The organism is Rhizobium sp. P2_G9, from assembly GCF_056403475.1.
The window spans coordinates 57672-115001 of record NZ_JBFUFK010000008.1; the positions used below are offsets into that span (position 1 = coordinate 57672).

52 protein-coding genes (2 of these 52 running past the window's edge) are annotated in these 57330 nt (G+C 60.2%); 25 read left to right on the forward strand and 27 right to left on the reverse strand.

Features of this window, described 5'->3' with window-relative positions:
- Positions 1-789, reverse strand: the beginning of a protein-coding gene (locus tag AC1DYF_RS08605; RefSeq protein ID WP_477876292.1) for a chemotaxis protein CheB. Its footprint begins 3522 nt before the window's first position; 789 of the gene's 4311 nt are visible here — the first part of the coding sequence; it begins with the start codon at positions 787-789; its stop codon lies off the left edge, out of view.
- Positions 790-1134: 345 nt separating this feature from the next.
- Here AC1DYF_RS08605 and AC1DYF_RS08610 point away from each other — a divergent pair, with 345 nt between their 5' ends.
- The 5 genes from AC1DYF_RS08610 to AC1DYF_RS08630 all read left to right on the forward strand — a co-directional run bounded on the left by AC1DYF_RS08610 (position 1135) and on the right by AC1DYF_RS08630 (position 9223).
- Entirely contained in the window at positions 1135-1542 is a 408-nt protein-coding gene (locus AC1DYF_RS08610; RefSeq protein WP_477876293.1) for a response regulator, read from the forward strand.
- Between the two features lie 159 nt (positions 1543-1701).
- The gene (locus AC1DYF_RS08615; RefSeq protein ID WP_477876294.1) at positions 1702-2763 is read left to right on the forward strand and encodes a fatty acid desaturase family protein; all 1062 of its coding nucleotides are present in this window, start codon (positions 1702-1704) and stop codon (positions 2761-2763) included.
- 458 nt (positions 2764-3221) lie between these two features.
- The gene (locus tag AC1DYF_RS08620; protein WP_477876397.1) at positions 3222-5588 is read left to right on the forward strand and encodes a phosphoketolase family protein; all 2367 of its coding nucleotides are present in this window, start codon (positions 3222-3224) and stop codon (positions 5586-5588) included.
- 3 nt (positions 5589-5591) lie between these two features.
- The gene (mgtA, locus tag AC1DYF_RS08625; protein WP_477876295.1) at positions 5592-8186 is read left to right on the forward strand and encodes a magnesium-translocating P-type ATPase; all 2595 of its coding nucleotides are present in this window, start codon (positions 5592-5594) and stop codon (positions 8184-8186) included.
- Positions 8180-9223 carry an ABC transporter transmembrane domain-containing protein gene (locus AC1DYF_RS08630; RefSeq protein ID WP_477876296.1) on the forward strand — a complete coding sequence of 348 codons (1044 nt, stop codon included), beginning with the start codon at positions 8180-8182 and terminating at the stop codon, positions 9221-9223. The genes mgtA and AC1DYF_RS08630 overlap by 7 nt, the downstream gene beginning before the upstream one ends.
- Positions 9224-9329: 106 nt before the next feature.
- Here the strand turns inward: AC1DYF_RS08630 and AC1DYF_RS08635 are convergent, their stop codons facing one another.
- From AC1DYF_RS08635 to AC1DYF_RS08645, 3 genes are all read right to left on the reverse strand, one after another.
- Positions 9330-9524: a hypothetical protein gene (locus AC1DYF_RS08635; RefSeq protein WP_477876297.1), complete on the reverse strand. Its 195-nt coding sequence runs from the start codon at positions 9522-9524 to the stop codon at positions 9330-9332.
- A 233-nt stretch (positions 9525-9757) separates the two neighbouring features.
- Positions 9758-10660 carry an MBL fold metallo-hydrolase gene (locus AC1DYF_RS08640; protein ID WP_477876298.1) on the reverse strand — a complete coding sequence of 301 codons (903 nt, stop codon included), beginning with the start codon at positions 10658-10660 and terminating at the stop codon, positions 9758-9760.
- A 27-nt stretch (positions 10661-10687) separates the two neighbouring features.
- On the reverse strand, positions 10688-11317 hold the full coding sequence (locus tag AC1DYF_RS08645; protein WP_477876299.1) for a DsbA family protein: 630 nt from the start codon (positions 11315-11317) through the stop codon (positions 10688-10690).
- Between the two features lie 115 nt (positions 11318-11432).
- Here AC1DYF_RS08645 and AC1DYF_RS08650 point away from each other — a divergent pair, with 115 nt between their 5' ends.
- Positions 11433-12329 carry a LysR family transcriptional regulator gene (locus AC1DYF_RS08650; protein WP_477876398.1) on the forward strand — a complete coding sequence of 299 codons (897 nt, stop codon included), beginning with the start codon at positions 11433-11435 and terminating at the stop codon, positions 12327-12329.
- A 29-nt stretch (positions 12330-12358) separates the two neighbouring features.
- Here the strand turns inward: AC1DYF_RS08650 and AC1DYF_RS08655 are convergent, their stop codons facing one another.
- The 4 genes from AC1DYF_RS08655 to AC1DYF_RS08670 form a co-directional block, all read right to left on the reverse strand.
- Positions 12359-13243: a GntR family transcriptional regulator gene (locus AC1DYF_RS08655; RefSeq protein WP_477876300.1), complete on the reverse strand. Its 885-nt coding sequence runs from the start codon at positions 13241-13243 to the stop codon at positions 12359-12361.
- Positions 13244-13421: 178 nt separating this feature from the next.
- Entirely contained in the window at positions 13422-14390 is a 969-nt protein-coding gene (locus AC1DYF_RS08660) for an ABC transporter permease (protein WP_477876301.1), read from the reverse strand.
- A gap of 21 nt (positions 14391-14411) precedes the next feature.
- Complete coding sequence (locus AC1DYF_RS08665; protein WP_477876302.1) at positions 14412-15959, reverse strand: sugar ABC transporter ATP-binding protein; 1548 nt, start codon at positions 15957-15959, stop codon at positions 14412-14414.
- A 71-nt stretch (positions 15960-16030) separates the two neighbouring features.
- The gene (locus tag AC1DYF_RS08670; RefSeq protein ID WP_477876303.1) at positions 16031-17011 is read right to left on the reverse strand and encodes a substrate-binding domain-containing protein; all 981 of its coding nucleotides are present in this window, start codon (positions 17009-17011) and stop codon (positions 16031-16033) included.
- A 45-nt stretch (positions 17012-17056) separates the two neighbouring features.
- On the opposite strand from AC1DYF_RS08670, the gene AC1DYF_RS08675 reads away from it, so the two are divergent.
- Complete coding sequence (locus tag AC1DYF_RS08675; RefSeq protein WP_477876304.1) at positions 17057-17272, forward strand: hypothetical protein; 216 nt, start codon at positions 17057-17059, stop codon at positions 17270-17272.
- 70 nt (positions 17273-17342) lie between these two features.
- Positions 17343-18224: a GntR family transcriptional regulator gene (locus tag AC1DYF_RS08680; RefSeq protein WP_477876305.1), complete on the forward strand. Its 882-nt coding sequence runs from the start codon at positions 17343-17345 to the stop codon at positions 18222-18224.
- A 56-nt stretch (positions 18225-18280) separates the two neighbouring features.
- Here the strand turns inward: AC1DYF_RS08680 and sucD are convergent, their stop codons facing one another.
- From sucD to AC1DYF_RS08705, 5 genes are all read right to left on the reverse strand, one after another.
- Positions 18281-19180, reverse strand: a complete 900-nt coding sequence (gene sucD / locus AC1DYF_RS08685) for a succinate--CoA ligase subunit alpha (protein ID WP_477876306.1) — start codon at positions 19178-19180, stop codon at positions 18281-18283.
- 12 nt (positions 19181-19192) lie between these two features.
- Positions 19193-20377 carry a malate--CoA ligase subunit beta gene (locus AC1DYF_RS08690; RefSeq protein WP_477876307.1) on the reverse strand — a complete coding sequence of 395 codons (1185 nt, stop codon included), beginning with the start codon at positions 20375-20377 and terminating at the stop codon, positions 19193-19195.
- 11 nt (positions 20378-20388) lie between these two features.
- Positions 20389-21330 carry an HpcH/HpaI aldolase/citrate lyase family protein gene (locus AC1DYF_RS08695; protein ID WP_477876308.1) on the reverse strand — a complete coding sequence of 314 codons (942 nt, stop codon included), beginning with the start codon at positions 21328-21330 and terminating at the stop codon, positions 20389-20391.
- 23 nt (positions 21331-21353) lie between these two features.
- A complete protein-coding gene (locus tag AC1DYF_RS08700) occupies positions 21354-22544 on the reverse strand; it encodes an aminotransferase class V-fold PLP-dependent enzyme (protein ID WP_477876309.1) in 1191 nt (396 codons plus the stop codon).
- Between the two features lie 184 nt (positions 22545-22728).
- Entirely contained in the window at positions 22729-23358 is a 630-nt protein-coding gene (locus AC1DYF_RS08705) for a LuxR C-terminal-related transcriptional regulator (protein WP_477876310.1), read from the reverse strand.
- Between the two features lie 222 nt (positions 23359-23580).
- Between AC1DYF_RS08705 and AC1DYF_RS08710 the strand changes: the two genes are divergently transcribed.
- The 3 genes from AC1DYF_RS08710 (at position 23581) to AC1DYF_RS08720 (ending at position 26140) form a co-directional block, all read left to right on the forward strand.
- Positions 23581-24699, forward strand: a complete 1119-nt coding sequence (locus AC1DYF_RS08710; protein ID WP_477876311.1) for a serine hydrolase domain-containing protein — start codon at positions 23581-23583, stop codon at positions 24697-24699.
- A gap of 55 nt (positions 24700-24754) precedes the next feature.
- The gene (locus tag AC1DYF_RS08715; protein ID WP_477876312.1) at positions 24755-25144 is read left to right on the forward strand and encodes a VOC family protein; all 390 of its coding nucleotides are present in this window, start codon (positions 24755-24757) and stop codon (positions 25142-25144) included.
- Between the two features lie 66 nt (positions 25145-25210).
- The gene (locus tag AC1DYF_RS08720; protein WP_477876313.1) at positions 25211-26140 is read left to right on the forward strand and encodes a tetratricopeptide repeat protein; all 930 of its coding nucleotides are present in this window, start codon (positions 25211-25213) and stop codon (positions 26138-26140) included.
- Here AC1DYF_RS08720 and AC1DYF_RS08725 read toward each other — a convergent pair.
- On the reverse strand, positions 26078-26854 hold the full coding sequence (locus tag AC1DYF_RS08725; RefSeq protein ID WP_477876314.1) for a hypothetical protein: 777 nt from the start codon (positions 26852-26854) through the stop codon (positions 26078-26080). The two genes, AC1DYF_RS08720 and AC1DYF_RS08725, sit on opposite strands and share 63 nt — an antisense overlap.
- Positions 26855-27429: 575 nt before the next feature.
- Between AC1DYF_RS08725 and AC1DYF_RS08730 the strand changes: the two genes are divergently transcribed.
- Positions 27430-27615 (forward strand): hypothetical protein, encoded by a 186-nt coding sequence (locus tag AC1DYF_RS08730; RefSeq protein ID WP_477876315.1) that lies wholly within the window; start codon positions 27430-27432, stop codon positions 27613-27615.
- Between the two features lie 164 nt (positions 27616-27779).
- On the opposite strand, the gene AC1DYF_RS08735 is transcribed toward AC1DYF_RS08730, so the two are convergent.
- The 10 genes from AC1DYF_RS08735 to AC1DYF_RS08780 all read right to left on the reverse strand — a co-directional run bounded on the left by AC1DYF_RS08735 (position 27780) and on the right by AC1DYF_RS08780 (position 36393).
- Entirely contained in the window at positions 27780-28040 is a 261-nt protein-coding gene (locus AC1DYF_RS08735; RefSeq protein WP_477876316.1) for a hypothetical protein, read from the reverse strand.
- A gap of 7 nt (positions 28041-28047) precedes the next feature.
- Positions 28048-28638: a hypothetical protein gene (locus AC1DYF_RS08740; protein WP_477876317.1), complete on the reverse strand. Its 591-nt coding sequence runs from the start codon at positions 28636-28638 to the stop codon at positions 28048-28050.
- A gap of 160 nt (positions 28639-28798) precedes the next feature.
- The gene (locus AC1DYF_RS08745; protein ID WP_477876318.1) at positions 28799-30196 is read right to left on the reverse strand and encodes an APC family permease; all 1398 of its coding nucleotides are present in this window, start codon (positions 30194-30196) and stop codon (positions 28799-28801) included.
- Between the two features lie 9 nt (positions 30197-30205).
- On the reverse strand, positions 30206-30373 hold the full coding sequence (locus AC1DYF_RS08750) for a hypothetical protein (RefSeq protein ID WP_477876400.1): 168 nt from the start codon (positions 30371-30373) through the stop codon (positions 30206-30208).
- Between the two features lie 9 nt (positions 30374-30382).
- Positions 30383-30766 carry a hypothetical protein gene (locus AC1DYF_RS08755; RefSeq protein WP_477876319.1) on the reverse strand — a complete coding sequence of 128 codons (384 nt, stop codon included), beginning with the start codon at positions 30764-30766 and terminating at the stop codon, positions 30383-30385.
- A 115-nt stretch (positions 30767-30881) separates the two neighbouring features.
- Complete coding sequence (locus AC1DYF_RS08760) at positions 30882-31196, reverse strand: hypothetical protein (protein ID WP_477876320.1); 315 nt, start codon at positions 31194-31196, stop codon at positions 30882-30884.
- Between the two features lie 161 nt (positions 31197-31357).
- Positions 31358-31885, reverse strand: a complete 528-nt coding sequence (locus AC1DYF_RS08765; protein ID WP_477876321.1) for a sarcosine oxidase subunit gamma family protein — start codon at positions 31883-31885, stop codon at positions 31358-31360.
- Positions 31878-34841, reverse strand: a complete 2964-nt coding sequence (locus AC1DYF_RS08770; RefSeq protein WP_477876322.1) for a sarcosine oxidase subunit alpha — start codon at positions 34839-34841, stop codon at positions 31878-31880. The genes AC1DYF_RS08765 and AC1DYF_RS08770 overlap by 8 nt, the downstream gene beginning before the upstream one ends.
- The gene (locus AC1DYF_RS08775; RefSeq protein WP_477876323.1) at positions 34838-35116 is read right to left on the reverse strand and encodes a sarcosine oxidase subunit delta; all 279 of its coding nucleotides are present in this window, start codon (positions 35114-35116) and stop codon (positions 34838-34840) included. Before AC1DYF_RS08775 ends, AC1DYF_RS08770 begins: the two co-directional genes overlap by 4 nt.
- Before the next feature lie 26 nt (positions 35117-35142).
- On the reverse strand, positions 35143-36393 hold the full coding sequence (locus tag AC1DYF_RS08780) for a sarcosine oxidase subunit beta family protein (protein WP_477876324.1): 1251 nt from the start codon (positions 36391-36393) through the stop codon (positions 35143-35145).
- Between the two features lie 95 nt (positions 36394-36488).
- On the opposite strand from AC1DYF_RS08780, the gene AC1DYF_RS08785 reads away from it, so the two are divergent.
- The 7 genes from AC1DYF_RS08785 (at position 36489) to AC1DYF_RS08815 (ending at position 43812) form a co-directional block, all read left to right on the forward strand.
- Positions 36489-37493, forward strand: a complete 1005-nt coding sequence (locus tag AC1DYF_RS08785) for a GlxA family transcriptional regulator (protein WP_477876325.1) — start codon at positions 36489-36491, stop codon at positions 37491-37493.
- 344 nt (positions 37494-37837) lie between these two features.
- The gene (locus AC1DYF_RS08790) at positions 37838-38971 is read left to right on the forward strand and encodes an aminomethyl transferase family protein (protein WP_477876326.1); all 1134 of its coding nucleotides are present in this window, start codon (positions 37838-37840) and stop codon (positions 38969-38971) included.
- 12 nt (positions 38972-38983) lie between these two features.
- Positions 38984-39583 (forward strand): dimethylamine monooxygenase subunit DmmA family protein, encoded by a 600-nt coding sequence (locus AC1DYF_RS08795; protein ID WP_477876327.1) that lies wholly within the window; start codon positions 38984-38986, stop codon positions 39581-39583.
- The gene (locus AC1DYF_RS08800) at positions 39580-40545 is read left to right on the forward strand and encodes a PDR/VanB family oxidoreductase (RefSeq protein WP_477876328.1); all 966 of its coding nucleotides are present in this window, start codon (positions 39580-39582) and stop codon (positions 40543-40545) included. The genes AC1DYF_RS08795 and AC1DYF_RS08800 overlap by 4 nt, the downstream gene beginning before the upstream one ends.
- A 29-nt stretch (positions 40546-40574) precedes the next feature.
- Entirely contained in the window at positions 40575-41615 is a 1041-nt protein-coding gene (locus AC1DYF_RS08805) for a heme-dependent oxidative N-demethylase family protein (protein WP_477876329.1), read from the forward strand.
- A gap of 48 nt (positions 41616-41663) precedes the next feature.
- Positions 41664-43001 carry an NAD(P)-binding domain-containing protein gene (locus AC1DYF_RS08810; RefSeq protein WP_477876330.1) on the forward strand — a complete coding sequence of 446 codons (1338 nt, stop codon included), beginning with the start codon at positions 41664-41666 and terminating at the stop codon, positions 42999-43001.
- 211 nt (positions 43002-43212) lie between these two features.
- Entirely contained in the window at positions 43213-43812 is a 600-nt protein-coding gene (locus tag AC1DYF_RS08815) for a PAS domain-containing protein (protein WP_477876331.1), read from the forward strand.
- Positions 43813-43919: 107 nt separating this feature from the next.
- On the opposite strand, the gene AC1DYF_RS08820 is transcribed toward AC1DYF_RS08815, so the two are convergent.
- Complete coding sequence (locus tag AC1DYF_RS08820; RefSeq protein ID WP_477876332.1) at positions 43920-46235, reverse strand: DUF1989 domain-containing protein; 2316 nt, start codon at positions 46233-46235, stop codon at positions 43920-43922.
- A gap of 293 nt (positions 46236-46528) precedes the next feature.
- On the opposite strand from AC1DYF_RS08820, the gene AC1DYF_RS08825 reads away from it, so the two are divergent.
- The 6 genes from AC1DYF_RS08825 (at position 46529) to glnT (ending at position 53964) form a co-directional block, all read left to right on the forward strand.
- Positions 46529-48313, forward strand: a complete 1785-nt coding sequence (locus tag AC1DYF_RS08825) for an APC family permease (RefSeq protein WP_477876333.1) — start codon at positions 46529-46531, stop codon at positions 48311-48313.
- A 415-nt stretch (positions 48314-48728) separates the two neighbouring features.
- A complete protein-coding gene (locus AC1DYF_RS08830; protein WP_477876334.1) occupies positions 48729-49412 on the forward strand; it encodes a helix-turn-helix domain-containing protein in 684 nt (227 codons plus the stop codon).
- 91 nt (positions 49413-49503) lie between these two features.
- Positions 49504-50409, forward strand: coding sequence for a class II glutamine amidotransferase (locus AC1DYF_RS08835; protein WP_477876335.1), 906 nt, complete (start codon positions 49504-49506; stop codon positions 50407-50409).
- A gap of 60 nt (positions 50410-50469) precedes the next feature.
- The gene (locus tag AC1DYF_RS08840; RefSeq protein WP_477876336.1) at positions 50470-51156 is read left to right on the forward strand and encodes a GltB/FmdC/FwdC-like GXGXG domain-containing protein; all 687 of its coding nucleotides are present in this window, start codon (positions 50470-50472) and stop codon (positions 51154-51156) included.
- Between the two features lie 14 nt (positions 51157-51170).
- Positions 51171-52499, forward strand: coding sequence for an FMN-binding glutamate synthase family protein (locus AC1DYF_RS08845; protein WP_477876337.1), 1329 nt, complete (start codon positions 51171-51173; stop codon positions 52497-52499).
- A gap of 157 nt (positions 52500-52656) precedes the next feature.
- On the forward strand, positions 52657-53964 hold the full coding sequence (gene glnT, locus AC1DYF_RS08850; RefSeq protein WP_477876338.1) for a type III glutamate--ammonia ligase: 1308 nt from the start codon (positions 52657-52659) through the stop codon (positions 53962-53964).
- A gap of 189 nt (positions 53965-54153) precedes the next feature.
- Here the strand turns inward: glnT and AC1DYF_RS08855 are convergent, their stop codons facing one another.
- Together AC1DYF_RS08855 and AC1DYF_RS08860 are read right to left on the reverse strand one after the other, a co-directional pair.
- Complete coding sequence (locus tag AC1DYF_RS08855; RefSeq protein WP_477876339.1) at positions 54154-54771, reverse strand: TetR/AcrR family transcriptional regulator; 618 nt, start codon at positions 54769-54771, stop codon at positions 54154-54156.
- A gap of 258 nt (positions 54772-55029) precedes the next feature.
- On the reverse strand, positions 55030-57330 hold the 3' portion of the coding sequence (locus AC1DYF_RS08860; protein WP_477876340.1) for a glycoside hydrolase family 3 C-terminal domain-containing protein. It continues 162 nt past the right edge of the window; 2301 of the gene's 2463 nt are visible here — the last part of the coding sequence; its start codon lies off the right edge, out of view — the gene reads right to left on this strand; the stop codon is at positions 55030-55032.

The window sequence follows — 57330 nt, forward strand, 5'->3', positions numbered from 1 at the left end:
ATCCGGGTCTGCCCGCAGCAGGTCGAGGTAAAGGTTTTTGTCGCCGACCGCGATCTCCTTCATCCCCATTCTCCGTTCGACCCGGCGCCGCAGCGTGCCCTGCTTGTAGAGCGTGAAATCATGGGAGGTCTGCACCCGGAGCAATTCGATTATCTCCGACAGGGTCGTCGCCGGCCTCGGTGCCGCGCCCGATGCTTCGGCATGCGCGCCAACAAAGGTGGCAATTGCATCCGGTATCTCCTGTAGCGCCAGGATGTGATCCGCCAGCCCGGTCATCACCGCATTGCCCGGCATGCCGTCATAGGCCGCATCTTGCGGATTCTGCACGATGACCAAGCCGCCCTTCTGCTTTATCGCGGCGAGTCCGGCGCTTCCGTCAGACCCTGTTCCCGACAGGACCACGCAGATCGCGCAGGAGCCGGCGTCGTCTGCCAGCGACTGGAGGAGAAAATCGAAGGGCAGACGGGCACCGTGGAGCGCGGGCGCCTTTGCCACATGCAGCATGCCGCCGGCGACAGACAAATACGCTCCGGGGGGGATCACATAAAGATGCTCGCGTTCGATGATCGTTCCGTCGCTTGCTTCGGTCACCATCATCGGGGTGTTTCCGGCCAGCAAATCCGCGATCAGACTTTGATGGCCGGGCGCCAGGTGCTGGACGAAGATGTAGGCCATGCCGCTGTCGGCGGGGATGGCGCGGAGCAGGTTGCGAAGCGCGTCAAGGCCGCCCGCGGACGCCCCTATTGCAACGACCGGAAAACGGCGGCCGGCGTCAGGAGAGTGTTTCATCTTCTGAGATGCCGTGCGTGACGACGGCCTGACCGCTTTCACATTCGATGTGCGGCTGGCTGGCATTTAAATGATCTCTTTCGCATCCTCCCCCAAGGGAGGCTTGTGGACATCGCAATCCGTCGGCGGACGTGCGTTTTGATCCACAATAAACAGATGGCCCTTTCGCCAACCACTGTCAATTCAAAGGACCGGATATAGGTGTTTTCCGAACCTGTCGCGATCCCGGCGGACCGCACTATAACTTTGGTGAAAACGACCGACGCGGAACATGTTCATCCACAGGCGACGACGTTCCTCGTCGGCTCCGATGGCTGCGTGAGCAGATACCGAGGAGAGTGCGTTATGCAGCCGGCACTTCCCGAGATCGATGGACCTGAGGCGGCGAAGAAACGCAGCATCCTCATCGTCGAAGACGAGCCGCTCATTTCGCTTGATCTCGAAGACCTTCTCGTCGAGATGGGCTATGAGGTGTGTTCGATAGAAACGACAGAAGCCGCCGCGGTGGCCGCAGCCCGCAGATACAAACCCGATCTCATGCTTGTCGATTTTCATCTGCGCGAGGGCAGCGGCATAAACGTCGTTTCAGCGCTGCTGCCGGATGGTTTCATCCCGCATATCTACATGAGCGGCGAAAGGCTTCGCGGTGACAAACTGACGCCGGGCGCGGTCGTCTTGCAGAAACCTTTCCTCGAAGCATCGCTTGCGCAAGCCATCCAGGTAGCCCTTTCAAACCGGACGAAGACGATTTGACGGCCGTCTGCATCGGACACCAAACCGCTGATAGAGAATGCTCGGAATTTATTACGCCATAGCCAATTCGAGAGATGCCGGTCACCGCAAATAGGTGCGACCTGCTCCAGGGCTGGCGGGAACGGCCGCGGGCACCCATCAAACAAGAGGATTTGAATCATGGAAACTGTAGCGGAGTTAGCATGCTCCGACAGACGCGCTGACATCGGTGAGAAGCCAGGACAAGCTCAGAAATCGGTGCAGCTCCGCAATGCGGTCGCCCGGTTTCGTGACCCCAGTTCGTCGCGGGCGGCCTGGCAGTTTGCCTCGACGTTCTCGGCTTTTGTTGGCGTTTGCGCGGTTATGTATCTGAGCTTCGGTCTGTCTCACTGGATCACTCCCGGACTTGCCGTACTCGCTGCAGGCCTGACGGTTCGTCTTTTCATTATCCAGCATGACTGTGGTCATGGCTCCTTCTTTGCTTCGCGATCCATGAACCTTTGGGTCGGGCGCGTTTGCAGCTTGATCACGTTCACGCCTTTTGAGAATTGGCGGCATCAGCACGCCGGTCATCATGCCGCATGGAATAATCTCGACCGTCGAGATAGCGGTATGGACATCTATTCGACCTGCCTGACGGTCTCGGAGTATCAGGCCCTCCCAGCGAACCGTCGGATATTGTACCGGGTAAGCCGTCATCCTTTGGTTACCGGCATTCTATTGCCGCCTCTGATATTCCTGCTGCTCTATCGGATTCCATTTGATACGCCGAGAAGTTGGCGTCGCGAGCGCTTATCCGTGCATGTGACGAATGCAGGCATCGCTTGTCTGCTCATCAGCCTGGGCTTTGCTTTTGGATTTGAGCGGGTATTGCTGATCCAATTGCCAATACTGGCGATCGCCTCAATTATCGGTGTCTGGTTGTTCGCCGTTCAACATCGGTTCGAAGAGACGCTCTGGCAACGCGATGGCGATTGGAATTTCACGGCCGCATCGCTGCAGGGGTCATCGTACCTGAAGCTCTCGCCAGTTTTGCGATGGTTCACAGGCAATATCGGCTTCCACCACATTCATCATCTCAATCCTCGGATTCCAAACTATCGACTGCAGGACTGTCATCGCGCAATCCCCGCCTTGCAAGCCGTGCCTTCTCTTGGCTTGTGGGACGCTCTGAGGGCACCGTTCTTCGCGCTTTGGGATGAAACCCACGAGAAGATGATTACCTTTCGCGATCTTACATGAACGACGCGACGGCGCTTGCCGCTTTGACGTGTTGATGCGGCAGCAGAAACTTGGCGCAATCTGCCGATGATCGTCTCGGGGCAAACGTCCTTGTCGGCGGCATCATCATGAGTAAATTCCGAGCCTGCTCGATATAGGCGTCACGCTGTAGAGTCTCTGGGAATGCACGTGACCGCTATGCGCCGCAAAGGATTGTCAAATGATCATCCAAGTCCGGGAGATCACCGGAAACCGGCTTCGGGGAAGCGTCGTCGCGCGCGGCAGTTATGGAGAACTGACTGAAACACCAGATCTGAGCGACGCACACGAGCGGCAAGCCCTGCCTGGTGTTCTCAGCCCAATTTGCTCCAGCATATCCGTTGATGCGTTGCCAGGCCGAGAGGCGTTGGAATACGCCGACTCCGAGGTGGCGACGGGTTGAATTACGCCTTCACGCTCACCTGCATCGGAAATCCCATATGGCTGATATTCTGCCGCCCGAATTGCTGCACAAGATGGACGCGTATTGGCGCGCCGCGAACTTCCTCTCCGTTGGCCAAATCTATCTCCGGGAGAACTCCCTCCTCGACGTCCCCCTTACTATCGACCACATCAAACCACGGCTGCTCGGTCATTGGGGCACGACGCCGGGTTTGAACTTTCTTTATGTTCACCTCAACCGGCTGATCAAGCAGAATGACCTGAACATGATCTATATCATGGGGCCGGGTCACGGTGGTCCGGGAGTGGTGGCCAATGCCTACCTTGAAGGATCGTACACCGAGCGGTACCCGGCAATCGAGCGGAGCCGCAACGGTTTGCATCGCCTTTTCCGGCAATTCTCCTGGCCATACGGAATCCCAAGCCACGTCTCGCCGGAAACACCCGGCTCGATTCATGAGGGCGGAGAACTCGGATATTCGCTTGCTCATGCCTATGGTGCGGCCTTCGACAATCCGGACCTGATCATCAGTTGCATCGTTGGCGACGGCGAGGCCGAGACCGGTGCGCTCGCCACCAGCTGGCATTCGAACAAATTTCTCAATCCGGCGCGCGATGGTGCCGTCCTGCCCATCCTGCATCTCAATGGTTTTAAGATTGCCAACCCCACTGTTCTGGCGCGCATCAGCCGGCAGGAACTGACGTCGTTGTTCGAAGGCTATGGTTACGAGCCGCATTTCGTCGAGGGCAGTGATCCAGCCGTCGTACATCAGTTGCTGGCCGAAACGCTCGATCGTGTGCTGGCCAATATCCGCACAATCCAAAGCACGGCGCGTGCGACGCCCAAGTCCCAGACGGTTACCCGCCCACTCTGGCCGATGATCATTTTTCGCACGCCGAAAGGTTGGACCGGGCCGAAATTCGTCGATGGCAAACCGGTGGAGAATACATGGCGGGCCCATCAGGTGCCCATCGCCGACTTCAAGAATGTCGAACATATCAAACAGCTCGAAGACTGGATGCGCAGCTATCGTCCGCAAGAACTGTTCGATGAGCAGGGCAGGTTTCTGGACGAATTTGCGGACCTTGCCCCCTCGGGTCACCGGCGCATGGGGTCCAATCCGCATGCCAATGGCGGGGACTTGCTCGTGCCGCTATCTATGCCTGATTTCCGTGACTACGCGGTTTCCGTGCTGGCTCCTGGTGCCGTCAAGGCAGAAGCGACGCGCATTCTCGGCGGTTTTCTCCGCGATGTGATGACGCTCAATCTCGGTGCGCAGAACTTCCGGCTCTTCGGCCCCGACGAAACTGCATCCAATCGACTGGATGCAATGTTCGAGGTGACCGGCAAGGAATGGATGGCCGACACCGACGAGGTTGACGTCAATCTCAGCACGGACGGTCGTGTTCTGGAAGTGCTGAGCGAGCATCTATGCCAAGGCTGGCTTGAAGGCTACCTGTTGACCGGCCGACACGGCCTGTTTTCCTGCTATGAGGCCTTCATCCACATTATCGACTCCATGGCCAACCAGCATGCGAAATGGCTTAAGGTGTGCAAGGGCATTCCATGGCGCAAACCGATCGCATCGCTGAACTATCTGCTCACCTCGCATGTCTGGCGTCAGGACCACAACGGCTTCTCCCACCAGGATCCCGGCTTCATCGATCACATCGCCAACAAGAAGTCCGAGATCGCCCGAATTTATTTGCCGGCGGACGCAAACTGCCTGCTGGCCGTTGCTGACCATTGCCTGCGCAGCCGGGGCTATATCAACGTGATTGTCGCCGGCAAGCAGCTTGACTGGCAGTGGCTGGGCATGGAGGAGGCGGTCCGCCATTGCACGGCAGGCGCGGGAATCTGGCACTGGGCGAGCAATGACGAAGACGGCGGCACCGACGTGGTCATGGCCTGCGCCGGCGATGTGCCGACGCTGGAAACGCTGGCTGCCGTCAGCCTGCTTCGAACATACATCCCCGAGATCCGCATCCGCGTCGTCAACGTCGTTGATCTCATGGTTCTGCAGCCACAGAGCGAGCACCCGCACGGGCTGGAAGATCGCGCTTTCGACGCCCTGTTCACGCAGGACAAGCCGGTGATCTTTGCCTTCCACGGCTACCCGACGCTGATTCATAAGCTGACCTACCGTCGCAACAATCACCGCAATATCCATGTGCGCGGCTATAAGGAGGAAGGCACGACAACGACGCCGTTCGATATGACCGTACTGAACGACATGGACCGTTATCGGTTGGCACTGGACGTGATTGAACGAATTCCCCGCTTCGGCGGTCGAGTTGAACAGGAGAGAGCAAGGTATTGGGCGACCATGGAACGCCATAAGCTCTATATCAGCGAACATGGCGATGACATGCCGGAGGTCCTTGAATGGCGTTGGGGGGCGTGACGGATGACAGCCCGCGCAAAAACAGTCTTGACGTCCGATCAGAAGAGCAGCTCTCTGAAGCCCAATTCGACATTTTGGACGCAGACGGCCGAAGCGCTATGCGCAACGCTTCACTGTCAACTTGACGGATTGACCGCAGCCGACGCCGCTCGCCGGCTCACCGAGTATGGCTCCAACAGCGATGCCGCGACAAAGACCGATAGCGTCTCCCGGGCTATCTTTCGCCGGCTGCTGGAGCCTCTTTCACTGATCCTGCTGGTCGCGGGCATCGTGTCGGTCGCGACCGGCGATGTGACCGGCGGCTTGATTATCGTTGCGATCCTGATCATCTCCATCGGCCTGGACACGTTACAGGAGGGACACGCGGTCAAGGCCGCGGAGGTGCTCCGACATTCTGTCGCGCTCAAAGCCGAGGTCAAGCGCCAAGGCTCGTTCTCAGAGATCGAGGTCGACCAGGTGGTGCCTGGAGATATCATCCGCGTGCGGGCGGGTGACATCATTCCAGCCGACGGGCTGGTGATCGCCGCGACAGCGTTTACGGCAAACGAAGCTGCGTTGACAGGCGAACCCTATCCCGTCGAAAAGCGGCAGGGCGTGGTTACGGCTTCCACCGCGGGCGAAGCCTCGAATGCCCTCTTTCGCGGCTCCGTCGCGCAGACAGGTGAGGCCCTTGCGCTTGTCATCGGCACTGGCTCGCAAACCTTGTTTGGCGCGGCGGCGGCTTCGTTGGCGCAAGATCAGACGCTCTCGCCCTTTCAGCGGGATCTGCATCAGTACGGCCTGGTGGTCGCGCGTCTGACGCTGGCGCTGGTGGTCATCGTTCTTGCCGCAAGGATCCTGCTCGGCCAACCCGTGCTGGACTCGTTGCTGTTCTCGGTGGCGCTTGCCGTCGGGCTGACCCCGGAACTGCTTCCGATGATCACGACAGTGACGCTGTCGCGCGGCGCAATCCGCATGTCCAAACGCAAGGTGATTGTAAAGCGGCTGGCCTCGATTCACGATCTCGGTGCCATGTCCATCCTTTGCACCGACAAGACGGGCACGTTGACCTCCGCTGAAATCGTGCTCGCCAGCAGCGTCGACGCGGCGGGTGCGGAAAACCCGCGCATTGCCGTGCTGGGCGCAATTGCGGCGGATCTGGGAGGGGATCGCGGTTCTCTGGATGCCGCCCTTGTCAAAGGCAGCGTCGATGCCGCCAAAGGTTGGACGCTTTCAGGCCGCCAAGCCTTCGATTTTGCGCGACGTCTCGGCTCGGTCCTCGCAACCGGACCAGACGGGCCGCTGTTGATCGTCAAGGGTGCGCCGGAGGCGGTGCTGGCGCTCTGCACCCAGCAACGACTGGGCGCCATGTCAAGTGCAATGGGAGACAAGGAGCGGTCCGCCGCTCTGGATGGCGTGCGTAGCCTTGCCGAGAATGGTCTTCGTGCCATCGCGGTGGCCTCGAAGCCTTGGCAGGGCGCTACCCGAAATATCGATACGGCCGATGAAATCGATCTCGTCTTCGAGGGATTCTGCGCTTTCGCCGATCCGCCCAAGGCAACGGCGGCCGCTGCCATTTCGCGCCTGGCAGCGGCAGGCGTAAAGCTGAAAATTCTGTCGGGAGATGATCCCATCGTCGTCAGGCGACTGGCCGGTCTCGTCGGCTTGAAGGCTGACACCGTCTTGTCAGGCGCAGATATCGCGAAAATGAGCGACGATGCACTCGCTGTCCGGGTCCAGTCCGTCGATGCGTTCGGTCGGTTGGCGCCCGATCAGAAATCGAGGATTGTTAGGGCACTGCAGACCAAGGGCGATATCGTCGGCTTCCTTGGCGATGGCATCAACGATGCGCCCGCGCTCAAGGCGGCGGATATCGGCCTTTCAGTGGCCGGTGCAACCGGTGTAGCGCAGGCCGCCGCCGACATGATCCTGCTGGCATCCGATCTCGAAGTCGTCGCAGACGGCGTCGAAGAAGGCCGTAGAACCTTCGCGAACATCCTGAAATATGTGCGGATGGGCGCGAGTTCCAACTTCGGCAACATGCTGTCGATGGCGGTCGCATCGCTGGCCCTGCCTTTCCTGCCGATGCTTCCCGTACAGATCCTGCTCAACAACCTCCTCTATGACCTCTCCGAGATCGGCATTCCCTTTGACGGCGTACGGCCGGAGGCGACTGCGAAGCCACAGGTTTGGGACATGCGTGGCTTGCTGCTGTTCGCTGGTGTCATGGGACCCTTGTCGTCGCTGTTCGACTTTCTGACCTTTGGTGTGCTCATATACGTGTTCAAAGCCGCGCCGGAAGAATTCCGGACCACCTGGTTCCTGGAATCGATGGCCACCCAGATTCTTGTTATCTTCATTATCAGGACAAACGGCAGGCCCTGGAGGGATCTGCCACGCCCCGCGCTCGCCGCATCGTCGCTGGCTGCATTGCTCGCCGCCATGGTCTTACCGTTCACCCCACTCGGACGTTGGTTCGGCTTTGCCATTCCTCCCCTGCCTGTCGTCATCGGCGTTGGCGGGCTCGTGGCTGTTTACCTGCTCGCCGCCGAGCTGATCAAACCCTGGGCCATCAGGGACGGAGGCGCATCGCGGTTGCGTAAACCCACAGGATGGTGAAGCCTTTTCCGGTGCCGCCGGCCGCTACTTGTGAGGGCAGGGCGAGGAAGACAGGCGGCTTCAGAAAGACGCTCGACCTGAGCAGGCATCTTTACTCTTATGTCTGGAAAACCACGCGTGCCAAGCAGATTGCAATCTGCCTTCTCACCGCAATCCTTGCGCCCCTCATGATGGTTCCACTCGAACTGCAGCGCAGGATAGTCAACTACGCCGTCGTCAGCCGAAGCGTTTGGCTGCTGGTCATCCTGGGTGGGATCTATCTCACGGTCATTTTCCTTCAGGGGGCGCTTAAATATTGGCTCAATATGCTGAAGGGCCTGGCGGTCGAAGTCATTGCCCGAGATATCCGGCTCCGCATTCTCGATCGGGTATCCGAAGGCGGCGAAGATAGTGGAAAGTCCGGAACGGAGCTCAACGCCGGAACGGTCGTTTCGATGCTGGCCGCGGAAACGGAAGACGTCAGCGGTTTTGGCGGCGACGCCTTCGGCTTACCACTTCTATCCGGTGGGACGATCGTCTGCGTCTTCGGTTATCTTCTCTGGGTGGAACCGGTCATCACCATTCTTGCCGTCATTATCTATTTCCCGCAGGCATTGATCGTTCCGCTCACCCAGCAAACGATCAACCGCCTTGCGCGGCTTAGAATCCAGAATGTACGCAGCCTCGGTCATCTTGCCATCGATCGAGATCGAAGGACGCATAAAAGTGACCTAGCGCCCGGAACCGTTACGATCGACCGGATCTACCGACTGCGAATCCTGATCTATCTTCGTAAATACCTGCTCGCCGCACTCGGCAATTTTCTGGATTCGATGGGATCGGTCATCGTGCTGATGATCGGTGGCTATCTGATTATTCGAGGTGTGACGCAGATTGGTACATTGGTCGTCTTCATGTCGGGCCTTGGCAAGATTGCCGATCCCTGGGACGAGCTGATCAATTATTACCGGACGGTATCAAACACCACGGTGGTTTATGACATGATCCTGATCCAGTTGGAGGGTGATCCTGGCCACATGCCGGTACGTGAGCAATGATTGAGCTCTGCGCCATACAGGAAGAATGCTACAGCATGTCGCCCGAAGCCTGGGATCAGTTTCGGGCGACATGCTGTCGTGATGAAAGCAACTGGAAGGGCGGTTTCTATGCTCCCTCTATGCTGGCCAGAAGCGCCTTGATATCGGTGGTGGCGAAATTCGAAAACGTATCGGATACCGCATAGGGCAGCACGAGGAGATCATCGTGACGTATGGCGCCGCAGGTGTAGACGACACTGGGGACATAACTCTTCCGGTTGTCTTCGCCTATCTCGACAATCACGCCAAGATCGACTTCCACGATTTTGAGATATTCTGACGCTCGGTCATCGGCAAAATGCACCCTTTCAGGCAAGCGTGACGAAGCTTGCCGTCATCCGTCCCTTCGGGGACCTCGATCTCGACGACAAGCGCCGGACGAACATGCGTTCAGTGCGGCCGTCAGGGGAGGAACGGCCAGAAGAGTCTGGCCACTCCCGTTTTAACGTCCTGCACAGGTCCTGCGGGCCAGGTCCAGGTTGCTCCGCACGTGGCTCAACCCCACTTCATCTCGCCCTTGGCGACTTTGGAGCCGATATCGAGGGCCACGCCCATGCCGAGGCCTGGGAAACGAGCTTCCATGGCAGCCTTGAGGGCGGCGCTGTCGGCGGCCTTGACGCTCTCCTCCTCGAAGGCGAGGAGATAGGCTTTGGTATAGTCCACGGCGGCAAGGCCGGTTGCGGCATCGGGCGCCATATGGCCGGGCACCACCACGGCAGGCTTGCGGGCGGCGATCGCGTCCAGCGTCTTCACCCAGGCCGCACGGCTTTCCTTGGTTTGCGTGTCGGCAGTCCAGACATAGACACCGGAGAAGATCATCACGCCGCCGAACACCGCATTGAGCGACGGCACGAAGAGGTAGCGGCGGTTCGCCAGGCCTTGCTCGGCATCGACGATCTCGATCGTCTCGCCATCGACGGACAGCGTCGTGCCATCGAAAGCCTCGGGAAGCACGATGTCAGAGAGGGCCTGCGGGCCGTTTTCCTTCAATTGCGGACCCCAGACGGCAAGTTTTTTCTCCACATTGCCCTTGATCGCGTCCAGCGTCGCGGAAGCGGCGATCACCTTGGCATCCGGGAAAGCTTCGCGCACCGGCTTAAGGCTGAAATAGTAATCCGGATCGGACTGGCTGATATAGATGGTGGTGAGTTTCTTGCCGCTGGCCTTGATGGCCTCGGCGAGCGCGCGGCCATCAGGATAAGTGAAGCCGCCATCGATGAGCAGCGCCTCGCTAGGGCCTGAGATCAGCACCGGCGCGCGGAAAAAGCCGTTCGGGCCTGCGGGGAAGTGCTTCCAGCTGAGCTTGCCGCCGGCGGCAGCACCACTGTCGGCGGGGGCGAATACGGCGGCAGCGCCGAGGGCGATCGAGGTCTTCAAAATCTGTCTCCTTGTAAACATGGGTGACTCCTGGGGTTGCAGGTATGATCAGGCGGCGAGCTCTGCCGTCAGAAGGTCGAAGTGGCCGAAGAGCGCATCGCTGCGCAGCAAGCGCTGATTGGCACCTTCTCCGACGACAAGGGCTGGCACGCCGCCGACGCCGAACCGCGCCATGTCGGCGCGTGCCGCGGAAATCCGCCCGCGGTAGGCGGCGAGAAGTTCGTCGTCAGGTGCACTGATCCTCTCGGCCGCTGCCGAAAGACCTGCATTGGCAAGGATGCCAGCGAAAGTGGTGAGGTCTGAATTGTTGAGACCGTCTTCGTAACGAGCTCGCTGGACGGCTTTCAGCGCCGCGAGTTCATTGCCAGGCTCGGTCAAGCCGACGGCGACGAGCGCGAGCGTGGCGGGTGCGGAGTCGAACATCGTGCCTTCCGCACCGAGCACCTGGCTGCGATAGGCCTCGGTGAAGGGCTGGCCGGTCAGGCGGGCGATCCGCTGGTCGTTCTGCCAGGCATAGCTTGCAAAGGCCTTGTCCATCGGCCGCGCGGATTCGCCGGCGAAAAGCCCGGTGGGGCTCAATTCCAGCGTCACATCGTCCAGTGCTGCCAGCCGTTCGACGGCCGGACCCGCACCATAGCACCAGCCGCAAAGGGGGTCGAAAAGGTAGCTGACCCGCATGTCCATCTCTCCGTCGTCATCTGATGTCGTGGAAGATAGACGCGATTGATTGCGCAATAAATGAGCGATAATAATACAAACTGTATGTTGAATACTAACAATGAGAAAAACGAACGTGGAACCCATCAATCTCAATCGTCTGGCCTATTTCGCCGCCGTGGTTGAAGCCCGTTCGTTCACCGGCGCGGCCGAGCGGCTTGGCATCACCAAGACGGTTGTCAGCCAGCAGGTGGCGCGGCTCGAGGAGGAACTGAAGACGACGCTCCTCCTGCGCACCACGCGCCGGGTGGAACCCACGGAGGCGGGGCGTCGCTTGCATGCGCGTTGCGCCCTGATCCTGCGCGATGTCGAAGAGGCGATCGATGAGATCGGCGAAGCCAATGCCGGGCCTGTCGGCACATTGCGTGTCTCGGGGACCAACGATTATGGCACCATCACGCTGGCCCCCGTTGCCGCCCGGTTTCGGCAGAAATATCCGGCCTGCGCTGTCGAGCTCATCATTTCCGATTCCAGGATCGACCTGATCGCCAATCAGATCGATCTCTCAATCCGCGTCGGTTGGCTCGATGATTCCAGCTTGCAAGCCCGCCGCATCGGCACGTTCCGGCAGTTCCTGGTGGCGGCACCGGATTTTGCGGCACGGCTTGACGTGCGCCAGCCGGAAGATCTCGCCGCTCTGCCGCTGATCGCCAACACTGCCCTGCGCGAGCCGCTCGTCTGGAATTTCGTCAGGGGCGATTTCGACCGGCGGACCGTCACAATGCGCGAGGCTTTCTCCATCAACGCGACAACCGCCGTGCTGGAAGCCACGCTTGCCGGAGGCGGGCTGGCCGTCCTCCCGGATTTTCTCGCCGCCAATCCTTTGGCGGAAGGCCGCCTCGTGCAAATCCTGCCGGATTGGGCATTGCCGTCAGGCGGCATCTATGTCGTCTACCCCGCAGCGCGCTTTCGCCCCCAAAAGGTGACGCAATTCGTTTCGATGCTGGTGGAACATATTCGGCAACACAGTTGAAGTGATTCCACGGGGGATTTTCCTATCGCTCATTGCATGACCGATCGCAGCAATGTTTCACGTGCGGAGGTCATGTGGGTGCGACAGGCCAGTTCAATCAGCGAGACGTTGCGGCTCTGCAGGGCATCGATATAGGTGAGATGTTCGCGAATGGCGGCTTCGTTGCGTTGACGTTCGTCGCGCTTGTTCCACTGGTAGTGATAGTGGAAGATGAGCGTGATGATGTCGTAGAAACTGTCGATGAAACGGTTGGGTGAGACCGAACCGATCAACCGATGGAACCGGCTGTCGAGCTCGGAAAAATCGTGAAAGCGCTCATCGATGTCGTCAAGCAATCTGATATGGGCATCGCGCATGAGCTTGATCTGGTCCCAAGTTGGCGAACTTTCCGGCAGCAACACGAAAAGTCTGGCGGAGCGCAGCTCGAACGTTTCCCTGATTTCGGACAGCTCCAGCGCGTATTTCTGCGTGAACCCTTTGAGTGTCCAGCCTTCCATACCTTGTTCAACAAGTCCAAAACGCTGAAACCGTGACAGGAGTTCGCGGATTGGCAGTTGCGCTATGCCAAACCTTCGAGCCAGCTCGAGTTCATTGATGACTGTACCCGGCGTGGCATTGTCACGCAGCGTCCACTCCATGAAGCGTCGCTCCAGCTGCAGTGAAACTGGAACCATTTCATCCTTCGGAAATCGCAGGACTTTTGCCTTGCCGGCGGGACTTTTACGCAGCGGAAAGTCGGTGCCCACCACGCCGCATTCGGCAAGCGCCGCCAGGACTTTGCGGACGGTTGTCCGGCTCACGCGCAGGCGCGTCCGCAAACTGCTCTCCGACGGCAATTCGTCGCCTACGGCAAGCGAGGCAACGATGTCGAGGGCGTCCCCAAAGGCCCTTTCATAGATCGAATCCGTTTTCATGTGCTTGCAATTCCACGATGGAGTGGATGCCTTCGCCAAATCCAAACGCAGGGAAACTGTCGAGCCAGCGGTCGGTTCCGGCGCTATTCCTGTGACGAAGGACAACACGGAGAAATACGAACAAATGTCCGAAGGTCTGGCATTTCGCCGGCTCTTCGGCTCTCCCGGTTGCAGCCGCTCATCCGCGCCGGCGTCGTAGCTGATCAGAGAAGACGATCAGGATGATGAGGACGCCGGTGATGATCCTCTGCCAGAAGGAATTCAGGTTAAGCAGATTGGCGCCGTTGTTGATCGTCGCCAGAATGAAGGCGCCGAGCAGCGGACCATGAATGGTTCCGACGGCGCCGAACAGGCTGGTGCCGCCGATCACCGAGGACGCGATCGCCTGCAATTCCCATCCCTCTGCCTGTGTCGCATTGCCGATGCCGATACGCGATGCAAGCAGCACGCCGACAAAGGCTGCGAAAGTCGCAGAGAGGATGTATGCGACGTAGATCATGAAGTTGACATTGACCCCGGAGAGCCGGGCCGCCTCGCGGTTTGAGCCGACGGCAAAGAGGTAGCGCCCCCAGCGGCTATGGTGCAGCAAGACATAAGCGGGCACGCCGACGGCGATCACCATCCAGAACAGGCTCGGTATGCCGAGGAAGTCAGCCAGCGAGAACGAGGTGAAATCATCATTGTTGATGTTGATGGTCGAGCCATTGGTGATCAGCAATCCGATACCCCGGAGTGCCGTCAGCGTGGCAAGCGTGATGATGAAGGGCGGCAAGCCCATGCGTACGATGCCGAAGGCGTGAAAACCGCCGATCGCGACGCCAATCAGCAGCGTCAGTGCGATCGCCAGCCACATGGGAGCGCCGGCCTGCATCAGCCAGGCGATGACCACGCTGGAGAAGCCGACGACGGCGCCTACGGAAAGGTCGATGCCGCCGGTGATGATGACGAAGGTTTGCCCGACCGCGAGGACGGCGGTCATCGACCCCTGGCGCAGCAGATTGCTGATATTGTTTGGCGTCCAGAAGCTGTTGGTCGAAAACGCCAGCAACATCCAAAGCAGGAGGAGAAGGCCCAGCAGTGTCAGCCCGAACAGGATGCTCAGTCCACGGCCGCGTCTTTTCGGAGAATCGATTGCCTCAACGCTCATTAAATTCACTCCATATATTTGTCAGGCGCCGATGGCTTCGCCAAGCACGGTTTCGTGGCTGACTTCATGATAATCGTGGCTCGCGACCAGCCTGCCGTTGCGGAAAACATGCAGATGGTCGGCCAGCTCGTAGACTTCAGGCAGGTAGGACGAGATGAGGATGATGCCCGCGCCTTTCTTGAGAAGCTCGGCAAACAGCCTGTAGATCTCGGCCTTGGTGCCGACATCGACACCGACGGTCGGCTCGTCGAAGATGAAGAGTTCGGCGCCATGGCTCAGCCATTTGCCGATAACGATCTTCTGCTGGTTGCCGCCCGACATTGCCATGGCGAGAACACCTGGCGATGGTGTCTTGATGGCGAGATCCCTGATCTGCTTGGCGGCATTGGCGGTCTCGCGCGACCTGTCGATCGTGAGTGCCCGGCTCAGACGTTTGTAGATCGGCAGGTTGATGTTCAGTCCGATCGGCAGATTGAGGCAAAGCCCCTGGTCTCTCCGGCTTTCCGGTGCCAATGCGATGCCAAGATCCATCGCGGTACGTTCATTGTGAATCCGGACCGGTTTACCGCGCCAGCGGATTTCGCCCGACGTTGCCGGATTGCGCCCGTAAAGGCCGAGCGCGAACTCGCTGCGGCCGGCGCCGATCAGGCCATAGAGACCGACGATTTCGCCCGCACGCACCGAGAGCGACACGTCATGGAAGCCGGCACCGGATAGGCCTTTGGCCTCCAGGATCGTATCGCCGATAGGGATCGTTTCCTTGTGGTAGATCTGCTCGATCGTGCGGTTGATCATCAGCGCGATCAGTTCCGCCTCATTGGTGTCGGCGATGTCGCGCGTCCCGACATGGGTGCCGTCTCGCAGGACCGACACACGGTCCGCCAGTTCGAAGACTTCTTCCATGCGGTGCGAGATATACACGATCGTGACGCCATCGGCCTTCAGCCGGCGGATCAGCTTGAAAAGCTGGGCCGATTCCTGGCGGGTGAGATAGGCTGTGGGTTCGTCGAAGATGAGAAGCCGGGTACCGCGCATGGCGGCGCGCGCCGTGGCGACCAGTTGCTGCTGTCCGATCGTCAGTTCGCTCAGCAGCACATGGGCCGGAATCTGAAAGCCGAGCTGATCGAGCACGTCCTGCGCCTTCTGGCGCATCAAACCCTTCTGCAGCAGGCCGAAACGGAAGAGCTCCTCGCCGAGAAAGAGATTGGCGGCGACGCTGAGATGTGGGCAGAGCACCACTTCCTGATGGACGGCGTTGATGCCGAGCAGGATTGCTTCCTGCGGCGTCGCCAGCCCGACCGCTTTTCCGCGCCAGCGGATTTCGCCGCTGGTACGGGTAATGACCCCTGTGAGAAGCTTGATGAGCGTCGATTTGCCGGCGCCATTTTCGCCAACGATCGCGTGCACCTCACCGGCCTTGAACGACATGGTCGCCGGCTTCAGAGCCTCGACGGCCAGGTAGTTCTTCCGCAGGCCGACCAGTTCCAGAATCGTGCTGCCCGGCGTGATGGCGCCAAAGCCCTCGTCAGCCGACGCGGTCGAGACGCCAGCGATCTCCGATACTGCCATGCAGTTCCTCCCAGTCGTTCAGCGCACCGGCGGGGTGGCATTTCGTTGCCGTCCCGCCGGTGAGCACTCTGTCAGATCTTCGGATTCAACAGGGCGTCGATCTTCGGATCGGACATGTTGTCCTTGGTCACGAGATTGGCGCCGGTGTCGACGAAAGTGTTCACTTTCTCTCCCTTCGAAGCCGCCAGCGCAGTCTTGATGCCATCATAACCCATGCGGTAGGGATCCTGAACCACGAGACCGGCAAGCACGCCTTTCTTGAGGAAGCCGACCGTCTTTTCGTCGCTGTCGAAGCCGATCACCTTGATCTTGTCGCCCATCTTGTTTTCAGCAATGGACTGACCCACGCCCTGGGCCATGATCAGGTTGGAGGCGAAGACGCCAACCAGGTCCGGATTGGCCGTGATCAGGTCGGTCATCATGTTGAGGCCCGTGGTCGCCTGTCCATCGGCATATTTGTCGGCGACGACAGTCAGGCCGGGATATTTCGCCTTGATGACTTCCTCGAAGCCCTGATGGCGTTGGTCGAGCGAACCGACTCCCGGCAGGCTGGTGATGATGGCGATCTTGCCTTCCACCTTGCCGTTCATCTTCTTGATGGCTTCGGCAAGCCCTTCGGCGGCAATGCGTCCGCCCTGCACATTGTCGGTCGTCAGGAACGAGGTAAACGCCTTGGAATCGGCTGCAGAGTCGATACCGATGATCGGAACGGATTTTGCTGCAGCGTCGATCGGCTTGCCGAGCGCCTTGAACTCGGTCGGAGAAATGACCACTGCGGCCGGCTTGCCGGCTACCGCATTTTCCAGGATGGAAATCTGTCCGGCAATATCGGATTCAGACTGAGCGCCGAGTTCCGGCACTTTCACACCGAGATCCTTGCCGGCGGCCCGGGCGCCAGCCAGGACGATCTGCCAATAGAACGACGTCGTATCCTTGACGATGATCGGGATCGTCACATCGGCTGCATACGAGGGTGCGGCAAGCGCAACGACCGCAGCAGCGACGCCACCGATGAGAACGCGGCGTGTCAGTTCAAGCGTTGATTTCCCCATGATTCTTTCCTCCTGAAGTTTTCATGAAGCAGCATACAGCGTGTCTTGATCGCCGTGCTGTTTATCGATAAACAACAAAAGGGAGGAGTTGTCAAATGCGCTGAATTTGTTTTTTATCGCCCTCGGAAAGACATGCAGATCCCTATGCTTTCACGAATGGCGGCCTGCCGCAACGGGCAAATTGACCGCGCGGCATTTGGCGCGATTTGTGAAAACAACGGCTGGCGGCATCGACTTCCCCACTTTCGACAACTTGGCTAGAAGCGACACTGCAGAACGCACATGCGTCTGGCGGATATGATCATTTGGCTCTTCTTTTGATGGACTGACGATGGCGAAGACCAACACTTTGTTCAAGAATGCCTATAATCGCTACTTGAAGAGCTTGAGAGCAGAGATGGAACTGCCGTCGGAGCCCGAAATCGCCATGCAGATCGGAGTTGGCAGGAGTACGGCGCATGCCATCCTGGAAAGGCTTGAGCAATCGGGAATCATTGTCTGGGAGAGGCACAGAAAGACGGTCCTTCGCGATCCATATCCGGGCGATTTCTTCCCCGAGGACGAAACCAATTCGCTGCACGACGCGATCGAGCGGAATTTCATGCAAACGATCCTGTCGAGCGACGCCGCACCCGGCATGCATATCAACGAACTCGAACTGGCCCGGGAGATCGGTGTCGCCACAACGTCGGTCCGGGAATATTTGATACGATTCAGCCGCTTCGGGTTGATCGAGAAGCGGCCCAACGGACATTGGATACTGAAAGGCTTCACGCGTCAATTTGCGCTCGAACTTGCGAATGTGCGCGAGATGTTCGAGCTGCATTCGGCTTTTGAGTTCGCGGCGCTACCGAAAGAGCATGCTCTCTGGGCACAGCTCGAGACTATCGAGCATGAACATGAGATCCTGTTGACTGATATAGACGATCGCTTCCGGGATTTTTCGGCGCTTGACGAGCGCTTCCATCTGCTGGTTCACCAAGCCTCCAACAACCGCTTCATCGCTGATTTCTACGATGTCATCGCAATGGTCTTCCACTATCACTATCAGTGGAACCGGGTGACGCAGAAAGCGCGCAACCGGCGCGCCATCGAAGAGCATCTGGATTATATTCGCGCGCTGAAGGATGGCGATCGCAACGCGCTCGAGACCGCGTGCCGCACCCACCTGACGTCCGCGCGCCATACATTGTTGCAGTCGGTCAAGAGTTGATCGAGCCCCTGCAAACAAGCAAGGGAAATTCCCCGGCTTGGCCGGGGAATCTTGGCTCAGGCCGCCTTGCTCATCACCGACAGCACGTCCGCGACGGTCTCGCCGAAGGAGGACGGGGTCGGAACGATGGTCACACCCGCACCCTTCAGGATCTCGACCTTCTCCTGGGCCGACTCGCCGAAGGCCGAGATGATCGCGCCGGCATGGCCCATGCGGCGGCCTTTCGGCGCCGAGAGGCCGGCGATATAGGCGATCAGCGGCTTTTTCATATGGTCGCGCGCCCAGAGTGCGGCTTCCGCCTCCTGCGGGCCGCCGATCTCGCCGATCATCAGCACCGCATCCGTCTGCGGGTCGTTCTCGAACAGTTCCAGCATGTCCTTGAACGACGAGCCGTTGACCGGGTCGCCGCCGATACCGACCGAGGTTGACACGCCGATGCCGCGCGCCTTCATCTGGCTGGCTGCTTCATAGCCGAGCGTGCCGGATCGGCCGACAATGCCGATGCGACCGGGAAGATAGATCGAGCCCGGCATGATGCCCATCAGCGCCTGGCCCGGGGTGATCATGCCGGCGCAGTTCGGCCCGATCAGGGTCATGCGATCCTCGAAACGATATCGCCTCATGTATCGCTTGACCCTGATCATATCCTGGGAGGGAATGCCGTCGGTGATGCAGACGCAGAGCCGGATGCCGGCGTCCGCCGCTTCCATGATCGAGTCCGCCGCGAATGGCGGCGGCACGAAGACGATCGAGGCGTCCACACCGGTTTCCTGCACCGCGCCCTTGACCGTGTTGAAGACCGGCATGTCAAGATGGGTCTGGCCGCCCTTACCGGGAGTGACGCCGCCGACGACATTGGTGCCGTAACGCTTCATGTCTTCGGCATGGAAACTGCCGATCTTGCCGGTAAAGCCCTGGACGATGACCCGGGTGTTCTTGTCGAGTAGAATGGACATGTCTCGATCTCCTCAAGCGGCCTTGTTGGCGGTGTAGGAACGCCAGGCGCTGACCGCCTTATCGGCGGCTTCGGCCAATGTCTCCGCGACGATGATGTTCTCGCCCGACTCGGCGAGGATGCGGCGGCCTTCCTCCATGTTGGTGCCGGAGAGGCGGACGACGAGCGGGACGGGCACGCCCACTTCGTGCAGCGCCTTGATCACGCCTTCCGCCACCCAGTCGCAACGGTTGATGCCGGCAAAGATGTTGACCAGGATCGTCTCGACATTCTTGTCTCGAAGAACCGCGCGAAAACTTTTCGCCACCCGTTCCGGTGAAGCGCCGCCGCCGATGTCGAGGAAGTTCGCCGGCTCGCCGCCGGCGATCTTGATCATATCCATCGTCGCCATCGCCAGGCCGGCGCCATTGATGATGCAGCCGATATTGCCGTCGAGGCCGACATAGGAGAGGCCGCGATCCGAAGCGAAGGTCTCCCGGTGGTCTTCCTGGCTCTTGTCGCGCATCTCCGCGATATGTGGCCGACGGAAGAGCGCGTTCTCGTCGAAGCTCATCTTGGCGTCGAGCGCCACGAGATCGCCGCGACGGGTCACCACCAGTGGATTGATCTCCAGCATCGAGGCGTCATATTCGACGAAGGCACGATAGCAGCCAAGCAGCGTCTGCGTAGCGCGGCCGACGAGCGCATTGTCTATGCCAAGCCCGAAGGCAATCTCACGGGCCTGAAAATCCTGCATGCCGACACCCGGGTCGACCGTGGCGCGGATGATCGAGTCGGGCTCGGCCTCGGCGATTTCCTCGATCTCCATGCCGCCCGACGAGGAGGCGACGATCATGATCCGCTCAGACTTCCGGTCGAGGACGAAGCCGAGATAGATTTCGCGATCGATATCCATCGCCTCTTCGATATAGAGCCTGCTGACCAGCTTGCCTTGCGGTCCCGTCTGATGCGTGACGAGGGTGCGGCCGAGCATGAAATCGGCGGCTTCGACGATTTCCTTGTCGGAAGAGCAGAGTTTGACGCCTCCCGCCTTGCCGCGCGCGCCGGAGTGAATTTGAGCCTTGACGACCCAGCGGTCGCCGCCGATCTCGCTGGCGCGATACGCCGCCTGTTCCGGGCTGTAGGCAAGCCCGCCGCGGGGAATGTGGATCTGGTAGCGGGATAGAAGTTCCTTGGCCTGGTATTCGTGAATGTCCATGGCGTCCTCCTTCAGCGGCCTGCGGTGATTGCGTCGTGGGTGGCGAGCACATTGCGCGCCATGCGTTCGGAAGCGGCGTCGATCATCTTGCCATCCAGCGAGGCAGCACCCTTGCCTTGGCTCTCAGCGACCTTGAGCGCGTCGATAATGCGCCGGGCGCGATCGACCTCCCTGTCGGGCGGCGAGAAGATCTCGTTGGCAAGCGCGATCTGGCTGGGGTGGATGGCCCATTTGCCCTCGATGCCAAGTGCCGCGGCACGGCGGCCGGCGGCTCTAAAGCCTTCCGGATCGGAGAAATCGCCAAAGGGGCCGTCGATGGCGCGCAGTCCATAGGCGCGGCAGGCGACCGTCATGCGCGACAGGCCGAAATGCCACTGGTCGCCGGGATAGTCCGGGTTCAGCCCGCCGATATTGACGGTGCGGGCCTTGAGGCTCGCCGCATAGTCGGCAACGCCGAAATGTAGCGCTTCCAGCCGGCCGCCGAAGGAGGCGATCGCTTCGACATTGGCCATGCCGAGTGCGGTCTCGATCAGGGCTTCGAGGCCGACGCGGGTGTTGTAGCCCTTGGCGATCTCGATCTGGTTGACCATGGCCTCGACCATATAGAGGTCGGCGGGCACGCCGACCTTCGGCACCAGCAGCGTGTCGATGCGGTCGCCGGCCTGTTCCATCAGGTCGACCACGTCGCGATACATGTAGTGCGTGTCGAGGCCGTTGATGCGGACCGAGATCGTCTTGCTGCGGCCGCGCCAGTCGATCTGATTGAGCGCCTGGACGATATTGGCGCGGGCGCGTTCCTTATCCGGCGGCGCAACCGCATCTTCGATGTCAAGGAAGATATAGTCGGCGTCCGAATTGGCCGCCTTTTCGATCATGTCGGGATTCGAGCCCGGCACCGCGAGCTCGCTGCGCTGCAGACGAAGGCGGCGGAGATGGTTGATGGTATGGCTCATGATGGTCTTCCGATCCCGTTCGTTCAGGCTGCCTTGGCGGTTGCGACGATTTTGACGGAGCGGAACTGGTTGACCGCAGCGCCGACGCCCGAGCCAGGCTCGATCTTGACGCCGCAATCGAGCATTGCCAGTTCGGCAGCGCCGAGTGCGCCCAGGACCATGACCTCGTTGAGCGAACCGAGATGGCCGATGCGGAACACCTTGCCTGCGACCTTGCTCAACCCGGTACCGAGCGAGGTATTGTAGGCGCGGTAGGCTTGCTTGATGACATCGACGCCATCCACGCCTTCGGGCAGGCGGATTGCCGAAACAGTGTCGGAATGCCATTTCGGCTCGGTCGCGCAGAGCTTCAGCCCCCAGGCGCTGACGGCAGCGCGAACGCCATTGGCGAGATGATGATGGCGGGCGAAGACATTCTCGAGACCTTCCTCGAAAATCAGGTCCAGCGCGGCGCGCAAACCACGGAAGAGCTGGGTCGGCGGCGTATAGGGGAAGTAACCGGTGTCGTTGGTCTTGATCATATCCTCGAAGGAGAAGTAGCAGCGCATGTGGCGGGAGGTTTTCGCAGCCTCAAGCGCCTTCTGGCTGACCGACAGGAAGCCCAGACCCGCCGGCAGCATGAAACCCTTCTGCGAGCCCGAGACGGCGCAATCGACGCCCCATTCGTCCTGGCGGAAATCGATCGAGCCGATCGAGGAAACGCCATCGACAAAGAGCAGCGCCGGATGGCCGCAGGCATCGAGTGCGGCGCGCACGGCGGCGACATCGGAGGTCACGCCGGTGGCGGTCTCGTTATGCGTCACGAACACGGCCTTGATCTTGTGCGCCTTGTCGGCATTGAGCCGCTCGGCATAGAGCTCGACCGGCACGCCGGTGCCCCATTCCATATCGATGCAATCGACCGCGAAGCCCAGACGCTCGGCCATATCGACCCAGAGATGCGAGAACTGGCCGAAGCGACTCATCAGTACATGGTCGCCGGGCGACAGGACGTTGGTCATCGCCGCTTCCCAGGCGCCGGTGCCCGAAGACGGATAGATGAAGACGCGGCCGGTCTGGTTCTTGAAGACCTTTTTGACGTCGGCGAACAGCGGCAGCGTCAGTTCCGGATAGCGCGGCGAGCGCATGTCTTCCATCGGCAGGTTCATCGCCTGGCGAACCTGTTCGGGAATGTTGGTGGGGCCGGGAATGAAGAGGTGATTGTAGCCTGACATGTTTCCTCCGATGCTTGTTATCGTCCGCGGGCGGACTGTTCCTCGATACCCAGACTGCTCTTCGGACGAAGGCTCCACCACACTCCCTCGGGCAGAAAATAATGCCGGACGGGCAGCCTGTTTGCAGCCCGTGTGGGTGGCCGGTTCTGATGAGCGGGTAGGGCAAGACTATCCGGCGGGTAGGTCAGTCGGCCTTGCGCCGGCGTTCCTTGGCGTAAAGAGCAACGGCCATGGCGCGATTGCGCACCTCAAGCTTGTCGTAGAGATTCTTGAGGTGATATTTCACGGTATTTTCGGAAATGCCGGTGCGGCTGGCAATTTGCGTATTGGTCCAGCCATTGGCGAGCATGCCAAGCAGTTCGGTCTCGCGCGAGGTCAGCTGCTGGAACGGGGTGGTCGATATTTTCGACAGCACCGTATAGGGAATGCAGATCCGCCCCTTCATGACCGCCGTCAGTGTGGCAAACAGGATCTCCGGATCTTCGAACTGGTAGCAGAGACCGTTGACGCCGAACCGGACCGTCTCGCTCAGGACTGACGGGTTGACGGTGTCGGCGAAGAGGACGATGCGGGGGTCGAATCCGCGTCGGCCGATATTGGCAAGCACCTCGGGCGCGTCGGCGTCGTCGAGCTGCCAACTGAGCAGAACACAGTCCGTTTCGATGACGGCCAGCTTGTCACAGAGTTCGGTCGATGACCGCGCTGTCCCGATAATTTCAAAGCCGGGCTTGTCGGAAAACAGGCCGCGAAGGGCGGAAATCACCAGCGGATTTCGCTCCGCAATCAAGACCCGTCCAATATCCATCCGCGACATGTGCCTCCCGGTGCCACAGCCGTGACACGCACCCATCTTGCGATGATCAGGACACTAACACTAGAAATTACAGGGGGTTGCCCACTCCGCGACGAAACGTGTCCTAAAATCCCCGATGCTAAAGTAATGAGCTCTCCTTTGGTCGATGCCGCACCTTGCGGAACATAGAGAGAACATGTAGCTCTGTGTCCGCTTGTTCGGAAACACTGGAGGACGGTTGGAATGAAGGCGCGGATCGACGCGGTTATGGAAAGAGCGATCAGGGACGGCAAGATCGTCGGCACTGTCGTGATCGTCACTGAAGACGGAGAGACCGTCTACAGCCGGGCCGCTGGTCATGCCGATCGCGAAATGGGAAAACCGATTGAGACGAACACGATTTTCCGTCTTGCTTCGGTGACCAAACCACTCGTGGCAGCCACTGCTCTGGCTCTGGTCGACAAGGGCAGGCTGGCGCTTGACGATCTCGCGCGAGATTATCTTCCCTATTTCCAGCCCAGGCGGCCGGATGGGGAGGTGGCCGACATCACCATCCGCCACCTGCTGACCCATACGGCCGGCCTCAGCTATGGCGCCGATTCCGCAACCACGCCACCGGAGCGGATGTACAACGGCGGCCTCTCCGATACAGACCTCGATTTCGAGGAGAACTTCAGCCGGCTGTCGACCTTTCCGCTCCTGGCCGCGCCGGGTACGCTCTGGTCCTATTCCATCGCCGTCGACGTTCTTGGGGCAGTCATTGCGCGGATCGAAGCGTGCAGTCTGGATGAAGCGGTGCGTCGTCATGTAACCGAACCGCTGGGGATGAGCGACACCGGCTTCTCGGTCAGCGATCTGGAGCGGCTTGCCACACCCTATGCCGATGCGGATCCGGCTGCTGTCAGGATGTCCGATCGTCATCTCGTTCCGGATAGTGAAGGCAATCTGATGACTTTTGCGCCAACCCGGCTGTTCAACCCCAAGGCTTTTCAATCCGGCGGCGCCGGCATGGTGGGCACGGCGCCGGATCTTATGATCTTTCTCGAGGCTGTTCGCCGGGGCGGAGCGCCGATCTTGAAGCCTGCGACAGCGAAGGCCGCACTTCTCAACCAGATAGGCGACATTCCGCGCCCAGACCGACCGGGCCAGGGGTTTTCCTTTTTGGGTGCGGTGATTCAAGACCCGGTACTGGCTGGGAATCCGATGTCGGAGGGATCGGTACAGTGGGGCGGCGTCTATGGCCATAGCTGGTTCATCGATCCTGTGAAAGGTATCTCGGCAGCGATCATGACCAATACTGCGGTCGAAGGCTGCCTGGGAGCCTATCCACAGGATATCATTCGGGAAATCTACGGCGTTTGATGCGGGTCGCAACGCGTAGAGCCAACAAGATCGCGTAAAGCAGGAGGAGAAGTCGATGATCGATCACACAGGTATTAACGTCTCGGATATTCAAAAGTCTCGCGCATTCTACGCGTCGTCGCTGGCGCCTCTGGGTTTTGCAATTTGCAAGGATTTTGGCGTGGCAGTCGGCTTCGGCGTGACCGAAGGCTACGGAAAAAGCACCGATCCCGGCGGTGAATTCTGGATTGCCGGCGGTGCGGTTCAGACCCCGCGCCTCCATGTCGCATTCAGTGCGGAAAGCCGTGCCCATGTCGACGCCTTCTACGAGGCAGCGATTGCGGCAGGCGGTCGCGATAATGGCGGTCCGGGCCTGCGTCCGCGATATCACGACCATTATTATGCGGCCTTTGTGCTCGACCCGGATGGTTACAATATCGAAGCAGTTTGTCACCAAGCACGGTGATCGCACTATTCATGTTTTCTATTGCCAATCGAGCACGCCCAATTTGCCGCAATTGACGGCTCGATCTTGGCGACCGATAAATATCCGCTCGACGATTTGAGCGATTGCGCTCTGGAGCATCTGGATGGCGTGCGCATGAACGAAAGCGAGCGTTTGGCGATCATTGCGAGTGCCGTGGCGGCATACAATGAGAGCAATCGTCAAAAGGCAAGACAGCTTTGCGAAGCGGGTCTCAATCGGTTTCCAGGGGATCCGCAACTCTCTCATCTTCTGGCGGCGGTGTTGTTTGCGGACGAGGATTTTCCCCACGCCAGGGAGAAAATAGAGACCAGTCTCGCCGCCCAGCCGAGGAACGCGCCAGCCCTGATCCTCGCGAGCAAGATCTATCGCGCCGAGGATAAACTGGATGCGGCATTGATGCAGCTTGAGAAGGCGGCAAGAATAGAATCCCGGTTGGAGATTCTGGTCGAGAAAGCCCGAATCTACGATCAGATGGGCGACGGGCCGGCTGCGCGCGATGCCTGGAGCGTGGTTCTCAATGCCCATCCGACGTCCCGGGAAGCTTTGAAACGCCTCAGCGGTTTGGCGAGAGAAAGTGGTGCCCTCGCTGAAGCCGAACAACTGCTCGAACGTGCCATCGCGCTCGAAGACCATCCTGGAATCTGGTTTGATCTGGCGCTCGTGCGGCACGATCTCAGGAAATTCGACAGCGCAGCCGAGGCCTACCGGCATGTGCTCGACCTGAACCCGGATGCGCCGGAGGCTGCGGTCAACCTGGGTGTCGTCTTGCAGGAGGCGGGCAGAATGGATGAAGCCATGGCGGCGTTTTCAAGAGCCTATGCACTGGACGCCTCCACGTTCGGAATGATTGCCATGGCTCTCACCTCAGCACCCCACGGTCGGCTGTGGCTCGACGAGGCGATTTTGCGCCAGTTATTGGTGAGCGGCGCGGCCGCGCCTGGCTCGAAATCGCTTGCGATAGACGCCCGGCGTTGAAAGCACGGCTGCAACCGTCTCCGCATAGGCAGCCTGCCGCTCGGCATCCAGTTCCTCAAAAACAAGCTCGGGCACAGTGCGTGGAACCGCAAAGCATTGTGCAACGGGCGTTCCACGCGCCAGCACGCCTGAGAACTCGGGCTCTGTCCAGATCGCCGGGAAATTGATCCCGCCATCGGTGAACCTGTCGGAATCGACAAGGCCGGTGACAAGCCGGAAGGGAAGATCGGCGCGATTGACAGGATGTGTCGCATAGAGCGACCAGCCGTCATCGACCTGGATTGTCCAAAAGCTGTTGAATTTGATCGCTGCCTGACCGGCGATCTCGAACGGACTGCCAGTCAATTGCGCCGGCGTATGAAAACTCAGCGGCGCGCGCGGATGTTTCTCGGTCAGCGGCGACGGAATATCCCAATTCCATGAGAAGACCCCTTTGTCGACAATCACGTCGCAAGGCAAAAGGATCATGAAGCCGTATGCCATCGCGTCCACCACGGGAGGGCACTGTTTCAACGTGCGTATGTCGCGGCCGTGAATTGCCGAATGGGCGGTAGCTGGCATGGCGCGCAACCAGTCCGGCAACGCGCCGCGCGCCAGAATGGGCCGCGGCAAATATTCGGCCAGGATCGGGTCACATCGGAATATGATTCGCATAATGCCCCCTGCGGCGCTCCCTGTGGTATCTTCAGCGGCCAGGCTCATCGTCTCCGCCATCGGTAACCTACTACGAGATTTATCGCTCGCGAAGCCAGCGTAGCCGTTTTCGCGCAGCGGTGAATCAACGGTTTTTGATGAGAGAAAGCTTATCACTGGGCTCAGCGACGATGGTCAGGCATTGATACGGCGCAAACCATTGTGATTCCGATCGAAACTCGCATCGTCCGAAGGAATTCGATCAAGATGAGGCCGCCAGCGCTGCGCTTTGTCCTCCCATTGCACATGGCAATGCGCACGCGTTTGTTCGGGGGTGACCAAGTTTTCGCAATGCGGGAACCATGTTGCGTCGCAGCGAACGAAGCTGAAATACCATTCCTGATATCGGCATCAAATATCATACTTTTGGAAATTCATTCTATATTTCTTGACAAGCTAAACATGTGATGTACCTTCAAGCTCGGTCGACCGATGGACCAACCCGGGATGAAGAGGAGAGTGTCTTGGGTATATTCGCAAGTTTCCTTTCGACGGTTCCGATCCAGAAAGTGCATGGTTGCCGCGTTCGAATGTGACGCAGACTGCGTCCGCTCGTCTTAAGCCAGTGAGTATTCGTCTTGATCGGAGAATCAGTGATGAAGCAGGTTATCGAATACCAGGGGGTCCCGGTTGGAGTTCTTCTTCCACGTGACGGCTGCCTTGCCTTCATGGCAGTGAAATTCGATGTCATGGATCTCGATGGGAAAATCTTTTCGTCGGCCGCCGAGGCCCGTGAAGCCATCAGAGCCCATGTGACCCACAGCGTTAGAGCAGCAGCCTGAAAGCGAGTCTTGTCATCTGCGCCACTTGACATGCTGATGTGGCCCGCGGCTGCGCAAACCCTCATTTGAGCAGAATCCTGCCGGCTTTCCCGACTATCAGACGGGTAAAAGGGGTCGCAGGTGGCCGGCAAATATTGAACTCATCCTAACCACCGTTCCCCGAGTCAGTTTTTGGGCAGCAACTGGTTGACGCGTGCGCGACGATAAGCGTCTGGGATCGACAAGGCCCAAATGAACAGTCCACCGGCATGCCGGCCGACAAAGCTCTGATTCGGGGTCGTCGTCATATAGGTCAGGATCGAAAACAGCACGACGAACAGAGCGAACGTTAACCCGCGTCTGGCCTCGCCGATGCTGACATGGCCCGCGCCCGGCAATATGATTGCCAGGAAAAGAACGAGGTAAAGGTTCAGCGGTTTTGACATCATATCCTCACGCGGCTTCAGATTGGGTGATTTCCGCAAACCGCGCGACGCGCGCTCGGAGCTCCTGTGCCGCGGCAATGGCTTGCCGGATGTTTGCAAGCGGCACGGTCTGCACTGCAAATCGTGCCTGGCGCAGCAGCATGTGCGCCTTCCGGTCGCCTTCCGCGGCCTGAATCATGATCCGTGTTGCCCCTGGTGTGATGAGGACTTCCTTCACTGCCGGATCGATGAGAGGGGAGGCGATGCATTGCCGCAAATCGCCGAACTTTGGATCGTCCGCAATCTCGGTGCCGCGCATGAGAAGCGGAACTCCGATATCCGACGGCGCCAGCCAATGGGATAGTTCATGCACAGGTGAGTAGAATTCCGAGCCGGTTGGGCGCGAAAGTGCCCCGATCGACGGCACGTTGCGGCTTTCCAATTCGTAGAGCGTGACCCGCAACCAGAGTTGAGGCAAGCGGCGTGGAACCAACGTATCGACGCAGAGCTCAATTCTCGCCGGTGTGCCGTCGCTGATCTTGCCGGCGACGCTGGGGAAATGATCGGGGGTGACAGCATATTTCACGTCGCGCAGGATCTGCCCGGCTTCATCCAGCATCGACCGGCGAGCGGCCAATGTCAGCCTGTGCTCACGGACGGCGCGCGCGGCAAGCCAGAAACAGGCAAGCAGCGAGAAGGCCAACACCAGAGAGTTCACCATCGCATTGCCCTCCCGCCAGAAAACAGGAAGGCGGCCGAAAGGCCGCCTCCCAACCTCATCAGTAACCCTGCGGCCTCGGCCAGGGCATGGTGAACTGGTCGCCGCGCTTGACATATCGATAGCGCCTGAAATGGAACCACAGCGATGCGATGATGTAGAAGCCGACCATGGCAATCAGCTGCGTGCCATAGCCCAGGAATACTGCGACATAAGCCGTCGAGCACAGCAGCAGGAGCACGATCGTCGGCAGCGGGTGCAGCGGATGCACGTAGCCGCGCTTGATGCTGCCGAGTGGCCATTTGTTGCGGAACATCACCATGTTGAAGGTCATGAACGTGTAGCCCAGGAGGCCCGAAAGGATCGAGAAGGTGACCACCTGATCCAGCGGCGCGCCGAGCGCGAAGATCAGCGCGATCGGCACGAGGAAGACGATCGAGCGATAGGGCGTCCGATAGACGGGGTGCACGGCGCCGAACCAGATCGGCAGGTAGCGGTCGCGGCCCATCGAGAACCAGGCGCGCGAGGCATCGTTGATGCATCCGTTTGCCGAAGCCAGCGTCGAGAACATCGTGCCGATGAACAGCAACACCATCAGGTCCTTGCTGCCGGTCACGCGCGCGGCGTCGAAAAGCGGCGTCCCGGATTGCCCGAGATATTCCCAGGGGATCAGACCGGAGCAGACATACCAGGTCATGGTCGCGGCGATCAGCAGCGTCATGATGCCGGCCATGGTGCCGTAGGGCAGTGAACGCGCCGGCGAGCGGACTTCCTCGGCCGCCTGGCAGGTGCCTTCGATGCCGAGATAGTACCAGAGCCCGAAATGGACGGATGCGATAATGCCGACCCAGCCATAGGGCATCGGATCCGTGGTGACGGCCGAAAAGTCGAGCGCGACTGCCGAACCGCCAAACTGGACGACCAGGAAAAGCGCAATAATGGCCAGAAAGGCGATTGCCGTGATGACCAGGTTGAAGTTCAGCGTCGCCAGCACGCCGCGATAATTCAGCCAGGCGAGGAACATGATGGAGAGGATGATAAAGGGCTGCTGATGCAGGCCGGTATGGCCTTGCAGGCCCGCCACCGTGTCGAGCAGGAAGCCTATGGTGATGGCATTGCCGGATTCGAGCATGGTATAGGCCATGACGAGGAAGAGGCCGACATTGAAAGCCATCAGCGGGCCGACGATGTGCTTGGCCTGGGCATATTGGCCTCCGGCGGCTGCCACGGTCGAGGTGACTTCGGAGTCGATCATGGCGACGCAGGTGTAGAGCAGGCCGGCTACCCAGCAGGCAACCAGTCCGGCGATCATCCCGCCTTTGCCGATCGAGAAATTCCAGCCCATATATTCGCCGACGAGCACGATGCCGACGCCAAGCGCCCAGATGTGGGCCGGGCCGAGAACGCGCAACAATTGCAGTCGTTGCGGCTGTGCGGTGGTGGAAGTGGTGTTCGCCATGTTCCGCCCTCAGATCACGTGACGCTCGGCCGCAGCCTCGATCTCGCCTTCGCGCGATGAGGTCAGCAGATCATTGTCGTAAGTCGCATCGACGCGCACCATGTCGTAGAGCATCGCCGCAGCGAAGATCGCCGACAGTGCCCAGGCGGTATATTCCAGGATGGTCCAGATATCCATGATGCCCTCCTACTTCTTATCGTCGCCGAAGCGCTCCGCGATGACGTCCCGATATTCCCTGTCGGAAAGCTTCACGATCAGGATGAAATAGCCGATCACCAGCACCACCATCACAGCGAGCGCCGCCCAGCTGAACGAATAATCGAAGCGTGCCGTGACGATGTCATTGGCCGCCGCCGGGTCCGTGACGCCAAGGGCGAGCCATTGCTGTTGCTCGGTGGCATTCTGACCAAGCGACTCCCAGGTTGGATTGGCGATCGGCGCCGGCGTCTTGGAGGCGCCCGCCAGGCCGAGATAGAGCGGCACGTAAAGTGCGCCGACGGTCAAAACCAGAAGAGTCAAGACGTCGAAAATCTGCGCAGCGAGACCCTGCTGCGGCGGCTTATAGGCCATGGTGTTGTCCTCCTAGAGCAATTCCAGCACAAGTACGAAGCGGGTTTGCGGCCAGAATTGCATAAAAACAAAGAGATAGAGCATATCGGGCGGCTCGCTTTCACCCGGAGATGCTCTACCGCCGACGCGCCCGCATCTCGTCCAGGTGCTTCAGGTCGAGACCGTAAATGAAGTGTTTGTCTTCCGTGTAGTGTTTCAGCATGGCGACGATCGCCGCCGTGTTGAAGATCAGAACGAGCGCGCAGAAGATGGCCAGGATCGCGCGGATAGCCGGAACCGAAACGTAGGGCCAGACGGTGAAAAGCGCGAAAAGCATCGTGCACCAGAGCACGACAATGAAAATAATCAGACCCAGACGATCGCGCGAATGCATCCTGTCGATGCGCTGCGCAAGGTCCGCCTCCACGGCGCCTTCGCTTTGCGTAACCATGCGTCCTCCTCCCAGAGCCGAGTGGTCATTCTTGCATAATAGGCAAATTATTTTCCCGAAAGGAATATGAGGTGTGGCTGTTCGGGTGTCAAGCCAAAGATGCTCTGAGGTCGTTGATTTGCAAGCAAATCGACAGGGGGATAGTCCTCCCCGGCAGCCGGTCAGGCATATTCGGCACTCATGCGGACAAGGTCATCCCAGAGGCTTTCCGCAAAGCCGCGCAGCACCATGAGTTCGAATGTCTCGGGTCCGGTGCGGGTCATGTGTACGGAGATATGGCCGATCAACGTCGTCGCCGACTGGCCGGCTGCCAGGGTTTCGATATCGACGGCCGTGCCCTTGGCAAGCACATCGGCGACGGCGCGGCCGCTGATGCCGATGCGCACCCGGCCATGGCTCTGGTCGACCCCGAATGCGTGCGGCGCAAGCTTGGCGAACAGCGCCTGCATCTCGTCGACGGCGATAGGCTGGTCATCGACGATGAACCACTGGCCCGGGCCAGCAGTGCGCACGCCATGATCAGCCGAGCCGGCGAGCTCCCCGAGCATGGCGCCCAGATCCTCGCCGTCGGGCTTGCCCAGAATGTGGATGACCCGGCCCTCCGGCAGGGCCTGGAGCGAAATGGCGCCCTTTCGCGATGCGAATGCGGAAGTGACCGCAGGACGGTGGGCGATGCGGAAATCAGCCATGGAGCCTCTCATTTCCTGGATCGAAGAAGACCGGATCGCAAAGGCGAGCCGGGGTGAACTCCTTGCGAATGCCGTTCCAGACCATCACTTCCTCGCCGTGACGGGACGGTCCTCGCTTGACGAGGGCAAGGCCGATGGTCGAGCCGACATGCGGTGAATAGGCGCTGGACGTCACATAGCCCTGGTCGTTCTCCAGCGTCGGCGCGGCATCCCTGGCCAGGATATGCGAGCCGGTGCGGAACGAATTTTTGGGGTCGAGCGGCACGACGCCGACCAGGCTCGGCCGGTCTTCCGCGATCAGCCCCTCGCGGTTCAACATCGCCTTGCCGATGAAATCCGATTTGGTGGCCGAGACCATCTTTGCGAAGCCGAGATCGGCGGGAATGACCGTGCCGTTGATTTCGTTATGCGTGACATGGCCCTTTTCGACGCGCAGCACGCTCAGCGCTTCGACGCCATAGGGCTGGATGCCGTGCTCCTCGCCGGCCTGCATCAGGGCATCGCCGACGCTTTCGCCATAGCCAGCGGGTACGGCCAATTCGTAGGCCAGTTCACCGGAAAAGGAAATTCGGAACAACCGGCCGCGGATCTGGCCACCGAACAGCGAGACATCGCGTGCCGCCAGGAACGGAAAATTCGCGTCGGAGATATCGTCGTCGACAATCGCCTGGAGGATGATCCGCGCCTTCGGCCCGACCACCGACATCTGCGCCCATTGGTCGGTGACCGATGCGAGACGGACATCGAGATGCGGCCAGAGTGCCTGCGCACAGAATTCCAGATGCGTCATGACGCCGGCGGCATAGGCCGTGGTGGTGGTCATGAAAAAGCGGTCTTCCTCCAATCGGCTGGTGGTGCCGTCGTCATAGATGAAGCCGTCTTCGCGCAGCATTAGGCCGTAGCGAGCCTTGCCGACCGGCAATTTCAGGAAGGCATTGGAATAGACGCGGTTGAGGAATTCGGCGGCGTCCTTGCCGCAGATCTCGATTTTGCCGAGCATCGAGACGTCACAGATGCCGGCATTGCGCCGGACATTGAGCACTTCCCGGTCGACGCTCTCCCGCCAGTTGGTTTCTCCCTCCCTGGGGAACCAGGACGAGCGGTACCAGAGGCCGGTCTCGACGAAGACGGCGCCGTTCTTCTTCGCCCAGTCGTGCAGCGGAGATTTGCGCACCGGTTGGAAATGATGGCCGCTGGCAGAACCCGTCAGCGCACCGAAGGAGATCGGGGTGTAGAACGGCCGGAAGGTCGTCGTGCCGACATCAGCGGGCGACACGCCACGCGCCTCGGCCAACAGGCCGATGGCATTGACATTCGACAGCTTGCCCTGATCGGTCGCCATGCCGTTGGTGGTGTAACGCTTGGCAAGCTCGACATGACCGTAGCCCTCGCGAACCGCGAGGTCGAGATCTCTATGGTGCACGTCGTTCTGATAGTCGACAAAGGCCTTGCCCTTGACGCCGGGAATGGTCCAGAGCGGCCTTGTGGCGGGTGCGGCAATTTCGCCTTCGATCGCGCCGGCCGCAAAGGGCTCGCCTTTGAAGCCCAGTTCCGCGGCGAAGGCTGCACCCTTGCCAGCACCGGCGGCAAAGCAGTCGGCGAGACTGACCGCTCCGGTCACCGAACCGGCGAGATCCAATCCCACGAGGCCCGACGGCGCCAGGAATGCCGCCTGCTCGTCTGACCAGTGCGGCTTGCCGCCGCGATGGCAGGCAAGATGGATGATCGGGCTGAAGCCTCCCGCCATGGCCAGCGCATCTGCAGAAATATCTTCCGTGGCGTTGCCTTTCGTGATGCGTATCGCACTCAGCGCCTTGCCGCCGCGGGCGTCCGAAACGACCGCGCCTCTGATCACCCGCGCCTTGCCGGAATAGGCGTATTTCGGGTCTGCGCGGCTATCGACGATGGCGGCGACGCCGACGCCTGCGGCTTCGAGATCATGCGCCAGCGCATAGCCGCTGTCATTGGTGGTAAAGACTGCGGTGCTGCGCCCGGGGGCGACGCCGTATCGATTGAGATAGCTGCGCATGGCGCTCGCCATCATCACGCCCGGAATGTCATTGCCGCCGAAGACCAGGGGGCGTTCTTCGCCTCCCGTTGCAAGCAGGCCGCGTTTGGCTGCGATACGCCAAAGTCGCTCGACCGGACGGTTGGGTTCCGGATCGCGAACATGTTTCTGCACCCGCTCGAGCGCACCAAAGACATTGCCATCATACCAGCCGAACACCGTCGTGCGGGTCATGACGCGGACATTGGGCAGGGATTCGAGTTCGTCGATAATGCGCCTGGCGAAGGCCTGCGCAGTTTCGCCGCCGATGGTCGCCGTTTCCGATAGAAGCGAGCCGCCCGTGGTCGAATGTTCGTCTACAAGGATCACGCGTGCACCGGCCCGGCCGGCGCTCAGCGCTGCGGCAAGGCCCGCGGGTCCCGCGCCAATCACCAGCAGGTCGCAATGTGCCCAGCACTTTTCGTAAGTGTCGGGATCGGCCTCGTACGTGGCCTTGCCAAGGCCAGCCGCCTTGCGGATGAATGGTTCGTAGAACCTTTCCCAGAGGGCCGCCGGCCACATGAAAGTCTTGTAGTAGAAGCCGGCGCCGAGGAACGGGCCAAGCAGGCTATTCAGCGCGCCGATATCGAAATCGAGCGACGGCCAGCGGTTCTGGCTCCTCGCTTCGAGGCCCTCATGGAGTTCCTGCATGGTCGCGCGGGTGTTCGCCTCGGTGCGCCCGCCGCTGCCGATGGTCATCAGCGCATTGGGTTCGGCGGCTCCCGCGGTCAGGATGCCGCGCGGACGATGATATTTGAAACTGCGGCCGACCAGCAGCCGTCCATTTGCCAGCAATGCGGAGGCCAGGCTGTCGCCGGCAAATCCCTTGAGCGGTGTGCCATCGAATGTGAACGACAGCGCCGACGCGCGGTCGATCAATCCGCCCTTTGCAAGACGATAAGAACTCATCGGCCGCGCCCCCGTCCGACATTGGGGGCCACATCGCGGCTGCCGGCGATGTCGTGGGTGGCGGTGTCGCGGCTGACCACCAGCCAGCGGCGGCAGCCGGACGTATGATGCCAATATTCCTCATAGGCGCCGCGCGGGTTGTCGCGCAGGTAGACATAATTCATCCAGGCCTCGCCTCCGGCATCCGGTTCGGGCCGGGAGAGCACGGCACCCTTGATGGTGAATTCTTCCTTTGGTCTGGCGCCGCAATGCGGGCAGGGAACGAGACTTGCCATTTCCTTGATGTCCTCGGCCGGCGGTGTCAGTGAAGGTTGGGTTGGGCGCCTTGGCCTTTTTCGTCGAGAATGTAACCGCGTTCGAAACGATCGAGGCGGAAGGCTTTTGCCGTTTCATGCGGTGTGTCGCGCGCCAGGAGATGGGCGAAGCAGAAGCCCGACGCGGGCGTTGCCTTGAAGCCGCCGTAACACCAGCCGGAATTGAGGTAGAGGTTCCGGATCGGCGCCTTGTCGATGATCGGCGAACCGTCCATGCTCATGTCCATGATCCCACCCCAGGATCGCAGCACGCGGACGCGCGAAATGCCGGGGATCAGCGCCTTGCCGGCCTCCGCAACATGTTCGACGGTGGCGAGGTTGCCGCGCTGGGCATAGGAATTATAGCCGTCGATGTCGCCGCCGAAGACCAGGCCGCCCTTGTCGGACTGGGAAACGTAAAAATGCCCGGCGCCAAAGGTGACGACGCAATCGATGAATGGCTTCAGGCCCTCGGTGACGAAAGCCTGCAGCACGTGGCTTTCGAGCGGCAGCCGCATCCCGGCCATGGCCGCGACCTGTGACGAATTGCCGGCAGCCGCGAGCGCCAGCTTGCCGCAGCCGATGAAGCCGCGGCTTGTCTCGACGCCGACCACCTTGCCGCCTTCCTGGCGGATACCCGTGACCTCGCAACCCTGGATGATATCGACGCCGCGGCTGTCGGCCCCCCTCGCATAGCCCCAGGCCACGGCATCGTGGCGCACCGTGCCGCCGCGCCTCTGCAACAGGCCGCCCTGGATCGGAAACCGGGCATTGTCATAGTCGAGAAAAGGCAGCATCGTTCTGACGGCGGCGCGGTCCAGCAATTCTGCATCGACACCGTGCAGGCGCATCGCGTTTCCGCGCCGGGTGAAGGCATCGCGCTGGGCATCGGAATGGTAGAGATTGAGCACGCCGCGTTGCGAGACCATGGCGTTGAAATTGAAATCCTGCTCCAGCCCTTCCCAGAGTTTCATCGAAAGTTCGTAGAACGGGTTATTGCCCGGCAGAAGATAGTTGGAACGGATGATCGTCGTGTTGCGGCCGACATTGCCGGAGCCGACATAGTTTTTTTCCAGCACGGCGACATTGGTGATGCCGAACTCTTTGGCGAGATAATAGGCTGTCGCAAGACCGTGGCCACCGCCACCGACGATGATCACGTCGTATCTAGATTTGGGTTGGGGATCACGCCATGCCGGCTTCCAGGCCGTGTTGCCACGGAGGCCGTTCAGCAGAATTGAAAGGGCCGAATAGCGCATGGACGATTGGTTCCTGATATAAATGCTTCTGTAGGCTATGGCGGGCCGCGCAGATTTCATTGCACTCATGGGACGGATCAGTATAGAATTGGGCTATGCAATCCGCCGACACGAAGAGCACCCAGCAGTTCGGCTTCCTGCTGCTGCCCAATTTCGCGCTGATGTCCTATGCGTCGGCGACGGAACCTCTCCGCGCCGCAAACCTGCTCGCCGGACGAAACCTCTACAGAACGGTGCCCTTGTCGCTCGGCGGCGGCGCAGTCAGGAGTTCGAGCGGCGTCGAAATCGCCTGCGAGGACATTGGCCACGGGGATGCGCATCTGCACACCGTCTTCGTCTGCGCCGGCGGCGGGCCGGCCGACTGGGCCGCAGCGGAGGCATGTTACGGCTCGTTGCGCCGGCTCTCCCGATTGGGTGTACGCATCGGCGGCATATCGAGCGGTTCCTTCGTGCTGGCTGCGGCGGGCCTTCTCGACAATCGCGACTTTACCATTCACTGGGAACATGCGCCGATCCTCAGGGAGGCTTTCCCGCATCTCACGCCACGGCAGGCGCGCTATGTGCTCGATGGCGACCGGATCACGTGCGGCGGCGGCATCGCACCGCTCGATATGATGCATGCCTTGATCGCAGAACGGATGGGGTCGGTCTTTGCCCGGCGCGTCAGTGACTGGTACCTGCACACCGCGGTTGCCGAACCGTCCGCACCGCAGCGCGGCTCCTCCGCCGAACGTTTCGGGACGCATCATCCGGCCCTGCTCGCGGTACTCGAAAAGATGGAAGCGACGATCGAAAATCCGCTCGATCGCCGGACAATGGCGCGGCTGGCGGGTGTCAGCGAACGGCACCTTGATCGGCTGTTCAATACGCAGTTGCCTCGGGGATTTGTCTCCACCTACCGCATGGTCCGGCTCGACCATGCGAGGAAGCTGCTAGAGCAGAGCCCGTTGTCGATTTCCGAAATCGCCTTTGCAACCGGCTTTTCCAGCGCCTCGCATTTCTCCCGGGCTTACAAGGATCACTTCGGCATAAGACCGGGGTCGGCAAGAACCGAAGAAATCGATCGCGAGGTTTCTTCCCCGGCGGAAAAATCGCCCTGATGGGAGAAGTTTATTCCGGGTGTTCGATTTCTTGGAGGCCGGCTGATCGCGCACAAAGGATACCGTTCCATAGTGCGCGGCGGCGATATTCCGGCGGCGGCTGATGTCGATGTCTCTTGTCCGGAAGCCTCTGTTGTTACCCTATGCAGCGACGCCGACTTCCGGACGGCGTCGATCCCAAAGCGACCGCCATGCTGACGGTCGGCACCGTCATTATCACCCATCGCGCCGCGGGCTAATGCCGCCCAAATTTTGATGGAATTCGCGCCAGACCGGGCTTGCCATCTCGCTAAAGGCGAATATAGTCAGGAAATAATTATTCCATATAAGAAAGAGGGAACGAGATGGCATTATCATGGCGTTTCTCCGCCTTGGCGGACCGGCACCGTGCTCTGGGATCGAAACTCGAGGACTGGAGCGGCATGGGAACCGCGTGGTCCTACGATAAGGACATTTACGAAGAGCACATCGCTGTCCGCACCAAGGCGGGCCTGATGGATGTTTCGGGCTTGAAAAAGGTGCATCTGGTCGGTCCGCATGCCCTTGCAGTGCTGGACTACATCACCACGCGCGACGTTTCCAAGCTCTATCCCGGCAAATCGGTCTACGCCTGCATGCTGAGTGATCGCGGCATGTTCACCGATGACTGCATTGTCTATCGCAACGGCCCGAATTCCTGGATGCTCGTGCATGGCTCCGGCTCGGGCCACGAGGAGCTCGTCAAGCAGGCTGCCGGCCGCAATTGCGCCGTGCTGTTCGACGATGACCTGCACGACCTGTCGCTGCAGGGGCCGCTGGCGGTCGATTTCCTGGCAAAGCATGTCCCCGGCGTGCGCGACCTCAAATATTTCCATCACATGCAAACGACGCTGTTCGGCGCGCCGATCATGCTGTCGCGTACAGGCTATACCGGCGAGCGCGGCTACGAGATCTTTGTACGCGGCCAGGATGCCGGCATGGTCTGGGATCGCATCCTCGACGAAGGCAAGGACATGGGCATCATCCCTTGCTGCTTCTCGGTGCTCGACATGCTGCGCGTTGAAAGCTACCTGCTCTTCTATCCCTACGATAATTCGCAGATGTATCCTTTTGCCGACCAGCCTCCGGGTGACTCGCTGTGGGAACTCGGCCTCGATTTCACCGTCAGCCCCGGCAAGACGGGCTTCCGCGGCGCCGAGGAGCATTACCGTCTCAAGGGCAAGGAACGCTTCAAGATCTTCGGTCTTCTGATCGAGGCTGACGGCCCGACCGATCTCGGCGACGAGGTCTATCAGGGCGACAGGAAGGTCGGGGTGATCACCTGTCCCAGCTATTCTAAGCTCACCAACCGTTCGATGGCCATCGCCCGCCTCGACGTCGATGTCGCCAAGCAGGGCACGCCGCTCGACGTGCGCGGCAAGAATGTTTCGGCCAAGGCGATCGCGCACACGATCACCTTCGACGATCCGGAAAAGAAGAAGCGGACGGCGATCGGCTGAGGAGCGCGCATCATGCTCGTTCAAGGAATCAAGAGCCGGCCGGTCTATGAGGGATTGATCATCGATCCCTATGCCAAGCGGCACATTTTCGCGCTCGAGGGGGAGGGCACACTCGCCCTCCTCGAACAGAACCCGGCAAAAGAGGCGCTGGCGCGCAGCGAAATCCTCTACACGGCAGGTGCTTCGCGGACCAGGGAGCATTTCTCCGCATTGACCGCGCTGGGGGCCGACCAGTGCTGGCAGGCGCCTAGCATCGAGACATTGCTGTTCCGCCTGCGCGGCTCGCTCAACAATGCCACGATGAGCACGCGCCTTTATATTTCCGGCACGGAAGGGTTCATCGGTCAGGCGCAGGCCATGGCGATCGATTTCGGTATGGACTTTCGCTCCATCCCGACCGAGCATCGCGGCTCGCTGGCGCGCCGGGTGCAGTGCGTTCATTGCAAGGGCACGACCGACAATGTTACGGTCAGCCCGTTCACCTGCAGCCATTGTGGCTTGTCGCTCCTGGTCCGCGATCACTATTCCCGCCGGCTCGCGGCATTCCAGGGCGTCAACATCGATGCCGAAGAGCCGGGCACCGCACCGGAACCGGAGGAATTGTTTACGTGAGCATCAATGCGGATATCCCGGTTCGCGTCGCCAAGGTCACCGACGTCACCGACAAGATCAAGCGCTTCCGTTTCGAGCGGACGGATGGCGGGGTCTTGCCGATCTTTTCCGCCGGCGCCCATGTCGTGGTCACCATGCAGGACGGCGGTCATCTGCGCCGCAATCCCTATTCGCTGATGTCGCCGCCGCACGAACCCTCCTGCTTTGAGATCAGCGTCCTCAAGGTCGAGAATTCGCGCGGCGGGTCTGTCTTCATGCATGAAAAGGTGCGTGAAGGCGACCGTATGACGATCAGCCAGCCGGTCAATCTCTTCCCGGCCGATGCGCGCGGGCGCAAGCATATCCTGATCGCCGGCGGTATCGGCATCACGCCGTTCCTGGCGATGATGTCGCAGTTCCGCCGCAGCCACACGGAGTTCGAACTTCATTATGCCATGCGCTCGCGCGAGCATGGCGCCTATTGGCAGGTGTTGCTCGACGAATACGGCCCGGAGCGCGTCAAGCTCTATTTCGATGACGCCGGGGACCGCATCCCGCTCGTCCGGATTCTCGACAACCAGCCGCTCGGCACGCATTTTTATGTCTGCGGCCCGGCCGGCATGATCGACTACTGTCTTCACACGGCCCGCGAGGCGGGTTGGCCGAAGGAGAATGTGCATTTCGAGCGCTTCCTGGCCCCGCCGCCCGGCGAGAGGTTTCAGGTCGAACTGGTGCGCAGCGGCAAGACGATCATGGTGGGCGACCACCAGAGCATTCTGGAGGCCGTCGAAGAAGCCGGCGTCGACGCGCCCTATATGTGCCGCGGCGGTGCCTGCGGCCAGTGTGAGACAGGCGTCGTTCGCTGCGGCGGCACGTTGCAGCACAACGACATCTATCTGTCAGACGAGGAAAAAGCGAGCGGACGCAAGATCATGGTTTGCGTCTCGCGCTTCAAAGGACAGTCGCTGGCGCTCGATCTTTAGTCGGCAAAATGAAATAGGGGACTTTGCGAATGGCAATCGTGTTCAAACAAGAGACGTTTCGCGACGACTTCACCTATCGCAACAGTCCCGACAATATCAGGCGGTTTCCGTTTCCCTTCGATCGCGACGAATACATGTATTCGGTCAACATGGAGCCGCATGTTCTCGGCGCCAGGAATACCGTCTACGAGAGCCTGATCGACGTTGACGAGCACTATGTCGCCGAAATGCATGACCGGGCGCTGGTGCTGAAGGAGGATCCGCTACGCTGCCAGGCGCTGCCGCATATGATGACGGCGCAATGGGATACGCTGGAACTCCTGATGGAGCAGCAGGCCGCGGGGTATCCCGAGCACTTCACGCTGATCAGGAATGGCGATCAATGGCGCTGGATCAACCGGCCGTTGGGCATCGACGACACCTTTACCTTTGGTGACCGCTCGACCCTGCCTTATGAGCCGATGGAATACATCACCCGGCAGGCGCAGGGCGATTTCTGCATTGTCGATCAGCGCGACGGCAATCTCTGGATGGATGCCGGCATGGTGACCACCCAAGCCGACTGGTCGCTCGATTTCGACATCGGCATGAACTTCATGGAATGGCATGGGCCTGTGCCGCTCGCCCACCAGATCGGCGTCTTCGACCGGGCGCTGAAGTTCCTGCTGAACCTGCAGCAGGGCAAACCGGTCCGGCGCTTCAACTGGACCATGACCATCAATCCGCGGCTCGATACCAGCCCGGAAAACTATCCCAAATGGGGTGCGGACCGCACGACGGTGACGCCTGACAATGTCGGTGAAAAGGTGCATCTGCGCGTCGAACTGCAGACGCTCTGGCGCCTTCCACGTTCTAACGCCATCCTGTTCGTGATCCGCTGCTATCTTATCAATATGAACGAGATTGCCACGGTGCCGAAATGGGGCCGCCGCCTGCCGCGCGTGCTGAAGACACTGCCGCCCGAGCTCGTCGATTACAAGGGCCTGACGCGTTTCCGCGACATGACCGTCGAATGGCTGTCTAAATACGACGACGGGGCGCCGACCAGCCCGGGCATCTGGCCCGACTGATGGGGCACGCCGGAAGCAAGCTCAGACAAGACCAATGGGGAGCATTTTATGACCAGAGTTGCAGTTATCGGCGCCGGCCCTTCCGGAACGGCGCAGTTGCGGGCGTTTCAATCCGCGGCCCAGAAGGGCGCCGAAATCCCGGAAGTCGTCTGCTTCGAGAAACAGGCGGATTGGGGTGGCCTGTGGAACTACACCTGGCGCACCGGCCTCGATGAATTCGGCGAGCCTGTCCATGGCAGCATGTACCGTTATCTCTGGTCGAACGGCCCCAAGGAATGCCTGGAATTTGCCGACTATACGTTCGAGGAACATTTCGGCAAACCGATCGCCTCCTATCCGCCGCGCGCCGTGCTCTGGGACTATATCAAGGGCCGCGTCGAGAAGGCGGATGTCAAGAAATGGGTGCGCTTCAACACGCCGGTGCGCATGGTCACCTATGATGACGCCAGCGGTAAGTTCACCGTCACGGCGCATGACCGCATCAAGGACCGCATGTATGACGAGGAATTCGACGATGTCATCGTCGCATCCGGCCATTTCTCGACCCCAAGCGTGCCCTATTTCGACGGCGTGGAGAGTTTCGGCGGCCGGGTCATGCATTCGCATGATTTCCGAGATGCGCTGGAATTCAAGGACAGGGACGTGCTGATCGTCGGCCGAAGCTATTCCGCCGAGGATATCGGGTCGCAATGCTGGAAATACGGCTGCAAGTCCGTGACCACCAGCTATCGTTCCAAGCCGATGGGTTTCAAATGGCCCGAGCGCTTCGAGGAGCGGCCGCTGCTCACCAAGCTTGCCGGAAAGACTGCCCATTTCAAGGATGGCTCGACCAAAGATGTCGACGTGCTCATTCTCTGCACCGGCTATCTGCACCACTTCCCCTTCTTGCCGGACAATCTGCGCCTGACGACCGGCAACCGGATGTGGTCGGACGGGCTCCACAAGGGTGTGGTTTCGATGAAGAACCCAAAACTGTTCTTCATCGGCATGCAGGACCAGTTCTACACGTTCAACATGTTCGATGCCCAGGCCTGGTATGTCCGCGACATCATTCTCGGCCGTGTCGAGTTGCCGCCGGAAGCCGAACTGAAAGCGGATTTCGACAAATGGCGCGCCCGCGAGGAGACATTGGAGGATGCCGAGCAGATGATCTGGTTCCAGGGCGACTATGTCCAGGAGCTGATCGATGCCACCGACTATCCTTCGTTCGACATCCAGGCGACYAACAAGACCTTCATGGAATGGGAGCATCACAAGGGCGAGAACATCATGGGCTTTCGCGACAATGCCTACCGCTCGCTGATGACCGGCACCATGTCGCCCAAACATCATACGCCGTGGCTCGATGAGCTCGACGATTCCATGGAAGCCTATCTGCGGAATTGAGTGCCATAACGATAAGCGTTCGACGGAGCCCGCGTAGGCCGCCTGCTCCTCTTTCCCGTTGAGGAAAGAGGAGCCAAGCCTCCGCCATCCTGTATGCCAAACGCCTGGAATGCACCCTTTCCCGCACAAATGCGTGCGGAGAGTAAGGTTTTATTATTCATATTCAGCAACACTCATCCGGATGAGGTCGTGATCGATGCGAGCCGAAGCCATGGATTTTCAAGACAGTGTTCTTGGCCGCATGAACGGCTTCCTCTATCGGTGCCGTGCTGATGAAAATTACACCATGCTGGAGATGACCGACGGCGTCGCCCGCGTCTTCGGCTATCCGGCCGACGAGATTCTCGGCAATCGTGTCCGTACCTTCACCTCGATCATGTGCGAGGAAGATGTCCCGCGCATGGACGAACTGGTCGGCAAGGCTATCGAGAACAAATCGGACTGGACGATGGAATATCGTATCCGCCACCAGAAGGGCCATTATATCTGGGTGACGGAAACCGGCGGCGGCGTCTGGGGTGACGATGGCAACCTGCTCTATCTCGAAGGCAGCATCATCAATATCGAATCCTTCTATCAGCGCCTCGATGCACAGACGGCGGAAATGCGCATCACCGCCTCCAAGACCTCGGAAATCCTGCACTCACTGCGCTATCTGAAGCTTCTGGCCGTCAATGCCGGCATCGAAGCCGCCCGCGCCGGCACTGCCGGCCAGGGATTTGCGGTGCTCGCGAGTGAAATGCGGGCGCTGGCAAACGATTCTGAAGCCGCAGCGCGCGCCATAACGGCTGCCCAGCGCAAGGCGGGGTGATCGAGCAGGTTCCGGAAAAGTGTTCCGCGGTTTTCCGACAAGAACCTGCGACAAAACAAAGGACGAAGCGGATCGCTCGTTGGCTTGCCAACGAAAGTCTGCTTCGGTCAGCTCCGAGGCCGCGACTTCTGCGGGTCGTAATGCGAGAGCGACACGACTGTTGCCGGCAGGCGCTTCTGCTGACCGTCGAGTTTGCCGATCTCGACTTCGGTTCCGGGCGTCCCATAGAGAATATCGACGCGCGCCAGTGCAATCATCTTCTTCAGGAACGGCGAACGCGTGCCGCTGGTGACCACGCCGATCTGGGCGCGGCCGATATGGATGCAATCACCATGGCCGACAGGATCATTGGCCGCGATATCGAGCCCGACCAGCACCTGGCGCGGATTTTCCTTGCGCTTGACCAGCGCCTCGCGACCGATGAAATCATCAGTCTTGGATTTGAGAGGCACGGTAAAGCCGATGCCGGCCTCAAACGGATCGGTCTGGTCGCTGAACTCGTAGTTGGCGAAGATCAGACCTGCCTCGATGCGCAGCATGTCGAGTGCCGCCAGTCCCATCGGCTTCAGCCCATGCGGTTCACCGGTTTTCCAGACGGCGTCGAACACGGTGACCGCATCCTTGGGATGGCAGAAGATCTCATAGCCCAGTTCACCCGTATATCCGGTGCGGGAAACCACCACTGGTGCGCCGTTGAAATCGCCGATACGGCCGACGGCGAAACGGAACCATTCGAGATCGGCCAGCGCAGTCTGCTTGGCCGAGGTCCAGATGATCTCTTTGAGGATGTCGCGGCTCTTCGGCCCCTGCACGGCGATATTGTGCAATTGGTCGGTCGATGAACGGACCCAGGCATGATAGCCCATCTTCTCCGCCTGCTGGCGCAACCAGATGCCGCTGAAATCATCGCCACCGATCCAGCGGAAATTGTTGTCGCCGAGCTTGAACAGCGTTCCGTCGTCGATCATGCCGCCATGCTCGTAGCACATCGCCGAGTAGACGACCTGCCCCACCGACAGTTTTCGCACGTCGCGGGTCAGGCAGTGCTGCAGCAACGCCTCGGCATCCGGCCCCGTGACTTCGAATTTGCGCAGCGGAGAGAGATCGATCAGCGCCGCCGCCTCGCGGCAGGCCCAGTATTCCGCGGTCGGACCATGGCCGGCAAAGCTGTTCGGCAACCAGTAGCCGCGATATTCGACATAGTCGCGCGTCATTGCCGACAAGCGTGGGTGGAAGGCGGTTTCGCGGGTCAGTTCGGCATCGGCATCTGGGGTCATTCGGTAAGCCACCGCTCGTGTGAACTTTTCGGCACCGGAGAAGGTGCGCACATGGATGTCAGTCGGATTCCAGCCATTGGCAGCGTCGATGTCGTCGGGGCAGGAGGACGACACGCAGACGAGATCGGTCAGCGCCCGCATCAGCACATAGTCGCCCGGCCGCGACCAGGGCTCGTCGAGATAGAGCTGATTGTTGTGGTCGATCCGCGTATTGTAGAAATAATTGAGCGCCTCCCAACCCTTGCGCGGCGCAATGCCGTAAGGATCCAGGGCGGCATTGAAATTATCCGTGCAGTTGACATGGCCCGGATAACCCATGTCGTCATAGTAACGGGAATTGCACGCTGTTGCGAAGGCGTCGTGGCGGCCGACCGTATCCTGGACGATCTCGACCAGAGGCTCGAAATCGCGGTCGAAGGCTTTCGACGGCAGGCCAGGTATCGGATAGCTGCGGCCAATCAGGGTGCGGGTGACGGTGGAATCGAGCGCGAGATCAAGCCCCTTGTCGACCTTGCGGGCGGCAAAGGCCTGGAAATCGGTGCATTGCCGGCCAGAGACGTCGATGACCTGGATGAATTCGCCGGCGCGCACGAAGTAGGCCGAAGCCGTCGCTGCCCTGATACGGATGTCTTCTATCGGATCCGCTAGCGGTTCAGGCAGTGCAGACGCATAGTCAAGCCGAATGGTGGTTCGCCTTATCCTCACCTCGATGGGCGTCGCGGTGTCCTGCGTTTCGGGCGACATCGCGGTTGCCGGCGCGCAGGCGATCAGAAGGCCCTTGACGGCGATGGTGAATTCCGCCGTGCTGCCTGCCGGTGACGACGCGCCGAAGATGCGCAACGCTGCCGCGGACGCCGGATCGGCGCCGCGCCTTTCCAGTGCAGCACGCAGGCGCGCCGCAGTTTCATCGGGAGATGAAAGAATGGCTTTCAGGCCTGCTGCCTCGCCGGTGAAGGCAGTGCCCAGTCCGGCAGATTGAAAGCGGCCCTTCTCATCCACGAAGGTCAGCTCGCAGACTTGGCCGCCCTCGCTGTCGGTGACCGAAACATGATCGCCGGGCTCGACGCGCAGAAGGAGCGACCCACCACCTTTGCAGCGATAGCGTTCGGTGTCGCGCGGCAATGCCAAGACGCCCGGATAGCGCATGATGCTCGCCGGTATGGGCCGAATTCCGGATAGTGGCGGGTTGGGATCTCTCACAATGAGCCTCTCGGGAACGACACACGGCAGAACACCAAAATCATGCTGACAAAACGGTGCGGAAAAGTAAAGGGATGTTGACTAAAAAGAAAATATCTTGACTATGCATAAAGGGCGCACCGGTTGGAATCGCGCGTAGACGCGGCAGGTGAAAATGGCCGGCAAGCCCGGAATATTCGGGGAGCACGTTCAGGGAATAAGACGAGAAAACGTCCGGAACAAAATGGGGAACTTCACCAATGACGGATATTGTGGATGCCGGCGTTCCCGCTGGTACAGAAGGTAAGCTTATACGCGCGCTTGATTGGAAGGGCGCGTTCTGGGTGGCCGCGGGCGTGCCGCCGCTTGTTCTTTTCTCCATCGGCGGCATCGCCGGTACAACCGGCAAGCTCGCCTTCGTCGTCTGGATCATCTCGATGATCATGGGATTTCTGCAATCCTTTACCTATGCGGAAATCGCCGGAATGTTCGGCAACAAATCAGGCGGCGCCTCGGTCTACGGCGCGACAGCATGGCTGCGCTACTCGAAATTCGTCGCGCCGCTTTCGGTCTGGTGCAATTGGTTCGCCTGGTCGCCGGTATTGTCGCTCGGTTGCGCTATCGCGGCCGGCTATATCCTCAACGCCTTCTTTCCCATTCCGGCAGCAGACTCGCAGGCCGTGCTGAGCTGGATCACGGCCCATGCCACGTCCATTGCTGACAATAGTCCGCGTGTCACCGAATATATTGCGGCCCATGCCGGCACGTCGCCCGCCGACGCCGTCAAGGCACTGCTGAGTGCCGATGGCGTTGCCGCCCTCACGCCCGCGATACGCAACTGGTCGCTTGTCAGCTTCGGTATTCCCTACCTCGCGACCGCCAACATCAATGCGACCTTCTTCATCGGCGGCATTCTGATGCTGATCATCTTCGCCATTCAGCATCGCGGCATTTCCGAGACGGCGAGCGTGCAGAAGTGGCTCGCCATCATCGTCATGGTGCCGCTGCTCATCATCGGCGTCTACCCCATCATCAGCGGCCAGATCATTGCGGCAAACGTGACCGGCCTGGTGCCGCCGACCGGAGCCTATGCCGCCACCGACGGTTCCTGGACCAATGGCGGTTGGACGCTCTTCCTCGGCGGCCTCTATATCGCGGCGTGGTCGACCTACGGCTTCGAAACGGCCGTCTGCTATACGCGGGAACTGAAAAATCCGAAGACGGATACTTTCAAGGCGATCTTCTATTCCGGGCTCGCCTGCTGCCTGTTCTTCTTCCTCGTGCCCTTCGCTTTCCAGGGCGTGCTTGGTCATGCCGGCATGCTGGCGCCCGGCATCGTCGATGGCACGGGCGTTGGTGAGGCGCTTGGCGGTCTCATCGGTGCCGGTCGGGTCGTCACCCAACTGCTCGTCATCCTGATGATCCTGGCGCTGTTCCTGGCGATCATGACCGCCATGGCAGGGTCGTCGCGCACGCTCTACCAGGGCTCGAAGGACGGTTGGCTGCCGAAATATCTCGACCATGTGAACGAGAACGGTGCGCCTACCAGGGCGATGTGGACGGACTTCGCCTTCAATCTCTTCCTTCTTGCCATCGCATCGGACGCCAGCGGCTACTTCTTCGTGCTGGCCGTGTCGAATGTCGGTTACATCATCTTCAACTTCCTCAACCTCAATTCCGGCTGGATTCATCGCGTGGATTCGGGTCACGTCGAGCGTCCGTGGAAGGCGCCCTCCTGGCTCATCGGCCTGAATACCATCCTTGCCTTCGTCAATGCGCTTTTCCTCGGCGCCGGAGCCAAGGTCTGGGGCTATGCGAACGCTCTCTGGATCGGTTTTGCCTTCGCGGCTCTCATTCTGCCTGTATTCGCCTACAGGCACTATGTCCGCGACGGCGGCAAGTTCCCGGACGGGGCCATGGATGACCTCGGACTGGTTGGCCAGGATATGGGTGTCAAGAAGGCCGGCTTCTTACCCTATCTGGCGCTGGTGGCTGGCGTTGCCGTCGTACTGATCGGCAATTGGGCCTTCCAACTGCCCGCATAGCGGTGGCTGGAACCCGACCGGCAATTCCCATCTTGGGACAAAGGTGGGAGTTGCCTGAGCAGACGGACGGCATTTCCCCAATGGGACAATGCAGCCGATTCATCGGTAAAGCAGGGGGACGATCGGCCGCCGCGGTGACAGATCTTCCCTCGCGCCTCTTTGTGGTGATCTGTTCTCGGGCCGTTGCGAAATCGACAAGGGGCTCTGTTCGACCAGCCGGCTCGCCTGGGCCAACCGGATATCGTTACCGGCTGCAGGTGACCATTCCTTAGATGGATCGAGGACAATCGGCTGATGTGTCAAGGCTCCGTCAGGCGCCCGGTCTCTCCCGGCAGGATTTTCGTTACAGTTGAGAAAATTTCACTGGGAGGATAGGGTCTCATCGGCAGACCTTGCCCTGCAAAAAGGATATCGAATGAAAACCAAGGCGGTCAAAATACCGGACGATACGCACCTACATGGTAAAAGCCCGGCTTTGTCGCAGGACCCGCACGCGGTTCGCGAGCCGAAGGAAAACAATCTTGAAATGGCGATCGGTCATGAGGTCCGGGCCTATCGTAAGAAGCTCGGGATCACGGTCACAGACCTCGCTGCCGCCACCGGAATTTCGCTCGGAATGCTTTCGAAGATCGAGAACGGCATGATCTCGCCGTCGCTGACAACGCTGCAGTCGCTATCGAAAGCATTGGGGGTGCCGTTATCGGCCTTCTTCCGCCGCTATGAGGAGCCGCACAATGCCGTATTCGTCAAGTCCGGCCAGGGTGTTGAGCTTGAGCGCCGCGGTACGCGCGCTGGCCATCAATACAATCTGCTCGGCCACATCGACAACAATTCGACAGGCGTCACCGTCGAGCCCTATCTCATAACATTGACGGCAGATTCCGATGTCTTTCCGACTTTTCAGCATGAGGGAATGGAGTTCCTCTACATGCTCGAAGGCGAGGTGGTCTATCGTCATGGCGATCAGCTTTATTCCATGCAGCCCGGCGACAGTCTGTTCTTCGATGCGGATGCCCCGCACGGGCCAGAGGTTCTTGTGAAGCTGCCCGCGCGATATCTGTCGATCATTAGCTATCCGCAACGCGGAAAGTCGAAATAACTTGCCTTACAAGAAAAAAATATTCTTGAGGTTGAAAAACCACTGGAGACCTGATAGCCATTTTTAAGACACGAAGACGGAGGGTTAGCTCATGTGCGGTATTGTCGGATTGTTCCTGAAAGATCGAAGCCTTGAACCGCAGCTTGGTCAGCTGCTTTCGGACATGCTTGTCACCATGACTGACCGCGGGCCGGATTCCGCCGGTATCGCGATCTATGGAGGCGCGGCCAGCGGCAGAGCGAAAGTGACCGTCCAGTCAGCCGATCCGACCGCCGATTTTTCCGGCCTTGCTGAAGCGCTGAAGGAAAATGGCGTCGAAGCCTCGGTCACGGAAAAAAGCACCCACGCGGTGCTGGATATTCCCTTCGAAAAGCTGGATGGGATTCGTGCCATCCTGGCGGCCGTCCGTCCGAACATCCGGATCATGGGATCGGGCGAAAGCGTCGAGATCTACAAGGAAGTCGGCCTGCCCAAGGATGTCGTCACGCGCTTCGCCGTGCGGGCCATGGCCGGCACGCATGGCATCGGCCATACCCGCATGGCGACGGAATCGGCGGTCACGACGCTTGGCGCCCATCCGTTCTCGACCGGCAGTGATCAATGCCTGGTACACAACGGCTCGCTTTCCAACCACAACAATTTGCGTCGCGAACTGGTGCGTGAAGGCATGACCTTCGAGACGCAGAACGATACGGAAGTTGCCGCCGCCTACCTGACCGCCGAAATGGCCAAGGGCAAGGATCTCGGCGAGGCGCTGACCGGCGCGCTCGACGATCTCGACGGCTTCTTCACCTTCGTCGTCGGCACCAAGTCGGGTTTCGGCGTCGTCCGCGATCCGATCGCCTGCAAGCCAGCCGTCATGGCCGAGACGGATCAGTATGTCGCCTTCGGCTCCGAATACCGCGCGCTCGTCAATCTGCCCGGCATCGAAAATGCCCGCGTCTGGGAGCCGGAACCCGCCACAGTCTATTTCTGGGATCACGCCAAGGCTGCCTGACGGACGCCGGGAAAGTGACGCCGGCTTTCTGTCCGGCGTCGTGACATCAACGAGGATTCAATGCCGACATTCGACCTTTCCAAAACGCCTTTGCGTGAACTCAACAGCGCGCTCCACGGATTGCCGGCGGGCACTAATGACACCAGTTTCGAAGTCGTCAACCCGCGCGGCAGCCATGCGGTCGCCGTCGGCATCGACAGCCCGCTCAGCGTCACCGTCAAGGGTTCCGTCGGCTATTATTGCGCCGGCATGAACGATGGCGGCACGATCACGGTCAAGGGGTCGGCCGGCCCCGGCGTGGCGGAGAACATGATGTCCGGCACGGTGATCATCGAAGGCGACGCCAGCCAATATGCAGGCGCCACCGGTCGCGGCGGCCTCTTGGTCATCAAGGGCAATGCGGCTTCGCGCTGCGGCATTTCGATGAAGGGCATCGACATCGTCGTCCATGGCAATATCGGCCATATGTCGGCCTTCATGGGCCAGTCCGGCCATCTCGTGGTTCTGGGCGACGCCGGCGATGCGCTGGGCGACTCGCTCTATGAGGCCAAGCTCTTCGTGCGCGGTTCAGTCAAAAGCCTGGGCGCGGACTGCATCGAGAAGGAGATGCGCCCGGAGCATCTCGAAAAGCTTGCAGATCTTCTCGAAAAGGCCGGCGTCACGCACACCAGGCCGGAGGAGTTCAAGCGCTACGGCTCGTCCCGCAAGCTCTACAACTTCAACATCGATAACGCCGACGCATATTGAGGCGGGGAAACTCCATGTCCTATCACAATCCCTATACTCCGCCGCGCAAGTCCGCGACCTTCGACGACTATACGCTGGCAGAGATTCGCCGTGCGGCCGCGACCGGCATCTACGACATCCGTGGCGCCGGCACCAAGCGCAAGGTGCCGCATTTCGACGACCTCCTGTTTCTCGGGGCATCGATCTCGCGCTATCCGCTCGAGGGCTATCGCGAGAAATGCGATACGACGGTGACGCTCGGCGCCCGCTTCGCCAAGAAGCCGATCACGCTCAAGACGCCGATCACGATTGCCGGCATGTCGTTCGGTGCGCTTTCGGGCAATGCCAAGGAAGCGCTCGGCCGCGGCGCCACCATTGCCGGCACCTCGACCACAACAGGCGATGGCGGCATGACCGATGAAGAGCGCGGCCATTCGCAGACACTGGTCTATCAGTACCTGCCGTCACGCTATGGCATGAATCCCAAGGACCTGCGCCGTGCCGACGCTATCGAGGTCGTCGTCGGCCAGGGCGCCAAGCCCGGTGGCGGCGGCATGCTGCTCGGCCAGAAGATCTCCGATCGCGTTGCCAATATGCGCAACTTGCCCAAGGGCATCGACCAGCGCTCGGCCTGCCGCCATCCCGACTGGACCGGCCCGGACGATCTCGAAATCAAGATCATGGAACTGCGCGAGATCACCGACTGGGAAAAGCCGATCTATGTGAAGGTCGGCGGTGCGCGGCCCTATTACGACACGGCGCTTGCGGTGAAGGCCGGCGCTGATGTCGTGGTGCTCGACGGCATGCAGGGCGGCACGGCGGCCACGCAGGATGTCTTTATCGAAAATGTCGGCATGCCGACGCTGGCCTGTATCCGCCCGGCCGTCCAGGCGCTGCAGGAACTCGGCATGCACCGCAAGGTGCAACTGATCATTTCGGGCGGCATCCGCTCGGGCGCCGATGTCGCCAAAGCGCTGGCACTCGGCGCTGATGCAGTGGCGATCGGCACGGCGGCCCTGGTCGCCATCGGCGATAACGATCCGCGCTGGGAAGAGGAATACCAGAAGCTCGGCACCACGGCCGGCGCCTATGACGACTGGCACGAGGGCAAGGATCCGGCCGGCATCACCACCCAGGATCCTGAACTGATGCAGCGGCTCGATCCGATCGCTGCCGGCCGCCGGCTAGCCAACTATCTCAAGGTCATGACGCTGGAAGCGCAAACGATCGCGCGCGCCTGCGGCAAGAACCATCTCCACAATCTCGAACCGGAAGATCTCTGCGCGCTGACGATGGAGGCTGCCGCCATGGCCCAGGTGCCGCTGGCCGGCACGAATTGGTATCCGGGCAGGGGGAGCTTCTGACGTGAGAACCAACCGGGCGGCGTTTGCCTGACACGCACTTGATGAGGCGTATGCCGGCGATCGTCGACCCATGCGAATTCGGTCCGCACCGAGCACTGGTGCGGCCCTTTTGAATGAAGGGGCAAAAGCCCCTCCGGCAAAGAATGGGGAACTACGAATGACTGACAATCTCGAGGCCTGGGCCAAGGAACGCGGCGTCAAATATTTCATGATCAGCTATACCGATCTCTTCGGAGGCCAGCGCGCCAAGCTGGTGCCTACAGCTGCGATCGCCGGTATGCAGAAGGACGGTGCGGGCTTTGCCGGCTTTGCCACATGGCTGGACCTGACGCCTGCGCATCCGGACCTCTTTGCCATTCCCGATGCATCCTCGGTCATCCAGCTTCCCTGGAAAAAGGAAGTCGCCTGGGTGGCTGCGGATTGCACGATGGAAGACAAGCCCGTCGACCAGGCGCCCCGCGTTCTCTTGAAGAATTTGATCAAGGAAGCGGCAGGCGAGGGGTATCGCGTCAAGACGGGCGTCGAAGCGGAGTTTTTCCTGATCAACTCTGACGGCACCGCGATATCGGATGAATTCGATGCCGCGGAAAAGCCCTGCTATGATCAGCAAGCCGTGATGCGGCGATACGATGTGATTGCCGAAATCTGCGACTATATGCTCGAACTCGGCTGGAACCCCTATCAGAACGATCATGAGGACGCCAACGGCCAGTTCGAAATGAACTGGGAGTTCGATGACGCGCTGGCGACCGCCGACAAGCATTCCTTCTTCAAGTTCATGGTCAAGTCGGTCGCCGAGAAGCACGGATTGCGCGCCACGTTCATGCCGAAGCCGTTCAAAGGCCTGACCGGCAATGGCTGCCATTGCCACATTTCGGTGTGGAGCACGGATGGCGCCACCAATGCCTTCGCCGACAAGACAGCCGATTTCGGCCTGTCGCAGAAGGGCCGCAACTTCCTCGGCGGCATCATGAAACATGCCTCTGCTCTGGCGGCGATCACCAATCCGACCGTCAATTCCTACAAGCGCATCAATGCGCCGCGGACGATCTCCGGTGCAACATGGGCGCCGAATTCCGTCACCTGGACCGGCAACAACCGCACGCACATGGTACGCGTGCCTGGGCCCGGCCGTTTCGAATTGCGCCTGCCCGACGGGGCGGTGAACCCCTATCTGCTCCAGGCGATCATTATTGCCGCCGGCTTGTCGGGGCTGCGCAGCAAGGCCGATCCGGGCCGCCACTACGATATCGATATGTACAAAGACGGTCACACAGTCACCGGCGCACCGAAACTTCCGCTCAACCTTCTCGACGCTCTGCGTGAATACGAGAAGGATGAGGACCTCCGGGCGGCGATGGGCCTTGGTTTCTCCGCGGCCTACCTCAAGCTGAAGCACAATGAGTGGAACGCTTACGCGTCCCATTTCACGGCCTGGGAACGCGAGTCGACGCTCGACATCTGAGGCCAAGAGGACACGCCTCATCGACTGCTGTCTCCCGAAAGGGTCTCCGGCTTCGGGAGACATGCGCAAAACAAAGAACAGTTTTGCTGCAAGAGACGATGCGGATCTCGATGTCCGACGATCTTGCCGGTTAAGTGTTGGGCATGCGGGCCTGCTCGACTTGGCTGGGAATACCGCGCCATGCATCGGCTATCGGTTCACTGTCACCCGAAACTCCGGCTTCACATAAAGCTCCAGCACCTTGTCGATCACATAGCCGACGAAAAAGTCGTGGTTCCAGCCCAGGCATTGGGTGATCTGCTGCCAGGAGGGCGGGGAGGCGAGCATGTAGATGAAGCAGGCGGCCTCGACAATGTCTGTGCCGTCCTTGACATGGCCCTCCGCCTCGATGCGCTTGAGAAAAACCTTCTCGATCGTGTCGCGCAAATCCTTCATCCGCGCCTGCAGCGCGTCGCGGGCATCGTCGTCGGTCAGCGAGGCGGAATAGAGCGCCAGGAGCAGCGGGCCGGCTGTCGGCATGGAATTGAGCCAGACCTTCAGCATCGCTACCAGGCTTTCCACGCCAGAGACGTCAGGAAGACCGTTGAACAGGACATCGGCGCACTCAAGCTGCCGGTCGTTGAACTGTGCCACCTCGAACAGCAGATTGGTACGACTTTGGAAATGCCAGTAGACGGCCTGCCGGGTGAGACTGGCGGCCTTGGCGATCTTCGTCATCGTCAGACCGGCAATGCCCTCGTTTCTGGCCATCGACCAGGCGGCCTCGACGATCGCCTGATGCGACATCTCTTTCGCGCTCTTCTGCATTTGTCATTTGTAAAATACTTTGGTGATTTCTTCAATATGCCGGATAGTTCATGTTTAACATACGTAAAGTATTATCAACAGCAAAATGAGACGGTGAAAATCGGGCGGAGACCCGGCGCCGGGCGCATCCCCGGCGTCCTGTTGGCTGCGATTTCGTAGGCTATAACAATCCTCCGAATGCGATGGATCGTTCAGGCCATGGCGACACGTGAGCGACGCGATCGCACTTGAACTCGACCGGGGTCCTTCAGCCTGCCGCTAGCACGAAGGCGGCAGGACGTAGTTGAAGGGTGAGGGCAGGTCGATGACGAACCTGACATCCGCTGCATTTGATGCCACGATCAGCTGATAGTCGCCCGGCTCGGCCCGGAAGGCGCCGGCCTCGACGTCGAAATAGGCGAGGTCACGCGGCAGGATGGTCATCACAGCCGTGCCCGTTTCATTGGGTTGCAGCAAAAGTTTGGTGAAGGCGCGCAGTTCCTTGTCCGGCCGCTCCACCTTGGTCTTGGGCGAGCGCACATAGAGCTGGACCAGTTCCGAACCGGCCCGTTCGCCGATATTGGTCAAGTCAATGCTGATCGTCACGCCGTCGGGACCCATTTCAGCGGCTGACAAACGTGGCTCGCTCCAGCTGAAGCGGGTATATCCAAGGCCGAAGCCGAATGGGAAGAGTGGCTCGACGCCCCGTATATCGTGATGCCGGTAGCCGACGAAGACGCCTTCGGCATAGCGTACCTGTCCGTCCTTGCCAGGATAGACGGCAGGATCGCCGGTCATGCTGGAATTGTCGGATAGCGTCTTCGGGAATGTCTGCGGCAGGCGCCCGCCGGGCTCGACATCGCCAAACAGGACGTCGGCGACGGCATTGCCCAGTTCCTGCCCGGGATACCACATCTGCATCACGGCGCGAACCTTGCCGAGCCAGGGCATTTCTACGGGGCCGCCGGTCTGCAGCACGACGATCGTGTTGGGATTGGCGGCAGCGACACGCTCGATCAGTTCCTCCTGCCGGCCCGGAAGCCGCATGTCGGGCAGGTCCAACCCTTCAGTATCCCACTCGCCGTCGCGACCGACGAAGAGCAGCGCCACATCGGCGTTGCGGGCAATCTCGACCGCTGCCTGGAGATCGGCCTCGCCGAGCGGCTTTTCGACGCCGAAACGAATGGCCGTGAGATTGATTCCCTCCTCGGTCACTGGCGACGGTTCATATTCGACGGTGACCGTATAGGCCCGGCCAGCATCGAGCAGGACTGAACCGCGCTGTTCGTCATTGGCGGTGCCGAAATAGTTCTCGCCATGCGTCCAGCCATCATAGCCGTTGACCGTAAGCCTGCCATCGACGAAGAGGCGCGCCAGGCCGGCATTGGTCATGCCGAAGACATGGTCGCCACTCTCTTCGGGCACGAATTGCATCGTCATCCGGGCCGAGAAATCGGCCGGGTCGAGTTCGCCTGACGGCAGCACGAACCAGAAGAATTCCCCCTTGTCGACAGTCTCGACATGAACAGGAGCGCCCTGGCAGCCGCGCCCTCTAAAATACTCGGTGGTGATCTTGCCCTTGAAGACGTCGATCAAGCGGTTATGACGGCAGCCGACCGCGTGGCTGATGCTGTTGGCATTGGACAGCGCCGCGCGAATGCCGTCGAGCGGGCTGACCGAGTAGTGCGCCGCAATCTGCGCGCTGCCGCCACCCATGACGCGTGCCGTGGCCGCATTCGGTCCGAGCACGGCAAGCCGGTCGAGCGACGTCTTGGCGAGCGGCAGGATACCGTCATTCTTGAGCAGCACGGCGCCTTCGGCCCCGAGGCGCCGGATCAGCGCCCTGTCCTCGGGCAGGTCGACCGCCTGTTCGGCAAGATCGGGCTTGGTCTCGAACGCGCCGACGCGCTCGAGCAGCCGCAATATCCGCCGCGCCGCCGCCCGCACCGTTTCCGCGTCGACCTCGCCTTCCTGCACAGCCGCGACCAGCTTCTCGCCACGGTCGCGCGCCGGTCCCGGCATTTCGAGATCGAGGCCGGCATTGACCGTCTCGGCGGTCGAATGCGAGCCGAACCAGTCCGACATGACGATGCCGTCGAAACCCCATTCCTCGCGCAGCACCTGGGTGAGCAGCCAGGGATGCTCACTCGTATAGGTACCGTTCAGGCGGTTATAGGATGACATGACGGCCATCACGCCGGCGCGCTTGACCGCCTGCTCGAACGGCGGCAGGTAGATTTCACGCAGGGTCCGCTCATCGATGTCGGAGGACATGGTCTGCCGCTCGATTTCGGATTCGTTGCCGGCGAAATGCTTGATCGTCGCCGCGATCCCCTGGCTCTGCACACCCTGGATATAGGCGACGGCCAGTTCGGCCGTGAGCATGGGATCCTCGGAATAGCATTCGAAATTCCGCCCGTTGAGGCCGGATCGATGAATGTTCACCGTCGGTGCAAGCAGCACGGCAGCCCCCTTGCTCTTCGCCTGGCCGGCGAGGGCCACACCCATTTGCTTGACGAGATCAGGATTCCAGGTGGCGCCAAGGGCGATCGCAACGGGAAAGCAGGTCGCCTTTACGCC

What these genes read in the sequence shown, in the direction of transcription:
- AC1DYF_RS08610 (WP_477876293.1), top strand. Translation starts at nt 1,135, where the DNA reads ATGCAGCCGGCACTTCCCGAGATCGATGGACCTGAGGCGGCGAAGAAA.
- AC1DYF_RS08615 (WP_477876294.1), top strand. Translation starts at nt 1,702, where the DNA reads ATGGAAACTGTAGCGGAGTTAGCATGCTCCGACAGACGCGCTGACATC.
- AC1DYF_RS08620 (WP_477876397.1), top strand. Translation starts at nt 3,222, where the DNA reads ATGGCTGATATTCTGCCGCCCGAATTGCTGCACAAGATGGACGCGTAT.
- mgtA (WP_477876295.1), top strand. Translation starts at nt 5,592, where the DNA reads ATGACAGCCCGCGCAAAAACAGTCTTGACGTCCGATCAGAAGAGCAGC.
- AC1DYF_RS08630 (WP_477876296.1), top strand. Translation starts at nt 8,180, where the DNA reads ATGGTGAAGCCTTTTCCGGTGCCGCCGGCCGCTACTTGTGAGGGCAGG.
- AC1DYF_RS08640 (WP_477876298.1), bottom strand. Translation starts at nt 10,660, where the DNA reads ATGTTTACAAGGAGACAGATTTTGAAGACCTCGATCGCCCTCGGCGCT.
- AC1DYF_RS08645 (WP_477876299.1), bottom strand. Translation starts at nt 11,317, where the DNA reads ATGCGGGTCAGCTACCTTTTCGACCCCCTTTGCGGCTGGTGCTATGGT.
- AC1DYF_RS08655 (WP_477876300.1), bottom strand. Translation starts at nt 13,243, where the DNA reads ATGAAAACGGATTCGATCTATGAAAGGGCCTTTGGGGACGCCCTCGAC.
- AC1DYF_RS08660 (WP_477876301.1), bottom strand. Translation starts at nt 14,390, where the DNA reads ATGAGCGTTGAGGCAATCGATTCTCCGAAAAGACGCGGCCGTGGACTG.
- AC1DYF_RS08665 (WP_477876302.1), bottom strand. Translation starts at nt 15,959, where the DNA reads ATGGCAGTATCGGAGATCGCTGGCGTCTCGACCGCGTCGGCTGACGAG.
- AC1DYF_RS08670 (WP_477876303.1), bottom strand. Translation starts at nt 17,011, where the DNA reads ATGGGGAAATCAACGCTTGAACTGACACGCCGCGTTCTCATCGGTGGC.
- AC1DYF_RS08680 (WP_477876305.1), top strand. Translation starts at nt 17,343, where the DNA reads ATGGCGAAGACCAACACTTTGTTCAAGAATGCCTATAATCGCTACTTG.
- sucD (WP_477876306.1), bottom strand. Translation starts at nt 19,180, where the DNA reads ATGTCCATTCTACTCGACAAGAACACCCGGGTCATCGTCCAGGGCTTT.
- AC1DYF_RS08690 (WP_477876307.1), bottom strand. Translation starts at nt 20,377, where the DNA reads ATGGACATTCACGAATACCAGGCCAAGGAACTTCTATCCCGCTACCAG.
- AC1DYF_RS08695 (WP_477876308.1), bottom strand. Translation starts at nt 21,330, where the DNA reads ATGAGCCATACCATCAACCATCTCCGCCGCCTTCGTCTGCAGCGCAGC.
- AC1DYF_RS08700 (WP_477876309.1), bottom strand. Translation starts at nt 22,544, where the DNA reads ATGTCAGGCTACAATCACCTCTTCATTCCCGGCCCCACCAACATTCCC.
- AC1DYF_RS08705 (WP_477876310.1), bottom strand. Translation starts at nt 23,358, where the DNA reads ATGTCGCGGATGGATATTGGACGGGTCTTGATTGCGGAGCGAAATCCG.
- AC1DYF_RS08710 (WP_477876311.1), top strand. Translation starts at nt 23,581, where the DNA reads ATGAAGGCGCGGATCGACGCGGTTATGGAAAGAGCGATCAGGGACGGC.
- AC1DYF_RS08715 (WP_477876312.1), top strand. Translation starts at nt 24,755, where the DNA reads ATGATCGATCACACAGGTATTAACGTCTCGGATATTCAAAAGTCTCGC.
- AC1DYF_RS08725 (WP_477876314.1), bottom strand. Translation starts at nt 26,854, where the DNA reads ATGGCGGAGACGATGAGCCTGGCCGCTGAAGATACCACAGGGAGCGCC.
- AC1DYF_RS08730 (WP_477876315.1), top strand. Translation starts at nt 27,430, where the DNA reads ATGAAGCAGGTTATCGAATACCAGGGGGTCCCGGTTGGAGTTCTTCTT.
- AC1DYF_RS08735 (WP_477876316.1), bottom strand. Translation starts at nt 28,040, where the DNA reads ATGTCAAAACCGCTGAACCTTTACCTCGTTCTTTTCCTGGCAATCATA.
- AC1DYF_RS08740 (WP_477876317.1), bottom strand. Translation starts at nt 28,638, where the DNA reads ATGCTGGATGAAGCCGGGCAGATCCTGCGCGACGTGAAATATGCTGTC.
- AC1DYF_RS08745 (WP_477876318.1), bottom strand. Translation starts at nt 30,196, where the DNA reads ATGGCGAACACCACTTCCACCACCGCACAGCCGCAACGACTGCAATTG.
- AC1DYF_RS08750 (WP_477876400.1), bottom strand. Translation starts at nt 30,373, where the DNA reads ATGGATATCTGGACCATCCTGGAATATACCGCCTGGGCACTGTCGGCG.
- AC1DYF_RS08755 (WP_477876319.1), bottom strand. Translation starts at nt 30,766, where the DNA reads ATGGCCTATAAGCCGCCGCAGCAGGGTCTCGCTGCGCAGATTTTCGAC.
- AC1DYF_RS08760 (WP_477876320.1), bottom strand. Translation starts at nt 31,196, where the DNA reads ATGGTTACGCAAAGCGAAGGCGCCGTGGAGGCGGACCTTGCGCAGCGC.
- AC1DYF_RS08765 (WP_477876321.1), bottom strand. Translation starts at nt 31,885, where the DNA reads ATGGCTGATTTCCGCATCGCCCACCGTCCTGCGGTCACTTCCGCATTC.
- AC1DYF_RS08770 (WP_477876322.1), bottom strand. Translation starts at nt 34,841, where the DNA reads ATGAGTTCTTATCGTCTTGCAAAGGGCGGATTGATCGACCGCGCGTCG.
- AC1DYF_RS08775 (WP_477876323.1), bottom strand. Translation starts at nt 35,116, where the DNA reads ATGGCAAGTCTCGTTCCCTGCCCGCATTGCGGCGCCAGACCAAAGGAA.
- AC1DYF_RS08780 (WP_477876324.1), bottom strand. Translation starts at nt 36,393, where the DNA reads ATGCGCTATTCGGCCCTTTCAATTCTGCTGAACGGCCTCCGTGGCAAC.
- AC1DYF_RS08785 (WP_477876325.1), top strand. Translation starts at nt 36,489, where the DNA reads ATGCAATCCGCCGACACGAAGAGCACCCAGCAGTTCGGCTTCCTGCTG.
- AC1DYF_RS08790 (WP_477876326.1), top strand. Translation starts at nt 37,838, where the DNA reads ATGGCATTATCATGGCGTTTCTCCGCCTTGGCGGACCGGCACCGTGCT.
- AC1DYF_RS08795 (WP_477876327.1), top strand. Translation starts at nt 38,984, where the DNA reads ATGCTCGTTCAAGGAATCAAGAGCCGGCCGGTCTATGAGGGATTGATC.
- AC1DYF_RS08805 (WP_477876329.1), top strand. Translation starts at nt 40,575, where the DNA reads ATGGCAATCGTGTTCAAACAAGAGACGTTTCGCGACGACTTCACCTAT.
- AC1DYF_RS08815 (WP_477876331.1), top strand. Translation starts at nt 43,213, where the DNA reads ATGGATTTTCAAGACAGTGTTCTTGGCCGCATGAACGGCTTCCTCTAT.
- AC1DYF_RS08820 (WP_477876332.1), bottom strand. Translation starts at nt 46,235, where the DNA reads ATGCGCTATCCGGGCGTCTTGGCATTGCCGCGCGACACCGAACGCTAT.
- AC1DYF_RS08825 (WP_477876333.1), top strand. Translation starts at nt 46,529, where the DNA reads ATGACGGATATTGTGGATGCCGGCGTTCCCGCTGGTACAGAAGGTAAG.
- AC1DYF_RS08830 (WP_477876334.1), top strand. Translation starts at nt 48,729, where the DNA reads ATGAAAACCAAGGCGGTCAAAATACCGGACGATACGCACCTACATGGT.
- AC1DYF_RS08835 (WP_477876335.1), top strand. Translation starts at nt 49,504, where the DNA reads ATGTGCGGTATTGTCGGATTGTTCCTGAAAGATCGAAGCCTTGAACCG.
- AC1DYF_RS08840 (WP_477876336.1), top strand. Translation starts at nt 50,470, where the DNA reads ATGCCGACATTCGACCTTTCCAAAACGCCTTTGCGTGAACTCAACAGC.
- AC1DYF_RS08845 (WP_477876337.1), top strand. Translation starts at nt 51,171, where the DNA reads ATGTCCTATCACAATCCCTATACTCCGCCGCGCAAGTCCGCGACCTTC.
- glnT (WP_477876338.1), top strand. Translation starts at nt 52,657, where the DNA reads ATGACTGACAATCTCGAGGCCTGGGCCAAGGAACGCGGCGTCAAATAT.
- AC1DYF_RS08855 (WP_477876339.1), bottom strand. Translation starts at nt 54,771, where the DNA reads ATGCAGAAGAGCGCGAAAGAGATGTCGCATCAGGCGATCGTCGAGGCC.